At 60.2% G+C, this 57,671-nt stretch carries 51 protein-coding genes and 1 pseudogene (2 of these 52 running past the window's edge); 27 read left to right on the top strand and 25 right to left on the bottom strand.

Annotated features, from left to right (window positions below; genetic code table 11):
- The 13 genes from pedF to KW849_RS06640 form a co-directional block, all read left to right on the top strand.
- On the top strand, positions 1-85 hold the 3' end of the coding sequence (gene pedF / locus KW849_RS06700; RefSeq protein ID WP_218428668.1) for a cytochrome c-550 PedF. Its footprint begins 377 nt before the window's first position; only the last 85 of its 462 coding nucleotides appear in the window; its start codon lies beyond the left edge, outside the window; its stop codon occupies positions 83-85.
- Positions 86-88: 3 nt separating this feature from the next.
- Entirely contained in the window at positions 89-964 is an 876-nt protein-coding gene (locus KW849_RS06695) for an ABC transporter substrate-binding protein (protein ID WP_218428667.1), read from the top strand.
- A 10-nt stretch (positions 965-974) separates the two neighbouring features.
- Complete coding sequence (locus KW849_RS06690; RefSeq protein WP_218428666.1) at positions 975-1,736, top strand: quinoprotein dehydrogenase-associated SoxYZ-like carrier; 762 nt, start codon at positions 975-977, stop codon at positions 1,734-1,736.
- Between the two features lie 31 nt (positions 1,737-1,767).
- Positions 1,768-2,706, top strand: coding sequence for a quinoprotein relay system zinc metallohydrolase 1 (locus KW849_RS06685; RefSeq protein WP_218428665.1), 939 nt, complete (start codon positions 1,768-1,770; stop codon positions 2,704-2,706).
- Between the two features lie 267 nt (positions 2,707-2,973).
- Positions 2,974-4,749, top strand: a complete 1,776-nt coding sequence (locus tag KW849_RS06680; RefSeq protein ID WP_218428664.1) for a PQQ-dependent methanol/ethanol family dehydrogenase — start codon at positions 2,974-2,976, stop codon at positions 4,747-4,749.
- Between the two features lie 302 nt (positions 4,750-5,051).
- Complete coding sequence (locus KW849_RS06675; RefSeq protein WP_046037291.1) at positions 5,052-6,572, top strand: aldehyde dehydrogenase family protein; 1,521 nt, start codon at positions 5,052-5,054, stop codon at positions 6,570-6,572.
- A 262-nt stretch (positions 6,573-6,834) separates the two neighbouring features.
- Positions 6,835-6,906 carry a pyrroloquinoline quinone precursor peptide PqqA gene (pqqA, locus tag KW849_RS06670; protein ID WP_003253598.1) on the top strand — a complete coding sequence of 24 codons (72 nt, stop codon included), beginning with the start codon at positions 6,835-6,837 and terminating at the stop codon, positions 6,904-6,906.
- 55 nt (positions 6,907-6,961) lie between these two features.
- Positions 6,962-7,876, top strand: a complete 915-nt coding sequence (pqqB, locus tag KW849_RS06665; protein ID WP_218428663.1) for a pyrroloquinoline quinone biosynthesis protein PqqB — start codon at positions 6,962-6,964, stop codon at positions 7,874-7,876.
- Between the two features lie 134 nt (positions 7,877-8,010).
- A complete protein-coding gene (pqqC, locus tag KW849_RS06660; protein WP_218428662.1) occupies positions 8,011-8,763 on the top strand; it encodes a pyrroloquinoline-quinone synthase PqqC in 753 nt (250 codons plus the stop codon).
- Positions 8,760-9,032 (top strand): pyrroloquinoline quinone biosynthesis peptide chaperone PqqD, encoded by a 273-nt coding sequence (pqqD, locus tag KW849_RS06655; protein WP_103393708.1) that lies wholly within the window; start codon positions 8,760-8,762, stop codon positions 9,030-9,032. The genes pqqC and pqqD overlap by 4 nt, the downstream gene beginning before the upstream one ends.
- On the top strand, positions 9,010-10,152 hold the full coding sequence (gene pqqE, locus KW849_RS06650) for a pyrroloquinoline quinone biosynthesis protein PqqE (RefSeq protein WP_218428661.1): 1,143 nt from the start codon (positions 9,010-9,012) through the stop codon (positions 10,150-10,152). The genes pqqD and pqqE overlap by 23 nt, the downstream gene beginning before the upstream one ends.
- Before the next feature lie 155 nt (positions 10,153-10,307).
- Positions 10,308-11,471 (top strand): alcohol dehydrogenase-like regulatory protein ErcA, encoded by a 1,164-nt coding sequence (gene ercA, locus KW849_RS06645; RefSeq protein ID WP_218428660.1) that lies wholly within the window; start codon positions 10,308-10,310, stop codon positions 11,469-11,471.
- The gene (locus tag KW849_RS06640; RefSeq protein WP_218428659.1) at positions 11,455-13,191 is read left to right on the top strand and encodes a NahK/ErcS family hybrid sensor histidine kinase/response regulator; all 1,737 of its coding nucleotides are present in this window, start codon (positions 11,455-11,457) and stop codon (positions 13,189-13,191) included. Before ercA ends, KW849_RS06640 begins: the two co-directional genes overlap by 17 nt.
- On the opposite strand, the gene KW849_RS06635 is transcribed toward KW849_RS06640, so the two are convergent.
- The 7 genes from KW849_RS06635 to KW849_RS06605 all read right to left on the bottom strand — a co-directional run bounded on the left by KW849_RS06635 (position 13,167) and on the right by KW849_RS06605 (position 20,594).
- On the bottom strand, positions 13,167-14,057 hold the full coding sequence (locus KW849_RS06635; RefSeq protein ID WP_218428658.1) for an aldose 1-epimerase: 891 nt from the start codon (positions 14,055-14,057) through the stop codon (positions 13,167-13,169). The genes KW849_RS06640 and KW849_RS06635 overlap by 25 nt on opposite strands.
- A 229-nt stretch (positions 14,058-14,286) precedes the next feature.
- Complete coding sequence (locus KW849_RS06630) at positions 14,287-15,567, bottom strand: TRAP transporter large permease (protein ID WP_046037280.1); 1,281 nt, start codon at positions 15,565-15,567, stop codon at positions 14,287-14,289.
- Complete coding sequence (locus tag KW849_RS06625; RefSeq protein WP_218428657.1) at positions 15,568-16,095, bottom strand: TRAP transporter small permease; 528 nt, start codon at positions 16,093-16,095, stop codon at positions 15,568-15,570. It abuts the gene before it with no gap.
- Positions 16,096-16,173: 78 nt separating this feature from the next.
- Positions 16,174-17,145 (bottom strand): TRAP transporter substrate-binding protein, encoded by a 972-nt coding sequence (locus KW849_RS06620; protein WP_218428656.1) that lies wholly within the window; start codon positions 17,143-17,145, stop codon positions 16,174-16,176.
- Positions 17,146-17,222: 77 nt separating this feature from the next.
- On the bottom strand, positions 17,223-18,110 hold the full coding sequence (locus KW849_RS06615; RefSeq protein ID WP_218428655.1) for an SMP-30/gluconolactonase/LRE family protein: 888 nt from the start codon (positions 18,108-18,110) through the stop codon (positions 17,223-17,225).
- A gap of 52 nt (positions 18,111-18,162) precedes the next feature.
- Positions 18,163-18,987, bottom strand: coding sequence for an NAD(P)-dependent oxidoreductase (locus tag KW849_RS06610; RefSeq protein WP_218428654.1), 825 nt, complete (start codon positions 18,985-18,987; stop codon positions 18,163-18,165).
- Between the two features lie 311 nt (positions 18,988-19,298).
- Positions 19,299-20,594, bottom strand: a complete 1,296-nt coding sequence (locus KW849_RS06605; RefSeq protein WP_218428653.1) for an OprD family porin — start codon at positions 20,592-20,594, stop codon at positions 19,299-19,301.
- 210 nt (positions 20,595-20,804) lie between these two features.
- Here KW849_RS06605 and KW849_RS06600 point away from each other — a divergent pair, with 210 nt between their 5' ends.
- Complete coding sequence (locus tag KW849_RS06600) at positions 20,805-21,425, top strand: TetR/AcrR family transcriptional regulator (RefSeq protein ID WP_218428652.1); 621 nt, start codon at positions 20,805-20,807, stop codon at positions 21,423-21,425.
- A 127-nt stretch (positions 21,426-21,552) separates the two neighbouring features.
- Here the strand turns inward: KW849_RS06600 and preA are convergent, their stop codons facing one another.
- From preA to hydA, 3 genes are all read right to left on the bottom strand, one after another.
- A complete protein-coding gene (gene preA / locus KW849_RS06595) occupies positions 21,553-22,827 on the bottom strand; it encodes an NAD-dependent dihydropyrimidine dehydrogenase subunit PreA (RefSeq protein ID WP_218428651.1) in 1,275 nt (424 codons plus the stop codon).
- A complete protein-coding gene (locus KW849_RS06590) occupies positions 22,828-24,195 on the bottom strand; it encodes an NAD(P)-dependent oxidoreductase (protein ID WP_218428650.1) in 1,368 nt (455 codons plus the stop codon).
- Between the two features lie 206 nt (positions 24,196-24,401).
- Positions 24,402-25,841, bottom strand: coding sequence for a dihydropyrimidinase (gene hydA / locus KW849_RS06585; protein ID WP_218428649.1), 1,440 nt, complete (start codon positions 25,839-25,841; stop codon positions 24,402-24,404).
- A gap of 540 nt (positions 25,842-26,381) precedes the next feature.
- Between hydA and KW849_RS06580 the strand changes: the two genes are divergently transcribed.
- Both KW849_RS06580 and KW849_RS06575 read left to right on the top strand, forming a co-directional pair.
- On the top strand, positions 26,382-27,866 hold the full coding sequence (locus KW849_RS06580) for an NCS1 family nucleobase:cation symporter-1 (RefSeq protein WP_218428648.1): 1,485 nt from the start codon (positions 26,382-26,384) through the stop codon (positions 27,864-27,866).
- A gap of 141 nt (positions 27,867-28,007) precedes the next feature.
- Positions 28,008-29,279, top strand: coding sequence for a Zn-dependent hydrolase (locus KW849_RS06575; RefSeq protein WP_218428647.1), 1,272 nt, complete (start codon positions 28,008-28,010; stop codon positions 29,277-29,279).
- Between the two features lie 159 nt (positions 29,280-29,438).
- On the opposite strand, the gene KW849_RS06570 is transcribed toward KW849_RS06575, so the two are convergent.
- Positions 29,439-29,897, bottom strand: coding sequence for a transposase (locus KW849_RS06570; protein ID WP_218428646.1), 459 nt, complete (start codon positions 29,895-29,897; stop codon positions 29,439-29,441).
- Positions 29,898-30,317: 420 nt separating this feature from the next.
- Here KW849_RS06570 and KW849_RS06565 point away from each other — a divergent pair, with 420 nt between their 5' ends.
- The 4 genes from KW849_RS06565 (at position 30,318) to KW849_RS06550 (ending at position 36,043) form a co-directional block, all read left to right on the top strand.
- Positions 30,318-31,418, top strand: coding sequence for a PAS domain S-box protein (locus KW849_RS06565; protein WP_218428645.1), 1,101 nt, complete (start codon positions 30,318-30,320; stop codon positions 31,416-31,418).
- A gap of 148 nt (positions 31,419-31,566) precedes the next feature.
- Positions 31,567-31,788, top strand: coding sequence for a hypothetical protein (locus KW849_RS06560; RefSeq protein WP_218428644.1), 222 nt, complete (start codon positions 31,567-31,569; stop codon positions 31,786-31,788).
- A 286-nt stretch (positions 31,789-32,074) separates the two neighbouring features.
- Positions 32,075-34,639, top strand: a complete 2,565-nt coding sequence (locus KW849_RS06555) for a hypothetical protein (RefSeq protein ID WP_218428643.1) — start codon at positions 32,075-32,077, stop codon at positions 34,637-34,639.
- Between the two features lie 399 nt (positions 34,640-35,038).
- The gene (locus tag KW849_RS06550) at positions 35,039-36,043 is read left to right on the top strand and encodes a hypothetical protein (protein ID WP_218428642.1); all 1,005 of its coding nucleotides are present in this window, start codon (positions 35,039-35,041) and stop codon (positions 36,041-36,043) included.
- A 220-nt stretch (positions 36,044-36,263) separates the two neighbouring features.
- Here the strand turns inward: KW849_RS06550 and KW849_RS06545 are convergent.
- Positions 36,264-36,890, bottom strand: a pseudogene (locus KW849_RS06545) (SDR family oxidoreductase); the annotation flags it as partial.
- Positions 36,891-36,969: 79 nt separating this feature from the next.
- On the opposite strand from KW849_RS06545, the gene KW849_RS06540 reads away from it, so the two are divergent.
- Positions 36,970-38,304, top strand: coding sequence for a hypothetical protein (locus KW849_RS06540; RefSeq protein ID WP_218428641.1), 1,335 nt, complete (start codon positions 36,970-36,972; stop codon positions 38,302-38,304).
- A 93-nt stretch (positions 38,305-38,397) separates the two neighbouring features.
- On the opposite strand, the gene KW849_RS06535 is transcribed toward KW849_RS06540, so the two are convergent.
- The 4 genes from KW849_RS06535 to KW849_RS06520 form a co-directional block, all read right to left on the bottom strand.
- On the bottom strand, positions 38,398-39,165 hold the full coding sequence (locus KW849_RS06535) for an SDR family oxidoreductase (RefSeq protein WP_218428640.1): 768 nt from the start codon (positions 39,163-39,165) through the stop codon (positions 38,398-38,400).
- Between the two features lie 170 nt (positions 39,166-39,335).
- Positions 39,336-40,403 carry a phosphotransferase family protein gene (locus KW849_RS06530; protein WP_218428639.1) on the bottom strand — a complete coding sequence of 356 codons (1,068 nt, stop codon included), beginning with the start codon at positions 40,401-40,403 and terminating at the stop codon, positions 39,336-39,338.
- A gap of 144 nt (positions 40,404-40,547) precedes the next feature.
- Positions 40,548-41,513 carry a 2-hydroxyacid dehydrogenase gene (locus tag KW849_RS06525; RefSeq protein WP_218428638.1) on the bottom strand — a complete coding sequence of 322 codons (966 nt, stop codon included), beginning with the start codon at positions 41,511-41,513 and terminating at the stop codon, positions 40,548-40,550.
- 185 nt (positions 41,514-41,698) lie between these two features.
- Positions 41,699-42,082, bottom strand: coding sequence for a tautomerase family protein (locus tag KW849_RS06520; protein WP_108215915.1), 384 nt, complete (start codon positions 42,080-42,082; stop codon positions 41,699-41,701).
- Positions 42,083-42,401: 319 nt separating this feature from the next.
- On the opposite strand from KW849_RS06520, the gene KW849_RS06515 reads away from it, so the two are divergent.
- Positions 42,402-43,682 (top strand): serine/threonine transporter, encoded by a 1,281-nt coding sequence (locus KW849_RS06515; RefSeq protein ID WP_218428637.1) that lies wholly within the window; start codon positions 42,402-42,404, stop codon positions 43,680-43,682.
- A 443-nt stretch (positions 43,683-44,125) separates the two neighbouring features.
- On the opposite strand, the gene KW849_RS06510 is transcribed toward KW849_RS06515, so the two are convergent.
- Both KW849_RS06510 and acnB read right to left on the bottom strand, forming a co-directional pair.
- Positions 44,126-44,287, bottom strand: a complete 162-nt coding sequence (locus KW849_RS06510; RefSeq protein ID WP_218428636.1) for a hypothetical protein — start codon at positions 44,285-44,287, stop codon at positions 44,126-44,128.
- A 12-nt stretch (positions 44,288-44,299) separates the two neighbouring features.
- Positions 44,300-46,900 (bottom strand): bifunctional aconitate hydratase 2/2-methylisocitrate dehydratase, encoded by a 2,601-nt coding sequence (gene acnB, locus KW849_RS06505; RefSeq protein ID WP_108215913.1) that lies wholly within the window; start codon positions 46,898-46,900, stop codon positions 44,300-44,302.
- Between the two features lie 457 nt (positions 46,901-47,357).
- Between acnB and KW849_RS06500 the strand changes: the two genes are divergently transcribed.
- Positions 47,358-47,828, top strand: a complete 471-nt coding sequence (locus KW849_RS06500; protein ID WP_108215912.1) for a DUF1289 domain-containing protein — start codon at positions 47,358-47,360, stop codon at positions 47,826-47,828.
- 156 nt (positions 47,829-47,984) lie between these two features.
- Here the strand turns inward: KW849_RS06500 and KW849_RS06495 are convergent, their stop codons facing one another.
- Positions 47,985-48,848: a universal stress protein gene (locus tag KW849_RS06495; protein WP_218428635.1), complete on the bottom strand. Its 864-nt coding sequence runs from the start codon at positions 48,846-48,848 to the stop codon at positions 47,985-47,987.
- Positions 48,849-49,010: 162 nt separating this feature from the next.
- Here KW849_RS06495 and KW849_RS06490 point away from each other — a divergent pair, with 162 nt between their 5' ends.
- On the top strand, positions 49,011-49,619 hold the full coding sequence (locus tag KW849_RS06490) for a tRNA-(ms[2]io[6]A)-hydroxylase (protein WP_218428634.1): 609 nt from the start codon (positions 49,011-49,013) through the stop codon (positions 49,617-49,619).
- Positions 49,620-49,687: 68 nt separating this feature from the next.
- On the opposite strand, the gene KW849_RS06485 is transcribed toward KW849_RS06490, so the two are convergent.
- The 5 genes from KW849_RS06485 to KW849_RS31275 form a co-directional block, all read right to left on the bottom strand.
- A complete protein-coding gene (locus KW849_RS06485; protein WP_218428633.1) occupies positions 49,688-50,176 on the bottom strand; it encodes a GFA family protein in 489 nt (162 codons plus the stop codon).
- A gap of 225 nt (positions 50,177-50,401) precedes the next feature.
- Entirely contained in the window at positions 50,402-51,019 is a 618-nt protein-coding gene (locus KW849_RS06480) for a DNA-3-methyladenine glycosylase (protein WP_115947479.1), read from the bottom strand.
- A 4-nt stretch (positions 51,020-51,023) separates the two neighbouring features.
- A complete protein-coding gene (locus KW849_RS06475) occupies positions 51,024-51,836 on the bottom strand; it encodes an isocitrate lyase/phosphoenolpyruvate mutase family protein (protein ID WP_218428632.1) in 813 nt (270 codons plus the stop codon).
- A gap of 34 nt (positions 51,837-51,870) precedes the next feature.
- The gene (locus KW849_RS06470) at positions 51,871-52,953 is read right to left on the bottom strand and encodes a bifunctional transcriptional activator/DNA repair enzyme AdaA (protein WP_218428631.1); all 1,083 of its coding nucleotides are present in this window, start codon (positions 52,951-52,953) and stop codon (positions 51,871-51,873) included.
- 985 nt (positions 52,954-53,938) lie between these two features.
- Positions 53,939-54,205 carry a GDCCVxC domain-containing (seleno)protein gene (locus KW849_RS31275; protein ID WP_256357090.1) on the bottom strand — a complete coding sequence of 89 codons (267 nt, stop codon included), beginning with the start codon at positions 54,203-54,205 and terminating at the stop codon, positions 53,939-53,941.
- A gap of 149 nt (positions 54,206-54,354) precedes the next feature.
- Between KW849_RS31275 and merR the strand changes: the two genes are divergently transcribed.
- Entirely contained in the window at positions 54,355-54,744 is a 390-nt protein-coding gene (gene merR / locus KW849_RS06465) for an Hg(II)-responsive transcriptional regulator (RefSeq protein ID WP_256357089.1), read from the top strand.
- 116 nt (positions 54,745-54,860) lie between these two features.
- Here merR and KW849_RS06460 read toward each other — a convergent pair whose 3' ends face one another.
- Positions 54,861-55,757 (bottom strand): DMT family transporter, encoded by an 897-nt coding sequence (locus tag KW849_RS06460; RefSeq protein ID WP_108215906.1) that lies wholly within the window; start codon positions 55,755-55,757, stop codon positions 54,861-54,863.
- Between the two features lie 89 nt (positions 55,758-55,846).
- Here KW849_RS06460 and KW849_RS06455 point away from each other — a divergent pair, with 89 nt between their 5' ends.
- Complete coding sequence (locus KW849_RS06455) at positions 55,847-57,178, top strand: PLP-dependent aminotransferase family protein (RefSeq protein ID WP_218428630.1); 1,332 nt, start codon at positions 55,847-55,849, stop codon at positions 57,176-57,178.
- A gap of 86 nt (positions 57,179-57,264) precedes the next feature.
- Positions 57,265-57,671, top strand: partial view of a LysE family translocator gene (locus tag KW849_RS06450; protein WP_218428629.1) — the 5' portion only. 181 nt of this gene lie beyond the right edge of the window; only the first 407 of its 588 coding nucleotides appear in the window; the start codon lies at positions 57,265-57,267; the stop codon falls past the right edge of the window.

Raw genomic sequence — 57,671 nt, 5'->3', positions numbered from 1 at the left:
CATGCCGAAGATGGCCGACTACCTGAGCCAGGAGGCCCTGTGGGCGGTGCGCACTTATCTGGACACCGTGCACGTCGAGGAGTGACCCATGCGCCTGCTCGCGGTGTTGATCAGCGCTCTGTGGCTGTGCTGCCAGGCGGCGCAGGCGCAGGTTCGCAACTACGACGAAATGATCGCCGCCGGGGAGCTTAAGGTGGCGGTCTACAAGGACTTCGCCCCTTACAGTTTTGAAAGCGGCGGAAAGCCGCGAGGTGTCGATGTCGAACTCGCTGAAGCCCTGGCCAAGGCGCTCGGCGTGCGCCTGACGCTGATCTGGGCGCCGGCGGGAGAAAAGCTCGATGACGATCTGCGCGATTACATCTGGCGTGCCAGTGCCTTGCACAACCAGCAACTGGCCGACCTGATGATGCGCGTGCCCTACGACCGTGACTACGCGCAGAAGCGCAACGAGTTCGGCGAACTGGTCAACGGCCAAGTGGTGATGTTCGGTCCGTACCAGAACGAACAATGGCAGGTGGCCTATGACCGTCGGCGACTGGACAAGGTCGCCAGCGTTGCGGTGTTCGAGTATCACCCGATTGGTGTCGAAGTCGACAGCGTGCCGTCGTTCTACCTGACCTCGGTGTTCAACGGCATGCTCGCCGGCAAGACTCATCACTATCCCGGCGTGCCCCAGGCGTTTGCCGCGATGAAGGCCGGTGAGGTCGACGCGGTGATGGCCATGCGCGGCGAGATCGACTGGCAGGTACACCAGGCCGCCGACCCGCAAGTGGCGCTGGCAGAAAACGCCTACCCGAACATGGGCAAGCAGCTCTGGGAGATCGGCATGGCGGTGCACGAAAGCAACCGGCAACTGGCCTATGCCGTGGAAGAGGCGCTGGAAAGCCTGATCCGCGAGGGCTCGGTGAAGACCATCTACGGCCATTACGGTCTGCAATACGACGTGCCCGAGATGTATCAATAAGGAGCAGGCGATGAAATGGCGAGGGAGTTGTCTGTTGGCCTGCTGGCTAAGCCTGGCGGCACAGGCCGCCGAAATCGATCCCGGCAAAGACCCGGTGCCATCGGTGATGTGGGCTTTCTATCAGCAGCAGTTTCTGGGTAATGCGCCGTTCGTTTTCGATGAGCGGGTCAAGCTGCTGGCGCCGCCGTTTGCCGAAGATGCCCGGCAGGTGCCGCTGGAAATCGACGCCCGGGCGTTCAACGGCGAAGTGGTGAAAATCCTTGCCTGGGCAGAGCTGAATCCGTTGCCGAAAATCGTCGACTTCCAGCCGCTGAATTCGGTTTTGCCCTGGCTGTCGTTGCGCATTCGCATCGAACAGGCCACGCCCTTGCGCGCGGCGGTGTTGACCCGCGACGGCGTGTGGCATGTCGGTTCGACCCTGATCGACGCCGCAGGTGGCGGCTGCACCGCACCGAGCGTGGTGCGGACTCAACCGGGCTGGGAAGAGCACATCGGCGAAGTGCTCGGCGGGCGCTATCCCCGGGGCGAATTCAGCCGTTTGCGTATGCAGGTGGCCCATCCCATGGACAACGGCATGGTCAGCGGCATTCCGGAATTCTTCATCAACCATGCCGAGTTGCGCGACCACAACGAGCAAGTGCTGGCCCGGCTGGAGCTGTTTCCTGCGGTCAGCGAAAACCCCAACCTGGCCTTCGACATCGAAGGAGCAGGGCAAACGCGCCTGTTAATACGGGACAACAGTGGCAATGAGTTCGATGCGTCGATCCCCTGACCCCAAGAAGCGTGACCCCAAGGAGCGTGGCATGCGCTGGATCCTGTTGATGGTGTTAAGCGTCAGTCTGCCGGCCCTGGCCGATCTCGAGTACTCACTCAAGCCCCGGCAGATCGCCCAGGACACCTGGTTGCTGGAAGGCAGCACCGATAATTTCGCCAAGGCCAACGGCGGCAACATCGTCAACACCGCGTTCATCGTCACCGAACGCGGTGTGGTGGTGATCGACACCGGCCCGTCCAGGCGTTACGGCGAAGCGATGCGCAAGGCGATTGCCGCCACCACCGACAAGCCGGTGATCGAGGTCTTGCTGACCCATCACCACCCGGACCACGTGTTGGGCAATCAGGCCTTCACCGGCGTGCCGATCGGTGCCTTGGCCGGCACCACCGAACTGTTGCACCGGCAAGGCGATGCCATGGCCGAGAATATGTACCGGATGGTTGGCGACTGGATGCGCGGCACCGAAGTGGTGCTGCCGACCCAGACGCTGACACCCGGCGTGAAAAGTTTTGGGAATCACGATTTGCGTCTGCTGAGCCTGGGTGGGCATACGGGCGCGGATCTGGTTATTCTCGACCAGCAAACCGGCGTGCTGTTTGCCGGGGACCTGGTGTTTTATCAACGGGCCCTGACCACGCCCAACAGCCCGGGCCTGGCCGTATGGCTGGCGGACATCGCGACCCTGCAAGGCTTGCCCTGGACGCAGGTTGTGCCCGGCCACGGTCCGGTGGCGAGCGACCCGCAACCCTTCGAGCAGATGCGCGATTACCTGACCTGGCTCGATCAGCTCATGCGCGACGGCGCCGCCAATGGCAGTGACATGGCCGAGATGATCCGCAGCCCCATCCCCGAACGCTTCGCCAGCATCAATTTGAGCCGCTACGAACTGATCCGCAGCGTCAGCCATCTGTACCCGCGCTACGAGCGCGAGCGGATGACGCGGGTGGATTCCGCAGCCGGCAAATGATGCTTTCCTGTAGGAGCGAGCTTGCTCGCGAAGGACGTTAACGAAAACGCAAGCTGCCTGGATGAACGCGGTGGTCTGACGTTTTTCGCGAGCAAGCTCGCTCCTACAGGGGCCGGTGTCGTTCACGTCCATCTCATCCGACCTGCTACCAAGGAACTAGCAATCTCCTCATTGCGGGCAATTGTTGCCAGGGCGGCGGCGCTCAAGAATCTGCACCAGACCGGGAAAATTTCCCGGACATAACAAAAATCCGCAGAGGAAGCCGTCATGACCCAACCCGCACGTCGCCAGCCCTTCGTCTTGAGCCTGCTGCTCAGTGCCATGCTGTTGTCCGGCCAGGCATTGGCCGGGGTTTCCGACCAGGACATTCTCCAGGACCCGAAAAACCCGGAACAGGTCGTGACCAACGGCCTCGGCGTTCAGGGGCAGCGCTACAGTCCGCTGGATATTCTCAACGTCGACAACGTCAAGGAGTTGCGACCCGCCTGGGCGTTTTCCTTCGGCGGTGAAAAACAGCGTGGCCAGCAAGCGCAACCGATGGTCAAGGACGGCGTGATGTACATGACCGGGTCTTACTCCCGGGTGTTCGCCGTGGATGCACGCACCGGCAAGAAACTCTGGCAATACGACGCGCGCCTGCCCGATGACATCCGCCCTTGCTGCGACGTGATCAACCGTGGCGTCGCGTTGTATGGCGATCTGGTGATCTTCGGCACCCTCGACGCCAAGCTCGTGGCGCTGAACAAGGACACCGGCAAGGTGGTGTGGAGCAAGAAAGTCGCCGACCACAAGGAAGGCTACTCGATCAGCGCCGCACCGCTGGTGATCAACGGTAAGCTGATTACCGGCGTGGCCGGTGGCGAGTTCGGCGTGGTGGGCAAGATCGAGGCCTACGACCCGAAAAATGGTGATCTGCTGTGGACCCGGCCGACGGTCGAAGGCCACATGGGCTACGTCTACAAGGACGGCAAAGCCGTGGAAAACGGCATCTCCGGCGGCGAGGCGGGCAAGACCTGGCCGGGCGATCTGTGGAAAACCGGCGGCGCGGCCCCTTGGCTCGGTGGTTACTACGACCCGGAAACCAACCTGCTGCTGTTCGGCACCGGCAACCCGGCGCCGTGGAACTCGCACCTGCGCCCTGGCGACAACCTCTACTCATCATCGCGTCTGGCGCTCAACCCGGACGACGGCACCATCAAGTGGCACTTCCAGAGCACGCCCCACGACGGTTGGGACTACGACGGCGTGAACGAACTGGTGTCGTTCAACTACAGCGAAGGCGGCAAGGAAATCAAGGCGGCGGCCACTGCCGACCGTAACGGTTTCTTCTACGTGCTGGACCGCACCAACGGCAAATTCATCCGTGGCTTCCCGTTCGTGGACAAGATCACCTGGGCCACCGGCCTGGATAAGAACGGCCGGCCGATCTACAACGAGGCCAGCCGTCCCGGTGCGCCGGGTTCCGAAGCCAAGGGCAGTTCGGTGTTCGTGGCGCCGGCGTTCCTCGGCGCGAAAAACTGGATGCCGATGGCCTACAACCAAGACACCGGGCTGTTCTATGTGCCTTCCAACGAATGGGGCATGGACATCTGGAATGAAGGCATCGCCTACAAGAAAGGCGCGGCGTTCCTCGGCGCCGGCTTCACCATCAAGCCGTTGAACGAAGACTACATCGGCGTGCTGCGGGCCATCGATCCGAAAACCGGCAAGGAAGTCTGGCGCCACAAGAACTACGCGCCGCTGTGGGGCGGGGTGCTGACCACCAAGGGCAATCTGGTGTTCACCGGCACGCCGGAAGGTTTCCTGCAGGCGTTCAACGCCAAGACCGGCGAAAAGGTCTGGGAGTTCCAGACCGGCTCCGGCGTGCTCGGCTCACCCGTGACCTGGGAAATGGACGGCGAACAGTACGTCTCGGTGCTCTCCGGCTGGGGCGGCGCGGTGCCGCTGTGGGGGGGTGAAGTGGCCAAGCGGATCAAGGACTTCAACCAGGGCGGCATGCTCTGGACCTTCAAGCTGCCTAAGGACCTCGTCGCCAAGCACTAACCCCGGCGACCACAACTTTGTGGTGATGAATTACCTGTGGCGAGGGAGCTTGCTCCCGCTGGGCTGCGAAGCAGCCCCCTACGTTCTCGGCCGCAACCGAGTCGTTTGGATTTACGACTGCTGCGCAGCCGAGCGGGAGCAAGCTCCCTCGCCACAAAAGCCTGCTGATACCGCAGCGCCTTCTACGACCAAATAACGAGAGCCCCTCCTGCCAACGATGCATTCGTTCGGCACGCGGGGCTCTCTAGTATCGGCTCATCGCCTGTCAGTACGACAGGCATCGACCCAGACAGAGGCCCACCATGATCTACGCACAACCCGGAACTCCAGGCGCCGTCATTACCTTCAAGCCGCGCTACGGCAACTTCATCGGTGGCGAGTTCGTCGCTCCGATCAATGGCGAGTACTTCACCAACACCTCGCCGGTCAACGGTGAAGTGATCGCCGAGTTCCCGCGCTCCAGCGCGGCCGACATCGACAAGGCCCTCGACGCCGCCCATGCCGCTGCCGATGCCTGGGGCAAGACCTCGGCCCAGGACCGCTCCCTGGTGCTGCTGAAAATCGCCGATCGCATCGAGCAGAACCTTGAGGTCCTGGCCGTCACCGAAACCTGGGACAACGGCAAGGCCGTGCGCGAAACCCTGAACGCCGACGTGCCGCTGGCGGCCGACCATTTCCGTTACTTCGCCGGCTGCATCCGCGCTCAGGAAGGCGGCGCCGCCGAGATCAACGAGCTGACCACGGCCTATCACTTTCACGAACCGCTGGGCGTGGTCGGGCAGATCATTCCGTGGAACTTCCCGCTGCTGATGGCTGCCTGGAAACTCGCCCCGGCCCTGGCCGCCGGCAACTGCATCGTGCTCAAGCCCGCCGAGCAAACGCCGCTGTCGATCATGGTCTTCGCCGAGCTGATCGCCGACCTGCTGCCGGCGGGCGTGCTGAACATCGTCCAGGGCTTCGGTCGCGAAGCCGGCGAGGCCCTGGCTACCAGCAAGCGCATCGCCAAGATCGCCTTCACCGGCTCGACCCCGGTGGGCGCGCACATCATGCATTGCGCCGCCGAGAACATCATCCCGAGTACCGTCGAGCTGGGCGGCAAGTCGCCGAACATCTTCTTCGAAGACATCATGAACGCCGAGCCCGCGTTCATCGAAAAAGCCGCCGAAGGCCTGGTGCTGGCGTTCTTCAACCAGGGCGAAGTCTGCACCTGCCCGTCCCGGGCGCTGGTGCAGGAGTCGATCTACGAGCCGTTCATGGCCGAGGTGATGAAGAAGATCGTCAAGATCAAGCGCGGCAACCCGCTGGACACCGAGACCATGGTCGGCGCCCAGGCGTCCGAGCAGCAATACGACAAGATCCTCTCGTACCTGACCATTGCCCAGGAAGAGGGCGCCGAGCTGCTCACCGGCGGCGCGGCCGAACGTCTGGAGGGCGACCTGTCCAGCGGCTATTACATCCAGCCGACCCTGCTCAAGGGCCACAACAAGATGCGTGTGTTCCAGGAGGAAATCTTCGGCCCGGTGGTGGGTATCACCACCTTCAAGGACGAAGCCGAAGCCTTGGCCATCGCCAACGACAGCGAGTTCGGCCTCGGTGCCGGCCTGTGGACTCGCGACATCAACCGCGCCTACCGCATGGGCCGGGCGATCAAGGCAGGGCGCGTGTGGACCAACTGTTACCACCTGTACCCGGCACACGCGGCGTTTGGTGGCTACAAGAAGTCCGGCGTCGGTCGGGAGAACCACAAGATGATGCTCGATCACTACCAGCAGACCAAAAACCTGCTGGTGAGCTACGACATCAATCCGCTGGGGTTCTTCTGATTTCGCACTGATGGCAAGCACTCTGTAGGAGCGAGCCTGCTCGCGATGGACGTCAACGATAACGCTGGAAGCCTGACACCCCGTGGCGTTCTCGGGTTCTTCGCGAGCAAGCTCGCTCCTACAGTATTTGTGTGTGCATGACGATCGCACACCCCCTACCAAATCACCCCCAAAGCTCCTTCGAAAGTAGCATTCGGGCACTCGATGCCCCGTGCATTAATGGCTCTACCGGAATCACCCGGCACAAGAAGAGGAATGACCCATGTGGACTAAACCCGCGTTTACCGATCTGCGCATTGGCTTCGAAGTGACGATGTATTTCGCCAACCGTTGATTGATCACCCGGCCAGCCGCTGCGTTGGCCGGGCCTGCCTTCTGGAGCATCCGCCATGCACATTCGCGTTCTCGGTTCCGCCGCCGGCGGTGGTTTCCCGCAGTGGAACTGCAACTGCCGCCAGTGCGCCGGTGTGCGCAATGGCAGCCTGCGGGCACAGCGCCGTACGCAGTCGTCGATCACCCTGAGCGACGACGGCGTGGAGTGGGTGCTGTGCAATGCTTCACCGGACATTCGTGCGCAACTCGAGAGTTTTGCGCCATTGCAACCGGCACGGCGCCTGCGTGACAGCGCCATCGCCGGCATCGTGCTGCTCGACAGCCAGATCGACCATTGCACCGGCTTGCTCAGCCTGCGCGAAGGCTGCCCGCATGCGGTGTGGTGCACCGAGCGCGTGCATCAGGACCTGAGCAGCGGTTTTCCGTTGTTCAACATGCTTGAGCACTGGAACGGCGGATTGCACTGGCAACCGGTCGGCCTCGATCGCCAGTCTTTCAGCATCCCGGCCTGCGGGCATTTGCAATTTCGCGCGATTCCCCTGGTGAGCAACGCGCCGCCGTATTCGCCCAATCGCGGCAACCCGCAACCGGGCGACACCATTGGCTTGTTCATTGAAGACCTGCGCAACGGCGCCTCGCTGTTCTATGCCCCGGGCCTTGGCCGAATCGACGATGAAGTGCTGAGCTGGATGCAGCGTGCCGATTGCCTGCTGCTGGACGGCACCCTGTGGCGCGACGACGAGATGCGTATCTGCGAAGTCGGCCAGAACCTGGGCAGCGAAATGGGGCACCTCCCACAAAGCGGCCCCGGCGGGATGCTAGAAGTGCTGCAAGGGTTCAACCGCCAGCGCAAGGTGCTGATCCACATCAACAACACCAATCCCATTCTCGATGAAGACTCGGCCGAGCGGGCGTTGCTGGAACGGCGGGGTATTGAAGTGGCTTATGACGGCATGAGTATTGAGCTGTAGCCGATGGCCCTATCGCGAGCAGGTCGGATCGCCGCACCGTCGCTCCCACAGGGGGCACCGCCGATTCAATGTAGGAGCGGGCTTGCCCGCGAAGAGGCCGGACCAGACGCCGCAGAACTTCCCGGAGAACCGCAATGACTGACAACGCAATGACCCCCACAGAATTCGAAGCCGCCCTGCGCGCCAAGGGCGCCTACTACCACATTCATCACCCCTTCCACCAAGCCATGTACGCCGGCCGCGCCAGCCGCGAGCAGATCCAGGGCTGGGTCGCCAATCGCTTCTACTATCAAATCAACATTCCGTTGAAGGACGCCGCGATTCTCGCCAACTGCCCGGACCGCGACGTGCGCCGCGAATGGCTGCAACGGATTCTCGACCACGATGGCGTCCCCGGCAGCGAGGGCGGTATCGAAGCCTGGCTGCGCCTGGGCGAAGCCGTGGGGCTCGATCGCGAGCAGCTCCTCTCTCAGGAACTGGTGCTGCCCGGCGTGCGTTTCGCCGTGGACGCCTACGTCAATTTCGCCCGTCGCGCCTGCTGGCAGGAAGCGGCCAGCAGTTCGCTGACCGAACTCTTTGCCCCACAGATCCATCAATCGCGACTCGATGCCTGGCCCACTCATTACCCGTGGATCGACGTCGCCGGCTACGACTACTTCCGCACGCGCCTGAGCCAGGCGCGGCGCGATGTCGAGCATGGTTTGCGCATCACCCTGGCGCACTACGTGACGGCCGAGGGGCAACAACGCATGCTGCAGATTCTGCAATTCAAGCTCGACGTGCTGTGGAGCATGCTCGATGCCATAAGCATGGCCTACGAGCTTGCGCGCCCGCCGTATCACACGGTCACCGGCGACAACGTCTGGCACCGGGGGATTGCCCTGTGAGCCTGATCGATCGTCAGCAGTCACCGGCCTTGCGCCGCGGCTTTCGCCTGCAATGGGAGCCCCGTCAGGACTGCCACGTGCTGCTGTACCCCGAAGGCATGATCAAGCTCAACGCCAGTGCCGGACAGATTCTCGATCTGGTCGATGGCCAGCGCAGCGTGGCGGCGATCATTGATCGATTGAGTGCGAATTTCCCCGGCGTACCGGGGATCGATGAAGACGTGCTGGCGTTTCTGGAGGTGGCCCATGCGCAGTTCTGGATCGAGTGAGACGCAGCCCGGGCCGCCGTTGTGGCTGCTCGCCGAACTGACCTACCGCTGCCCGCTGCAATGCCCCTATTGCTCCAATCCCTTGGACTTTGCCCGGCACGGTGAGGAACTGAACACGGAAGAGTGGATTCGCGTATTTCGCGAAGCGCGGGACATGGGTGCCGCGCAATTGGGCTTTTCCGGTGGCGAGCCCCTTGTGCGGCAAGACCTGGCGCAGCTGATCAAGGCCGCCCGGGACATGGGCTACTACACCAACCTGATTACCTCCGGCATCGGCCTGACCGAGCAGAAGGTGCGCGATTTCAAGGTGGCCGGGCTGGACCATATCCAGATCAGCTTCCAGGCCGCCGACGAGGCGGTGAACAACATGCTCGCGGGGTCGCGCAAGGCCTTTGCCCAGAAACTGGCCATGGCCAGGGCCGTGAAAGCCCAGGGCTATCCGATGGTGTTGAACTTCGTCACCCATCGGCACAACATCGACCGGATCGAGCAGATCATCGAGCTGTGCCTGGAGCTGGAGGCGGATTTTGTCGAACTGGCCACCTGCCAATTCTACGGCTGGGCCGAACTCAACCGCGTCGGCCTGTTGCCCACCCGTGAACAATTGCAGCGTGCCGAACGCATCACCAACGAATATCGCCAGCGTCTCGAAGCCCAGGGTCACCCGTGCAAGTTGATCTTCGTCACCCCGGACTACTACGAGGAACGTCCCAAGACCTGCATGAACGGCTGGGCCAACCTGTTTCTCGACATCACCCCCGATGGCACGGCGCTGCCTTGCCACAGCGCCCGGCAATTGCCCGTACAGTTTCCCAATGTGCGCGAGCACAGCATTGAACACATCTGGAACGACTCGTTCGGCTTCAATCGTTTTCGCGGCGATGACTGGATGACGGAGCCGTGTCGCTCCTGCGACGAAAAGCACAAGGACCTGGGAGGGTGCCGCTGCCAGGCTTTCATGCTGACGGACGATGCCAGCAATGCCGACCCGGTGTGCAGCAAGTCGCCCCATCACGGCGTGATCCTCAAGGCCCGCGAGGAAGCCGAGGCGCCGGGGTTGGGGATCGAACATCTGACACTGCGTAACGAAAAGGCCTCACAGCTGATCTATCGCGGCTAGTCTGGCGACACAAATCCCCCTGTAGGAGCGAGCAAGCTCGCTCCTACAGGGGGCTGTGGTGAACTTGAATGTGCTACCCATTGGTCTGATTGCATTCGCAGCTGGATGGTTTAGTGTGGTTTCTACCTTCCAAAACAATAAAAACAGGCTTTCAAATGAGCCAGAGTCTCAACCAGCTGCGTAAATTCGTTTCGCCTGAAATCATCTTCGGCGCCGGTAGCCGGCACAGTGTCGGCAATTACGCCAAGACCTTTGGCGCGCGCAAGGTCCTGGTGGTCAGCGATCCCGGCGTGATTGCCGCCGGTTGGGTCGCCGATGTCGAAGCCAGCCTGCAAGCCCTGGGCATCGAATACTGCCTGTACACCGACGTTTCACCGAACCCGCGGGTCGAAGAGGTGATGCGCGGTGCCGAGCTGTATCGGGAAAATCACTGCGACGTGATCGTCGCCGTCGGCGGCGGTAGCCCGATGGACTGTGGCAAAGGCATCGGCATCGTCGTCGCCCATGGCCGCAGCATTCTCGATTTCGAGGGCGTGGACACTATCCGCGTGCCCAGCCCGCCACTGATCCTGATTCCGACCACCGCGGGCACCTCGGCCGACGTCTCGCAATTCGTGATCATTTCCAACCAGCAGGAACGCATGAAGTTCTCCATCGTCAGCAAGGCGGTGGTGCCGGACGTTTCGCTGATCGACCCGGAAACCACCCTGAGCATGGACCCGTTCCTGTCGGCCTGTACCGGTATCGACGCGTTGGTGCATGCCATCGAAGCCTTCGTGTCCACCGGCCACGGGCCCCTGACCGACCCCCACGCGCTGGAGGCGATGCGCCTGATCAATGGCAACCTGGTGCAAATGATCGCCAACCCGACCGACATCGCCCTGCGCGAGAAGATCATGCTCGGCAGCATGCAGGCCGGGCTGGCGTTTTCCAACGCCATCCTCGGTGCCGTGCATGCCATGTCCCACAGCCTCGGCGGCTTTCTCGACCTGCCCCACGGCCTGTGCAACGCGGTGCTGGTCGAGCACGTGGTGGCCTTCAATTACAACTCGGCACCGGAGCGCTTCAAGGTGATCGCCGAGACCTTCGGCATCGACTGCCGGGGCCTGAATCACCGGCAGATCTGCGGGCGTCTGGTCGAACACCTGATCGCCCTCAAGCACGCCATCGGCTTTCACGAAACCCTCGGTTTGCATGGCGTGCGGACCTCGGACATTCCGTTCCTGTCGCAGCATGCGATGCACGATCCGTGCATCCTGACCAACCCGCGCGAGTCCAGCCAGCGTGATGTCGAGGTCGTCTATGGCGAAGCCCTCTGACGAACAACAACGGGCCCTGGCCGGGCTGCTGGGGCTGGGCAGCCATTCGGCGCGCAAGAGTCATTACCCGGAACTGGCCGCGCGCCTGGATGATCTGGAAGCCGAGCGTAACCGCTACAAGTGGCTGTTCGAAAACGCGGTGCACGGGATCTTCCAGGTCAGCCTGCACGATGGCATGCGCGCCGCCAACCCGGCGCTGGCACGCATGCTCGGCTACCAGGACCCGCAGGAGGTGCTGTTCTCCCTGACTGACCTTGCCAGCACCCTGTTCGTCGACGGCGCGCAGGAGCTGGAAAACATCGGCGAAATCCTCAGGCACCAGCGCAGCCTGCACGGCTATGAAACCCGCTTGCGGCGCAAGGACGGCAGTTACCTCGATGTGTTGATGAACCTGCTGCTCAAGCCCGGCCAGGAAGGGCTGGTGGAAGGGTTCGTTTCCGATATCACCGAGCGCAAACTGGCCCAGCAACGCCTGCAGCAACTCAATGACGAACTGGAGCTGCGCGTCGTCGCGCGCACCAATGAATTGCTCGAAGCCAACCGTAATCTTCAGCAGCAGATCACCCAGCGTAAACAGATCGCCCAGGCCTTGCGCGTCGCCCGCGATGCCGCCGAGGCGGCCAATCACAGCAAGGACAAATACCTCGCCGCCGCCAGCCACGACCTGCTGCAACCGCTGAACGCCGCGCGGTTGCTGATTTCGACCTTGCGCGAACGCCAATTGCCGGAAGCCGAACAGCTGCTGGTGGAACGCACTCACCAGGCCCTGGAAGGGGCCGAAGACCTGCTGACGGATCTGCTCGACATTTCCCGGCTCGATCAGGCTGCGGTCAAGCCGGACATCGCCTCGTACCGCCTCGACGAACTGCTCGGGCCGCTGGTGTCGGAGTTTCAGTCCGTCGCCCAGGCGGCCGGCTTGAACCTGCGGGTGCGCATGGCCGATTACGCCATCAGCACCGACTTGCGCCTGATGACGCGGATCCTGCGCAATTTCCTCAGCAATGCCTGCCGCTACACCGACGAAGGCAGCATCCTGCTGGGGGCAAGGCGTCGGGGCGAGATGTTGCGCCTGGAGGTCTGGGACACCGGGCGTGGCATTGCCGCCGACCGGCTCGATTCGATTTTCCTCGAGTTCAACCAGCTGGACGTCGGCCGCGCCGCCGACCGCAAGGGCGTGGGCCTGGGGCTGGCGATCGTCGAGCGCATCGCCAAGATCCTTGGCTATAAAGTCGGCGTGTACTCGTTGCCGGGGCGGGGTTCGATGTTCAGCATCGAGGTGCCGATCTCCGACGAGGTTCCGTTGCCCGTGAGCCAGGCGGTGCCACAACCGGGCACCGGCAACCCGCTGCCGGGCCGTCGTTTACTGGTGCTCGACAACGAAGTGAGCATTCTCCAAAGCATGGGCGCGTTGCTCGAGCAGTGGGGCTGCGACGTTGTAACCGCCACCGATGAAGCAGCTGCGCTGGCGGCGCTGCGCGGTCAGGCACCCGAACTGATTCTCGCGGACTATCATCTCGACCACGGGGTGGTCGGCTGTGATGTTGTGCGACATTTGCGTGAGCATTTCCACCAGAACATTCCCGCGGTGATCATTACCGCCGACCGCACCGACCATTGTCGGCGTGCGTTGCAGCGGCTCAACGCGCCCTTGCTGAACAAACCGGTGAAGCCCGGCAAATTGCGCGCAGTGTTGAGTCAACTGTTGGGGGCCTCTGCCTGAAGCGGCCGATACTGCAGGGTGAAGCCCAGTTCGGTGGCTTGACCCTGTTCCAGCAAACGCAAGCCTGGCCGACCGGGCAGGTGATGCGCGTTGACCGGGTGGCTCACCGGTTCGATGCAGAAAAACCCCAGGCCCACAGGGCAGTAGAGCAGGTAGTAATCGCTGCCGGTGGCCTGGCAGTCGAGTTCATAGCCGAGGTCGCGCTGGCGGATCAGGCAGTGACCGTCCCATTCACAGAAACCGTTATCCACCAGTGATTCGGGCAATGACTTCAGTTGCTGAAAATCCCACTCCACCGGCAATGCGCTGAGTTCTGTCGGCAGTTTTGCCCCGTCACACAACCACACGTGTCGGGCCGGTGCCTGTAGTCGGGTGTTCGCGGTGCGCGGCAGATATGGATGCAGCCCCAGACCATGCCATGCAGCGTGTTCAGCCAGGTGCGTGACGTGCAGTTCGATGCTCAGCTTGCCCGCGCGCAAATGGAAACGTTGCCGGGCGCGAAAAGCGAAGGGTGTTGCGCTGTCGAGCTGTAGCACGACCTCGTCCGCCGTCCTGGAGGCCACCTGCCACGGCTGCTGCCAGGCGCTGCCGTGAATCGGCAGGGGATCGGTGAGGCTATTGGGCGTCAGTGCCAGCCAGCCGTCGGGGCAATCGAAACCGCCATTGGCGATGCGGTTGGACCAGGGGATCAAAGGGAAGCAACCGAGCTTGCCCGGCAAACCGCTGTTGAGTGCTTGGGCATCAGCGTGGCGCAACAACGGCTGGCCAGTGCTGCGCACGGACCAGTTGACGATACTGCCGCTCAGTTGCGGGGCGAGGGTGAGGCGGGTGAATTCGTCTTCGAGTTCGAGGAGTGTTGGCGACATGTTGACCTGCCATGTGATTTTTTGAGGCTTGCACCGTTCCCTGTGGCGAGGGGCTTTTGTGGCGAGGGGGCTTGCCCCCGTTGGGTCGCGCAGCGGCCCTAAAACTTGCTTTCGCGGTGTGTCAGTTACGCCGAGTGCAAAGTTTTACGACTGCTGCGCAGCCGAACGGGGGCAAGCCCCCTCGCCACAAAAGCCCCCTCGCCACAGGAGGGCTTGCGTGCCGAAATGCTTACAACACCAGATGCGGCAACCACAGCGACAGCGCCGGAATGTAGGTCACGGCCAGCAGCACCAGGAACAACACGCCATAGAACGGCAGCAGGGCTTTCACGGTGGATTCAATGCTGACTTTACCCACGGCTGACCCCACAAAGAGTACCGCACCCACCGGCGGTGTAATCAAACCAATGCCCAGGTTCACCAGCATGATCATGCCGAACTGCACCGGGTCCACGCCTATGCCGAGAATCACCGGCATCAGGATCGGCGTGAGGATCAGGATCAGCGGCGCCATGTCCATGACCGTACCGAGCAACAGCAGCATGACGTTGATGCACATCAGGATCACGTAACGGTTGTCCGACAGGGTCAGGAACAGTGTGGTGATCTTCGCCGGGATCTGCATCAGGGTCATGATGTAGCCAAAGCTGGCGGCGAAGCCGATCAGGATCATCACGATCGAGATCGTGCGCACCGTGCGATGCATCAGTTTCGGCAGTTCGCTCCATTTGTAGTCGCGGTAGATGAACATGGTCACGAAGAACGACCACAGCACCGCAATCGCCGCCGACTCGGTGGCGGTGAAAATGCCCGACAGGATGCCGCCGAGGATGATCACCATGGCCATCAGGCCCCACAGCGCTTCGCCGCAGATCTTCAGCGCTTCGCGCATCGGAATGACTTCGCCTTTCGGGTAGTCACGCTTTTTCGCGAAGATCAGGCACAGCACCATCAGGCACGCGCTCATCAACAGGCCCGGCACTACGCCGGCCATGAACAGCGAGGCGATCGACACCGTGCCGCCGGCGGCCAGGGAGTAGAGCACCGAGTTGTGGCTGGGCGGTGTCAGCAGCGCTTGTACCGAGCCGCTGACGGTCACCGCCGTGGCGAACTCCCGGGGATAACCACGGCGTTCCATTTCCGGAATCAGCACCGAACCGACCGAGGCGGTGTCCGCCACCGAGGAACCGGAGATCGCGCCAAAGAAGGTCGAGGCCATGATGTTGACCAGCGACAAGCCGCCACGCACGAAGCCCACCAGCACCCCGGCGAACGCCACCAGGCGCCGGGACATGCCGCCCTCGGCCATGATCGCGCCGGCCAGTACGAAGAACGGAATCGCCAGCAGCGAGAACTTGTTCACGCCCCCGGCCACCTGAATCATCAGGGCCTGGAACGGGATGTCGATCCACCACGCACCGATCAGTGCGGCAAACCCCAGGGCGTAGGCGACCGGCATGCCGATCAGGATCAACGCGATAAAACTGCCCAACAGAATAAAAGCGTCCATTCAGGCAGCCCCTTCGTTTTCTTCAACGAGGTCGAAACGCACGACCCGACGGTTGCTCTGGTCACCGAGCAAGAGTTTTTCCAGGACAAACACCAGCGTCAGCGCGCCGCCAATCGGAATCGGCATGTAGGTGATACCTACGCGCAAGGTCGGCAGGGCGCTCATGAACTGGTTCCAGGTCGACAGGCACAGCTTGCTGCCCCAGATGGCCATGAACAGGCAGATCGTAGCCATCAGCAGTTGCGCGACAATGGCTGCAGTCTTGCGCAGGTGCGGCGGCAGGCGGTCGGTGAGCATCGCCACCGCCATGTGCGAACCGGAGCGGTAGCTGGCGGCGGCACCGATGAAGGTGAACACCATCATCAGCAGGATTGCAGTGGGCTCAGGCCAACTGGAGCCGGTGCCGAGCACGTAACGGGCAAAAACGCCCCAGGGGATCATCAGGGAAATGGCCAGGACCGACAGGCCAGCCACCCAGATGCAGGTCATGTAAATCCTGTCGTTGATACGCAGCAGCAGATTCTTCATCGGGTTCCACCGTAACCGGGCGCGCACTGACGTACACCAACGTCAGCGGCGCCGGGCCTTTCTTGAATGCAGGGAGGGTTACTGAACGGCTTCGATACGCTTGATCAGATCGGCGTAGGGCGCGCCATATTTCTCGCGGATCGAGGCGGTTGCCTCGTAGAAAGGTTTCTTGTCGACGGTGATGAACTCGACGCCGGCAGCCTTGAGTTTTTCTTCGCTGCTGGCCGATTTCGCATCCCACAGGGTGCGTTCCTGGGCCTGTGCCGCCTTGGCGGTTTTCTTCACCAGGGCTTGCTGCTCGGGGGTGAGTTTGTTCCAGGTGATTTTCGACATCACGATCGGTTCGGGCAGGATCAGGTGGCCGGTCAGGCTGTAGTACTTGGCGTTCTGGTAGTGGTTGTGTTCAAGCAGGGTCGGCGGGTTGTTTTCCGCGCCGTCGATCACGCCGGTCTGCAGGGCACTGAAGATTTCGCCGGTGTCCATCGCAATGCCGTTGCCGCCCATGGCATTGATGGTTTCGATGAACATCGGATTGCCTTGCACGCGGATCTTCATGCCCTTGAGGTCTTCGATGCTGCGCACCGGTTTCTTGGTGTAGAGGTTGCGCGTGCCACCGTCCATCCAGGCCAGGGCGACCAGGTTGAATTCGGAGTGGGTGATCTTGTCGAGGATTTCGTCGCCGACCGCCCCGTCGATGACCTTGCGCATATGCGCCTGGTCACGGAACACGAAGGGCATGTTGAACACGTTCACGTCCGGCACCACCGGACCGACGATGCCGAGGCTGACCCGGGCCATCTGTACGGCACCGACCTGAGCCTGTTCGACCACTTCTTTTTCCGAGCCGAGCACACCGCCGGCGAACATCTTGAAGGTCAGCGCGCCGTTGCTGTCGGCCACCAGGGTTTTACCCAGCTGCTCTTCAGCCACCACGGTCGGATAACCGGCGGGGTGGATGTCGGCGAATTTGATTTCCAGTGCCTGGACGGCACCGCTGAGGGAAAAGGCGAATGGAAGTGCGGCGGCGAGCAAGGTGCGTTTGAAGTCCATGGGGGGTGTCTCCAGTTTTGTTGTTTTTATATTCAAGGCACAGCGATGCAGCAGGAGCGCTTTTCTGTTGAGGTTGCTCAGTCGTTGAAACGGGGTTCGGGTAAACCTTTGACGCCGGGGGCGAGGGCGAACACGCCACCGGCCAGTGATTGCGGGTCATGGTCGTCGCCGGGGCGGATCGAGGTCACGAACAGCGTGTCCAGTCGAGGGCCACCGAAGGCGCACATGGTGGGTTTTTTCACCGGTATGGCGAGGGAGCGGTCGAGTCGGCCATCGGGGGTGAAGCGGTGGATGAGCCCGGCGTCATTGGCGCAAATCCAGTAGCAGCCATCGGCGTCGACCGCCGCGCCGTCAGGGCGACCGCAGAAGTGGTTCATGTCGACGAACACCCGGCGGTTGGACGGTGTGCCACTGGCGATGTCGTAGTCGAAAGCCCAGATCAGTTGCACGCTGGGGTGCGAGTCCGATAGGTACATGGTCTTGCCGTCCGGGCTGAAACCCAGGCCGTTGGGCACGATGAAACCGCTCAGTTGCGCTTCGAGTGGCCCGCGTTGTCCGGCACTGTAGCGATAGAGCGTACCCTCGGTGGCGTTGGCGCCCATGTTCAGCACCATGCTGCCGGCCCAGAAACGTCCCTGACGATCGCAACGGCCGTCGTTCAGGCGCATGTCGGTGCGGGCATGGTCGACGTGGGCCAACGGTTCACAGTCGAGGCTGCCGTCGTTGCTTGGATGCAGGCGGAAGAACCCGCTCTGCATGCCGGCGACCCAGCCGCCATCGCGATGACGTGCGATGCAGGCGAGCATCTCCGGGGTTTTCCAGGCATCGACCAGGCCGGAATCGGCACTCCAGCGTTGTAAACCGCCGGCGGGAATATCCACCCAGTACAGCGCGTTTTCCTCAGGCACCCAGACCGGGCTTTCACCGACCACGTTGCGGGCGTCGACAATCAATTCGGCTTGCATGGCAACTCATTCCCTTGGGTTTTGTCGTGGGGATCAAGTGAGCGGCGAGGGCTCAGTCATCGAACGGGCCGACTGCGCAGAAGGCGCCGCCCTGATAGAGCCGCGCCGGATCATCGGCGGCTGGCATCGGCTGTGCTTCGATTTTTTCGCGGAACACTTCGGAACTGTCCTGCGGGGCAAAACCCAGGGCCGTGGCGTAGCGGTTGTCCCACCAGATGTCCTTGTTGTCGGACATGCCGTAGACCACGGTGTGGCCGACGTTCGGGGTGTACAAGGCGCGCTCGAGCAGACGGGTCAGGTCGCCGAAGCTCAGCCAGGTGCTCATCATCCGGCGGTTGTGCGGCTCCGGGAACGATGAGCCGATGCGCACACTGACGGTCTCGATGCCATAGCGGTCGAAGTAGAACGTGGCCATGTCTTCGCCGTAGGACTTGGACAGGCCGTAGTAGCTGTCCGGGCGGCGAGGGGAGTGGGCGTCGATGACTTCGTCCTGCTTGTAGAAGCCGATCACATGGTTGGAGCTGGCGAAGATCACCCGCTTCACGCCGTGGCGGCGCGCAGCTTCGTAGATGTGGAACACGCCGCAGATGTTGGCGCCGAGGATCTCTTCGAACGAGCGCTCGGTCGACACGCCGCCGAAGTGCAGGATCGCGTCCACGCCTTCGACCAGTTGATGCACCGCCTGCTTGTCGGCGAGGTCGCACGGCATCACTTCTTCGCGATCATCGATGGCCGGCGCGATGTCGGCGATGTCCGACAGGCGAATCACATTGGCGTAAGGGCGCAGGCTTTCGCGCAGGACTTTACCGAGGCCACCGGCGGCGCCGGTCAGCAGCAGGCGGTTGAAAGGGGGGCGGGCGGTTGTGGTGGTCGTCATGGGAATCCTGGACGTCTGGTCGTTGTTATTGATTTGTTGTAGGTTGTCGTACGACTGTGCTGAAGTATCGTTAGGGTTTCCGGCTCTTGTCAACGCGACATTGGTGGAAATTGACGGAGGGTCATCTCTCAGTTGCGAACGCTGTACCTGTGGCGAGGGGGCTTGCCCCCGTTCGACTGCGAAGCAGTCGTAAACCCGGTGAACTCGATGATCCTGCCAAAACCGGGGCTAAGTTTTTGGGGCTGCTTCGCAGCCCAACGGGGGCAAGCCCCCTCGCCACAAGGGTTATATGGTTGGCCAAGACTTCAGCGTTACAACAACGAAATCGGATAGCTGATGAACACCCGGTTCTCATCGAACTCGTTGGTGCTGAAGCTCTTGCGAATGCTCGCATTACGCCATTTCACGTTGAGGTTTTTCAGCGGCCCGCTCTGCACCGTGTAGGCCAGTTCCGACTCGCGGCCCCATTCCTTGCCGTCGGTGATGGCGCCGGTGTGCACGTTGTCGCCGCTGATGTAGCGATTCATCAGGGTCAGGCCCGGAACGCCGAGGGCGACGAAGTTGTAGTCGTGGCGTACTTGCCAGGACTTTTCCCGGGCGTTGTCATAGCTGGAGTTGTAACTGTCGTTGGCCAGGGTGCCGCCACTGGTGCCATTGACCCGCATCCAGACATCGTCACCGGTGAGTTTTTGCAGGCCGACGTAGAAGGTGTTGCCGCCATATTTGGCCGAGAGCAGGGCGAACGCGGTCTTGTTGTCGAGGTCGCCGGCCTTGGCACTGCCGTCTTCCTTGCCGATGAAGTAGCCGAGGTTGGCGCCCAGGGTCCAGTCACCGAGGGGTTGGCTGTGGGTCAGGTTGAAGTATTGCTGCTGGTAGATGTCACTGAGTTCCGAGTACCAGACGCCGACCTGCGTGTGCTTGTCATTGAACGCATATTCACCGCCGCCGAAATTGAAACGGTCCGAGGTAAACGCCGCTTTGCCGTTCATGAACATGTCTTCCATGCTCGCGTCGTTACGCGGGCTGTTTTGCTGGAATTGACCGCCGTAGAGCGTCAGGCCACTGATTTCGGTGGAGGTCACTTGCGCGCCCTGGAAGGTCTGCGGCAGTGAGCGGCCATCGTCGGAACGCAGGATCGGCAGCACTGGCATCCATTCGCCGACTTTCAATTCGGTTTTCGAAATCTTGCCTTTGAGCGCCACGCCGAGCCGACCGAAATTGTCGGCGGGGCGGCCGTCGTCGTGGATCGGCAACAGCTGCGTGCCAGCGGTGCCTTTGCCGCCATCGAGCTTCTGCGAGTACAGGCCCAGTACATCGATACCGAAACCCACGGTGCCCCGGGTGAACCCGGACCGGGCGTCGAGAATGAAGTTTTGCGTCCACTCTTCAGCTTTGCCCTGGGGATAGGCCGGGTTGGTGTAGTTGCGATTGATGTAGGCGTTGCGCAGGTTCAGCGTGGCCTTGGCGTCGTCGGTGAAACCTGCGGCCTGGCAGGTGATGGGCAGGGCGAGAGCCAGGCCGCTGCAGCCAATCAGACTCAGGGTTTGACGGCGGGTAAAATCTGGACACGAAGAACGGGCGGAGGAATTGCGGACGAGCTTGCTCACTGTGACGCTCCCTTGTTTCTTGTTTTTATAGTTGTCATACGTCGTCGTACAACATTAGGGGCGATATTTGCGGGATTTTCCAGGGTTGTCAATCGGAAGTTATACGATGACCTGTCTGGGAGGCGGGGGAGTGAAATGTTTGGTTTGACCCTGTCGCCGCGAGCTAGAGCGGGTGCTAGTCTTGTTCAACGCTGTTGTCAGGGAGCCCTTATGGGCAATCACAAGATCGAGATTCGTCGCAGTAACGTCGAAAAAATCCTGCTGGGGGCGGAAAAGGTCTTCGCTGAAAAGGGCTTCGGCAGCACCGCCATGGCCGACATCGCCGCCGAGGTGCAACTGCCGCGCTCCAACCTGCACTACTACTTCAGCACCAAGACCGAACTGTACAGCGCCGTGCTGTTCGACTTGCTGGAAGTCTGGAAGCAGGACGCCCTGTGCTTCGAGATGTTCGATGACCCGCGTGTGGTGCTCAGCAGCTACATCCGCGCCAAGATGAACCATTCCCGCAGCCGGCCATATGGTTCGAAAGTCTGGGCCAACGAAATCATCCATGGCGCACCGACCCTCGGCGCAGCGCTGGACGCGAGCCTGTATGACTGGGCCAAGATGAAAGAAGCGAAAATCCGCCAGTGGGTGGAGGACAAACGCATCCTGCCGGTGGAGCCGTCGAGCCTGCTGTACATGATCTGGGCCTCGACCCAGCACTATGCCGACTTCGATCACCAGGTGAATATTCTCAATGACCACCAGCCGCTGTCGGACATGCAGTTCGAACGGGCGGTGCAGACGGTGACCAGTGTGATTTTGCGGGGGATCGGGTTGGAGCCTTAGACCGACAGGATTTGCATTGTCCGAAAAGATCGCAGCCTCGTTTCACTCGACAGCTCCTACAGGATTGCGCGTTCCCTTGTAGGAGCTGTCGAGTGAAACGAGGCTGCGATCTTTTGATCTTCAGCGATCAAACGGCAACGTGATACGGATTCCTCGGATCATGATTCCAGTCCAGGAACGGCTTGCCAGTCTCCACCGGCACCATCTCGATGCAGTCCTGCACCGGGCAGGTGATCTGGCACAGGTTGCAGCCCACACACTCCTCATCGATCACCTGGTATTTGTGCGTGCCATCCGCTTGCTTGAGGCTGGCCACGGCCTGGTGCGATGTGTCCTCGCAAGCGATATGGCAACGACCACAGCCAATGCACGCCTCCTGATCGATTTTCGCGATCACCTGGTAGTTGATGTCCAGGTACTTCCAGTCGGTGGTGTTGCCCACCGCGCGGCCGGAAAATTCCGCGATGCTGGCGTAGCCCTGACTGTCCATCCAGCGTGACAAACCGTCCTTCATGTCTTCGACTATCCGGAAACCATGCAGCATCGCCGCCGTGCATACCTGCACCGAGCCACTGCCGAGCGCGATGAATTCCGCAGCATCGCGCCAGTTGCCGATGCCGCCGATCCCGCTGATCGGCAGGCCCTGGGTCTGCGGATCACGGGCGATTTCGGCGACCATGTTCAAGGCAATCGGCTTGACGGCCGAACCACAATAACCGCCATGGGTGCTTTGGCTGCCGACCATGGGGTTGGCGACCATGCGTTCAAGGTTGACGCTGGTGATCGAGTTGATAGTGTTGATCAACGACACCGCATCGGCACCGCCACGGTGGGCGGCGCGGGCGGCGACACGGATGTCGGTGATGTTCGGCGTGAGCTTGACGATCACCGGCAACGAGCAATACGTCTTGCACCAGCGGGTGACCTGTTCCACGTACTCAGGCACCTGGCCGACCGCCGCGCCCATGCCGCGTTCCGGCATGCCATGGGGGCAGCCGAAGTTCAGCTCGATGCCGTCGGCGCCGGTGGCCTCCACCAGCGGCAGGATGTGCTTCCAGGACTCTTCGACGCAGGGCACCATCAACGACACGATCAGCGCGCGATCCGGCCAGTCCTTTTTGACCTGGGTGATTTCCCGCAGGTTGATCTCCAGCGAGCGGTCGGTGATCAGCTCGATGTTGTTAAAACCGAGTACCTCCCGGTTAGCCCCGAAGTGCGCCGAGTAGCGCGACGATACGTTCACCGCCGCCGGGTCTTCACCCAGGGTTTTCCAGACCACGCCACCCCAGCCGGCCTCGAAGGCGCGGACCACGTTGTAGGCCTTGTCGGTCGGTGGAGCGGAGGCCAGCCAGAATGGATTGGGTGCTTTGATGCCGGCGAAGACAATCGACAGATCGGCCATTTACGCAGCCTCCACGTTGAGCATCAGTTGAGCATTGATCGCCTCGGCGGCGCGCTTGCCATGCTGCACGGCTTGCACGGTGAGGTCTTGATCGAGGCTGGTGCAGTCGCCGCCGGCATACACGCCGGGGATGCTGGTACGCAGGTTTTCATCGACTTCGATGCGCTCGCCCTGACGCTTGAGCTCACGGGCCAGCGGATCGCTGAGGGCGCTGCCGTCGAAGGCCTGGCCGATGGCCTTGAAGATCGCATCGGCGGCCAGTTCGAAGGTTTCACCGGTGGTTTGCAGGCGTCCTTCCACCAGATGGGTGCGGGCGAAACGCATGCCGCGCACGCGGCCGTGGTCATCGAGCAGCACTTCTTCGGGTTGTGCCCAGGTCATCAACCGCACCTGATTGGCCTTGGCAATCTCCTGTTCGTGATGGGTCGCGCCCATGTCCTCGATGCCACGGCGATACACCAGATTCACGTCGTGGGCGCCGAGGCGGGCCATTTGCACGGCCATGTCGATGGCGGTGTTGCCTGCGCCGAGGACGATGCAACGGTCGGCCAGGGGCAGTTGGGTCAGGTCATCGGCCTGGCGCAGTTCGCGGATGTAGTCGGTGGCGGCGAGCAGGCCGGGCGCGTCTTCGTGGGCCAGGCCCAGTTGTTTGCTGGCGTTGAGCCCGAGGCCGAGGAACACCGCATCGAACTGTTGATGCAGTTCGCTGAGGGAGAGGTTGTCTCCGAGCTTCTGCCCATGGCGGATTTCGATCCCGCCAATCTGCAACAGGAACTCAAGCTCCTGTTGTGCGTAGTCATCCACCAGTTTGTATTTGGCGATCCCGTATTCGTTGAGGCCGCCAGCCTTTTCCCGCGCCTCGAAGATCACCACGTCATGCCCGTGCATGGCACTGCGGTGGGCGCAGGACAACCCGGCCGGACCTGCACCGACCACGGCGATGCGTTTGCCGGTGGCGGCAGCGCGCTGGAAGGGGTGCGTACTGAAGTGGGCGTTGTCCACGGCGTAGCGTTGCAACAGGCCGATCATGACCGGTGCGCATTCGTGGGCGTTGTTGCGTACGCAGGCTTGCTGGCAAAGAATTTCCGTCGGGCACACCCGGGCGCAACTGCCGCCGAGGATGTTGGCCGAGAGGATTTTCTGCGCGGCACCTTGCACGTTGTCCTGCGCAATGTTGCGGATGAACGAGGGAATGTCGATTTCGCTCGGACAGGCATTCACGCAGGGCGCGTCGTAGCAATACAGGCAGCGCGAGGCTTCCAGGTGCGCCTGACGCTCGTTGAGCGGCGGCGCCAGATCGGTGAAATGGCCGGCGAGGGCGGCCGCATTCTCAACGGGATGCGGGAGGTGGTCCAGGGTCTTGATCACGGTTTTGGCCTCACGGTTATTTGAGGTGCTGCCTCTGAATGGGCATTATTTTTTGCTTCACCTTGTGGCGAGGGAGCTTGCTCCCGTTGGGTGGCGAAGCCGCCCCAAATCCGTTCAACCGGTTTGTTCTGATGCACCGGGTTGTTTGGTTCTGGGCCTGCTGCGCAGTCCAGCGGGAGCAAGCTCCCTCGCCACAGAGAAGCGGATCAGCGTTTCACAGCAACAGGCTTGTGCAACTCAGCCCGCTTGCTCAGCAAATCAAACACCGCCGGGTACGCCGGCCGTTCGATGTAGCGCCCGGCCCCGCGCTCGGCCCGCAGGTCGCCGTCGGCCCAGACCACGCGGCCCTGGCTGATGGTGTGGCTGGGCACGCCGCGCACGGTCTTGCCTTCGAAGATGTTGAAGTCCACCTGCTGATGGTGGGTCGTGGCGGAAATGGTCCGTGTGCCTTGCGGGTCCCACAGCACCAGGTCGGCATCGGCACCGACGCGAATCGCGCCTTTGCGTGGGTAGAGGTTGAAGATCTTCGCCGTGTTGGTGGACGTCAGCGCGACGAATTGCTGCATCGAAAAGCGTCCGCTGTTCACGCCTTCATCCCACAACACCGCCATGCGGTCTTCGATGCCGGCGGTGCCGTTGGGGATCTTGCTGAAGTCGTCGCGCCCCGCGGCTTTTTGCTCGGCGCAGAAGCAGCAGTGGTCGGTGGCGGTGGTGTGCAGGTTGCCCGATTGCAGGCCATGCCAGAGTGCCTCTTGATGGCCGCGAGGGCGGAACGGCGGGCTCATCACGTAACCGGCGGCGGTTTGCCAGTCCGGATCGCGGTAGACGCTGTCGTCCAGCAGCAGGTGCCCGGCCAGTACTTCGCCGTAGACCGGCTGGCCTTTGCCCCGGGCGTACGTGATTTCGTCGAGGGCTTCCTTGGTCGAGACGTGAACCAGGTACAGCGGCGTACCCAGGGTTTCGGCGATGCGGATCGCCCGGCTCGCCGCTTCGCCTTCCACCTGCGAAGGCCGCGACAGGGGATGCGCTTCCGGTCCGGTGATGCCCTGGGCCATCAGCTTGCGTTGCAGGTGATACACCAGTTCACCGTTTTCCGCGTGAACGGTCGGCACCGCGCCCAGTTCCAGGCAGCGTTCGAAACTCGCCACCAGGGTGTCGTCGGCGGCCATGATCGCGTTCTTGTAGGCCATGAAGTGCTTGAAGCTGTTGACGCCGTGCTGGCTGACCAGCTCGGCCATTTCCTCGCGGACCTGCTCGCTCCACCAGGTAATGGCGACGTGAAAGCCGTAGTCCGACGCCGACTTCTCGGCCCAGCCTCGCCACTGATGGAAGGCTTCGAGCAAGGATTGCTGTGGATTGGGAATCACGAAGTCGATGATCGACGTGGTGCCGCCGGCCAATCCCGCCGCCGTGCCGCTGAAAAAGTCTTCGCTGGCCACGGTGCCCATGAACGGCAGCTGCATGTGGGTGTGCGGATCGATGCCGCCGGGCATCAGGTATTGGCCGCTGCCGTCGAGCACTTCGGCGCCTGCAGGTACATCGAGCTTTTCGCCGATGGCCTTGATCACGCCGTCTGCGCAATACACATCGGCGCGATAACTTTCATCATGGGTAATAACGGTGGCGCCACGGATCAACAGAGACATTCCGAGTTCCTCGCAGGCAATGACCGGCTTATGCCGGTTCTAGATGTTTTATTCAAAACAGCCCGCACAGAATTAATCCTGTCAGTGCTGTCAGGATTAAACGCTAGCTGCACTTGTCCGAATCGGCAAGAATATTTTTTATAAGCTTATTCTGTAATTAACTATTTGATAATTAACGAATAAATTCATAAATCACCAAAATGGTGAGGCTGTTCACCATTTTGACGCACTTGACAGGATCGAAAAATAGTCAAGATTTCTTATGTGAAATCAGCTGTTTGAGTATGGTCTATGGTTGATGCGCAGCCATTGAAAAAAAGATCAACGCACCAGATTGAGCCCTGACTGTTTCGACAACTTGCCTGGCATTCGGCCTGAGTGACCTTACAAATAGTCGAGTCAGTGAATAAAAGCGATAAACATCAGTTGGTTGCAATGTGTTTATGGAACTGCCCGATGCGTAATCGGGGCACTCGGCACGTTTATTGATGCCGCCAGCCCCTGATGAGCAACAATAATCAAAAGAACAGTGGAGCGGCCATGCAACAGATCAGATCGCAAGTGACCGAACGCGACGGCTTGTTTGAGCTGGAAGCCGGCAGCGATGTCCTCGACAGTCCCCGTTACAACCACGACATTGCACCGACCAAGGTGCACGAACGCACCTGGAATAAATGGCACATCACCGCGCTGTGGGTGGGCATGGCAATCTGCGTGCCGACCTACACCCTCGGCGGGGTGCTGACCGCGTATTTTGGCCTGACCGTCGGCGAAGCGCTGTTGGCGATTCTGTTCGCCAACATCATCGTATTGATTCCCCTGACGCTTAACGCCTTTCCCGGCACCAAGTACGGCATTCCCTTTCCGGTGTTGCTGCGCTCGTCCTTTGGTGTGCTCGGTTCCAACATTCCGTGCCTGATCCGCGCCCTGGTGGCGTGTGGCTGGTTCGGCATCCAGACCATGTTCGGCGGGCTGGCGATTCACCTGTTTCTCGGCTCGGTGTTCGAGGGCTGGAAATCCCTGGGCGGCACCGGCGAGGTCATCGGCTTCATGGTGTTCTGGGCGCTGAACCTGTGGGTGGTGATCCGCGGCGCCGAGTCGATCAAATGGCTGGAAACCCTGTCGGCACCGCTGCTGGTGCTGGTGGGCGTAGGCCTGCTGGTCTGGGCCATGCCCAACGTGTCGATGAGCGAATTGCTGGCGATCCCGGCCAAGCGCCCCGAAGGCGCCGGCGTGGCCAGCTACTTCGCCGCCGGGCTGACGGCGATGGTCGGCTTCTGGGCCACGCTGTCACTGAACATTCCGGACTTCAGTCGCTACGCAAAAAGCCAGAAGGACCAGATCGTCGGGCAGATCATCGGGTTGCCGCTGACCATGTTCCTGTTCGCGTCCCTGGGCGTGGTGATGACCGCCGCCTCGGTGAAACTGGTGGGGGTGACGGTGTCCGATCCGGTGACCCTGATCGGTCATATCCAGAGCCCGGTCTGGGTCGCACTGGCGATGGCGCTGATCATCATCGCCACGCTATCGACCAATACCGCAGCCAACATCGTGTCGCCGACCAATGACTTCCAGAACATCGCGCCCAAGGCCATCAACCGCACCAAAGCGGTGTTGCTCACCGGGTTTGTCGGCCAGGCATTGATGGCCCATGAACTGCTGAAAAAACTCGGCCTGATCGTCTCGGACGTCAGTCTGGAAACCGTCTATTCCAACTGGTTGCTGGGTTATTCGAGCCTGCTGGGGCCGATCGCCGGGATCATGGTGGTGGACTATTTCCTGATCAAGAAACAGCAACTGGACCTTGCCGGCCTGTACCGCGATGACGTGTATCCGGCGTGGAACTGGTGCGGTTTCCTGGCCTTCGGCGTGCCGGTGGTGTTGACGCTGCTGTCCCTGGGCAGCGATGCCTTCAGCTGGTTCTACAGCTATGGCTGGTTTACCGGTTCGGCGCTGGGTGGGGTTATTTATTACGGGTTGAGTGTGATGCGGCCTAGTCCGTCTGTCGCTAAATCTGCGGTGTAGCTGATGGCCCCTTCGCTGGCAAGCCAGCTCCTACATTGCAAACGCAGTCCCCTGTAGGAGCTGGCTTGCCAGGGAAGACGACCTCAAATCCACCGAAGAACTACCTGAAGAAACACACAAGAACAGCCTGAGGAGATCATCATGAACGCGGCCGTCGACGTTCTACAGTCCAGCCATCAACACATCAACCGCGACCGCCTGTGGCAATCGCTCATGGAACTGGCCAGGCTCGGCGCCACGGTCAAGGGCGGCGTGTGTCGCCTGGCCCTGACCGACCTCGACCGCCAGGCCCGGGACATCTTCGTCAAATGGTGTGAGGAGGCTGGCTGCACCGTCAGCATCGATGCCGTTGGCAATATCTTCGCCCGTCGAGCCGGGCGCAATCCCGACTTGCCGCCGGTGATGACCGGCAGCCACATCGACACCCAGCCCACCGGCGGCAAGTTTGATGGCTGCTTCGGTGTATTGGCTGGCGTCGAAGTGCTGCGCACCCTCAATGACCTCGACATCGAAACCGAAGCGCCGCTGGAAGTGGTGGTCTGGACCAACGAAGAGGGCTCGCGCTTCGCGCCGTGCATGATGGGTTCCGGCGTGTTCGCGGAAAAATTCACCCTCGAAGAAACCCTGGCCAAGGTCGATGCCGACGGTGTCACCGTGGGGCAAGCGTTGAACGCCATCGGTTACGCCGGTCCGCGTCAGGTTACCGGCCATGCCGTGGGCGCTTATTTCGAAGCCCACATCGAGCAAGGCCCGATCCTTGAAGACGAACGCAAGACCATAGGCGTAGTCATGGGCGCCCTCGGGCAGAAATGGTTCGACCTGAAACTGCGCGGCGTCGAAGCCCATGCCGGCCCGACCCCTATGCACCTGCGCAAGGACGCTCTGGTCGGCGCCGCGGTGATTGTTGGAGCGCTCAACCGCGCCGCCCTCAGCCATCAACCCCATGCCTGCGGCACCGTCGGTTGCCTGCAAGCCTATCCCGGCTCGCGCAACGTCATCCCCGGCGAAGTGCGCATGACCCTGGACTTCCGCCATCTGGAACCGGCGCGCCTGGATTCGATGATCGCCGAAGTGCGCGAAGTCATCGAAACCACCTGCGACGAACACGGCCTGACCTTCGAACTCACGCCAACGGCCGACTTCCCGCCGCTGTACTTCGACAAAGGCTGCGTCGAAGCCGTGCGCGGCGCCGCCCAAGGCTTGGGCCTGTCGCACATGGACATCGTCAGCGGAGCAGGGCACGACGCGATCTTCCTCGCCGAACTCGGCCCGGCCGGAATGATCTTCGTGCCATGCGAAGGCGGCATCAGCCACAACGAAATCGAAAATGCCGCGCCGGATGACCTGGCGGCCGGGTGTGCGGTGCTGTTGCGGGCGATGCTGGCGGCTTCGGCGACGATTGCCAGTCAATGAAAGTCAAAAGATCGCAGGCTGCGCCAGCTCCTACATTGACCGAGTACAACCCTTGCGGATGTACGCGTTCCCCGTAGGAGCTGCCGAAGGCTGCGATCTTTTGACGTTGCTCTTCATGCATCACAAACCATGATGCTGAATCGTCATCCTGTTGCCCCATCAAATCCAAATGGCATCCCACAAAGGATAATCACCCACCCGTTTGACCAATCCCGCCCGCAAAGGATTCATGACGATGTACCGAGCCGCATCCTTGATGTCTTCATCACGACGTAATGCCCGGTCGTAATACCCGCGCTGCCACAGACGACCTTGATCGCCGCGCATGAGATTGATCGAACGGCTGCTTCTGGATTTGATTCGGCACATCAGCTCGGCCAACGTGCCATGCTTCAATTCCATCAACCAATGCAGATGATCCGGCATGACAACCCAGGCCATGGAGGTCACTAGCGATGCTTGATCGGCACAACGCAGTTGATCGACCAGAAGCCGTCCAATTCGCCAATTTGCGAACACAGGCGCTCGTTGATGGGCGACAGCGGTCAGTAGATAAATACGACCAGGTTCTGAAAATCGAGCGTTGCGCAGGCGACATCCATTTGCAGCGACAGGCATTCCTTGCCCTCCTTGAAATGCATTGGCAAATGAACGTTAGCCATTAGCGTGGACGCCATGGATGAAAGCATTTGCGAAATATTTCAAATGCGCCAAAAAAATCGCATGCTTACGCGGGCTTACGCGGGCTTACGCGGGCTTACGCGGGCTTACGCGGGCTTACGCGGGCTTACGCGGGCTTACGCGGGCTTACGCGGGCTTACGCGGGCTTACGCGGGCTTACGCGGGTATATACAATCCCTGTAGGAGCTGCCGAAGGCTGCGATCTTTTGATCTTTTGATCTTTGACCATTCAACTGACGTCGAAAATCAAAAGATCGCAGCCTTCGGCAGCTCCTGCATCTGCACGATCATGAGCGCCCGTGGTCGTATTCTTCACAGGCCGGCGCATGATTGCGCCGCCGCACGCGTGGAGATCCCATGAGCCAGGACGTCCTCACCACCGAAACCAATCGCCGTCAGCTGCAGCAAATCATCGCCGGCCTGTCCGACGGGGTGATTCTGCTGGACCCCGACCAGAGCATCCTGTGGGCCAACGAGGCGGCGCTGGCCATGCACGGTGTCTCGCAAGTCAGCGATCTGGGTGCCAATGCCGAGGCCTATGCCAAACGCTTCGCCTTGCGCCATAACAACAACCATGGGGTGCCAGCCGACAGCTATCCGATCAACCGTGTAGCTCGCGGCGAGACGTTCAGCGATGTGCTGGTGGAGGTGACTTCGGCGGCGGACGAAGAGCGTACCTGGGTCCACCGCGTGCGCGGCCTGGTATTGACCGACAGCCATGGCCAGCCGGAATCGCTGGTATTGATCATGGACGATGTCACCGACCGGGTCGGCGCCGAGCAACGTTTCGCCACAGCGTTTCGCCTGTCCCCGGTGCCGATTCTGCTGTGTGGCGCGGCTGATCAACGGGTGCTGGACGTCAACGAAGCGTTCCTCGATACCCTCGGTTATCCCAGTGAGGAAGTGCTTGGGATCAGCATTGCGCAGATCGATTTCATCGATGACAAAAACGCGCGCATCTGGCTGTTCGCCGCGCTGGAGAAAACCGGCAGCCTGGACCGCATCGATGTGCGCGTGCGCAGAAAAGACGCCGGGCTGATCGATTGCACCGTGTCGGCGGGCACGGTGAACATTCAAGACAACCCGTGCTATCTGCTGGTGCTGGTGGACGTCACCGAGCGCAAGCGCACCGAGCTGGAACTGGTGTCGGCCATCGAGGAAGCGATGAAGGACGCCTCATGGTTCAGCCGCACGCTGATCGAAAGACTGGCCAAGGTGAAGAACGTCAATTCACCGAAGTTACCCAGCGTGTCCTTCACCGACCTGACTGCCCGTGAGCGCGAGGTGCTGGACCTGATCTGCGAAGGCCGGGCCGACAAGGAAATCGCCGCGCGCCTGAAACTGGCGCCGAACACAGTGCGCAATCATGTGGCGGCGGTGTATTTGAAACTCAATGTGCATAGCCGCAATGAAGCGATTGTCTGGGCGCGGGAGTGGGGACTGTTCTCGAAAGAGTAGCGGCCAAAGGGGCAGCGGTAAGGCGCAAATGCCACCGGCCGGGCCATAAGTGATTCGCAGGTTTTTATTTTTGTGACAGGTGTATGGATTTTGCACGCCGGTTCTGTTGTCACAAAAAATGTGTCGATCACTTATCGCGGGTCAACCGATGAAAACTCTTGGGAAACGCGTTATCTCACCTTTGTCGCTGGCGTTGTGCGCGGCGATCCTCGGCGGCTGTGCCAGTCCGCCACCCCCTCCAGCAGTCACTCCACCCCCTCCAGAACGCACCTGCCAGGCCATGGATAAAACCGATGTCCTCGGTGATGTACGGGCCGAAGACGGGCAGGTCACCCGAATCACCACCACGACTCGCTGCGTGACGCAGTAAACCCCAAAGTGGCCTTCAGTCGGCCCGTGTTGAGGACATCGAAGGCGCGAACCGCGCGATGCGCGGATGATGCCGCCGATCGTGCGTGCCGTCGTGTTGGTCATTTCGAGTGCCGTCGGTGCAGTTCGGCTGGCAGTTGCCGAAAGCCATCGGTTCTTTGAAGCACTTCTTTATCGCCAATGGTTCTAGAAAAACTGTCAACTCTGACAGTTTCAGGCGTGCCCATTTTTCCCGATAGTTGAATGACCACCCGTGATCATTCACTTACCAGCATCGAGAGCACGCCATGACCGTCGAAGTTAAAGCCGCAGCCACAGGAATCGGCCCCGTGTACATCTGTCACGGAGCTCAGGACGACCTCAGCCATACCTTGAACATTGCAGGTGTTGACGACAACAGCCCGTGGGTCAATCACGGCGTCAGTCTCAATCATGCTGCCGGCGAATCATCGTCGATCATCACCGATCCTCAACTCGGTGTTTACCAGGTGTTTAAGTCGGAGGGCTCCGCGTGGAAGCTCAACTGTCCGGCCAATGGCACGGACCGCGACTTCGACTTCTGGGTGCAGACCGAGTTCACCGCCGCACCTTGCAAGATCCCGATGCGATTGGGGCACTACCGTCGCAAGATTCTCGACAGCCGCCGCCCGATCAGTGCTCCGGTGGTGGGGGACACAGTGGCAGCGGAGGTTCAAATCGGTTCATTTTATACAGACAAGGAACTGGAGGGCGTTGAGGTCGAGTGGTACTACGACGACGGGGAGATGGTGCAGAAGGTGCCGACTGCCAATCAGGGGTGGAGCAAGTTCGAACATGCCGTTACCACCGCGGGGGAGCATACGATTACGGCAAAGGTTCATAGCCTTTATGACGACACAACGGCAGAGCAGAGTTTTACGATCAATGTGTATGTGGAGAGCCCTTGGGAGCAGGCCACATTGTTGATCAACGGCAAGAAAGTGGAATGGAGGGCGGAGCTCTTTTTACTCCGTGGGCAGGCGAACGATGTGACGGTGGTGGCTCCATCCGCGATCGCCGGGGAGCTCAACCTAGGACTGGCAGAAAATGGCCAGTTAATCATCGATGCAAAGCCGAATTTTAGCGATTGGGTGGCTCGCGTCGATGGCCGGTTCAATTGGAAGATTACGCCGCACGCTGACAAGAGCGGTCGTATCTCTCTGGCGTTTATCAGCAGGGAAGTGCTGGTGCCGTGGGAGCATCGAAGCCTGGTGATTTCGAGCAATCTGGCGGATGAAGTGGATCAGGTTCTGGTGGGCGGTGTTCCCTCCCCGGCCGACGGTGCCGTGTTTTTCAGGAATGAGCCGCAGATCGTCACCCTGACCTACAAGCCAGACAGCCCCCTGCAAGACTACCCGCTGGAGCTGACAGGCACGCCGCTCACTGGCGTGCAACCTGGCAATCTGACGGTAAGCGCGTCAGGCAATAATACCTGGACAGTCAACTCCCATACCAACAGCGGCACGTTCGAACTGAAGTTGAGCGGTGCGGACATGACCACTGGCATTACGCTGCCTGTGTGCAAGGTAATGTCGCGGTACCTGACGGAAGAGGCGGACGTCAAGATCGATGGCGTACCGGTTCCTACCGGTGGCAATGTATTTTTCAGGGGGCAGGCTCAGGTCGTTACGCTGACGCCCAAAGCTGACAGTCCAATCGCCGGGCATCCGGTGAAGCTGACGTGCACGATCAAAAGTGGTCTTGTTGCGGCCAATGTGGAGAGCGTGCCTGCATTTGGTAGTGAGCAAACAACTCACAGCTGGCGCGTCACCGGCTCGACCAAAAGCGGAACCTTCCAGCTGAGTTTCGCGGGCAAGGACATGACCCGCCCGATCACTGTGGCGGTGAGCAAGTTGCTGTCGACTAACCTCGCAGACGAGGGGGAGGTCAAGATTGCCAACGCTCCGGTACCCGCCGGGGGCAATGTATTTTTCAGGGGGCAGGCTCAGGTCGTTACGCTAACGCCCAAAGCTGACAGTCCGATCGCCGGGTATCCGGTGAAGCTGACGTGCACGATCAAAAGTGGTCTTGTTGAGGCCAACATGGTGAGTGCGCCTGCATTTGATACTAAGCAAACCGTGCACAGCTGGAGGGTCACTGGCTCGACCAACAGCGGCACCTTCCAGTTCAGCCTGGCGGGTGAGGGCATGACCACGGCGATTACGGTGGCGTTGAGTAAATTGCTGTCGACCAACCTGGCTGATGAGGCGACAGTTTTGTTGGGCGGCGTTGCGATACCGGCAAGCGGGGCAGATTTCATCGGGGGGGAAGCCCAAACACTCACTTTGAGTTACAAGAACGCAGACGTGTTGAAGGGCGTTCCCTTGGCCCTTGATTGGGTTCCAGATAGCCCTCTTGTACATGGCGATCTTGCCTGTCAGCCGCCTCTTCGCCAACTATCCACAACGCACGAGTGGGCGCTCACAGGCGCAGCGAAGAATGGAACATTCAAGTTGAAGTTGTTTAGCGCGGGAGAGACGGCGGGGCTTCTTACGCCGACTAACAGATTATCGAAAGGGGTTTATAAGCTGAGGTTCATGAAGGTTAAGGATGGTGAATTCGTGGAACTACCTGTTCCCCCTGCCGTGGTGAAAATCCCGATAGGTGTTTATTTCACGCATGTTCGGGTTACCGGACCGGACAACTCCCCCATAGCGGGTGTTTCAGTGACGGTTGATGGCTCCGCCACTTCGCCAATAACGAATATAACTAATGCTGCCGGGATCATGTATGGCACAGTAGGATTTGGCGTTGGTGAGTATGACCTATTAGCAGTATCGACACTGGATGGACAACCGTACACGGCATCGTTACGTTTGGATGTTTTCGGATAATGGATAGACACCAGATATTGCAGAATTATTGGGGCTGGAGGTGTATTAGGCACTGGAAAATATCGATCCTCAGGATTCACCTATGTAATTGATCGACGGCAAATAACAAAAGGCAATCAGAGACTGCCTTTTGTTCATCCCCCCCGGGGGGGGCGCGGCGTTGTTGACCAGGATGCCGAGGCGGCCGAACTGTTGCTTGATGCTGGCGATGGCGCTGGCGCTGGCTATGTCGCGGTAATGATGGCGCACTCCGTACAAGACTTTGTTAAGCCCGTTTGGGTTTTTTATCGTGTTTTGTTCTAGCTCACCTGTCAGTTATGACAGTTACCGGTTTATCCAACCCTCCTGATAATCATCGGACTGATTTTTATATCCACCGTTGAACGAGGAAGCGCCGTCATGACCACCCATCTAAAAAACACATTAGTTGCAGCAAGCCCTTGGGAACAAGCCACGTTGTTGATCAACGGCAAGAAAGTGGAATGGAGGGCGGAGTTCGTTTTACTCCGTGGGCAGGAGAACGCTGTGACAGTGTCCGCCCCACCCGAAATTGCCGGGGCGATCAACCTGGGGCTGGTTGAGGGTGGCGGTTTGACCATCGTTGCATCCCCGAAATTTGACGGTTGGGTGGCTCCCGTCAATGGCAAGTTCAATTGGAAGATTACGCCGGGCGCTGGCAAGAGCGGTCGTATCACCCTGGTGTTTTTCAGCAGGGAAGTGCAGGTGCCGTGGGAGCATCGAAGCCTGGTAATTTCGAGCAACCTGGCGGATGAGGTGAGAGTTTTGTTGGGCGGCGTTGCGATACCGCCAAACGGGGCAGACTTCATGGGGGAGAAAACCCAAACACTCACTTTGGATTATTTGAACGCAGATGTATTGAAAAACGCTCCACTGGCCTTGGACGCAATACTTGTGACAGGGCTAGTACCAGGTGACGTAAAAAGCGTACCAACTCTTAAGCAGCTAACGACAAAACATGAATGGTATCTTACAGGCGGCAACAAGAATGGAACATTTCGGTTAAAGCTGTCCACTGAGCATGACTTGGCTGTAATGGAAACGCCGACGAATCGCCTGCAAACTTCGGAGATATTCGAAATTTGGTTCGATGGTGTAAAGAGGCAACCAGGTTTGGATTTGTATCCCCCTCTGGGGAAAGAGCTGGATCTGGTTTTTCGTCCAACGTCTAATATTCCGACTACGCGTCATACACTGAGTGTTGTAAAGGAAGCCCCCGGAGGCATGACTATCATCCCGACTGGAAATATTCAAAATATAGGCACTGTGTGGAAGTTGAATGTCCGTGATAATAATGCAAACAGTAGTGGCTTTTTTTTAATTGCCGTAACATTTGAAGCATATCCGGATCTACGCTATGACCTTCGTTTTAATTTGGATTTTTGAGTCGCGATGTTAATTAAAAGTGAGGGTTTAGTTGAATATTTATCAATATAAGTTTGTAGTGCTTATGGGGTGCCTATATTGATGTCGTATGGGAGTGTTGCACGCACTCCAATACCAAGTAAGGCTTCTAACCATTTCAAAAATTTGGCAGTTTGCCCGTGGTGAAACGACCGCGGGCGAGCAGCCCTCTTACAGTTTTCGTATCTGAACCAAGATAAGAACCCCCATCCACATTCAACGAAACTCCAGTCGTGTAACTCGAAGCATCACTCGCCAGACACAACACCGCCCTCGGATCCGCCACCCGCTTCAGCGGAATCTGCGCCAACGCCGTCTTCAAAATCGCATCGTTCTTCACCAGCGCCGACGCAAACTTGGTATCCGTCAACCCCGGCAACAACGCATTGCACCGAATCCCAAACTGCGCACATTCCTTGGCAAACACCTTGGTCATGTTGATCACGGCAGCCTTGGTCACCGAGTAGATGCCTTGGAAGATCCCCGGTGAAACACCGTTAATCGAGGCGAAGTTGATGATGCCGCCGCCACCATTTTCGCGCATCGGCTTGCCGGCTTCGACCGACATGAAGAAGTAGCCGCGGATGTTCACGTCGACGGTTTTCTGGAAGGCGCTGAGGTCGGTGTCCAGCACGTTGCAGAACGGCGGTTTGGTCGCGGCGTTGTTGACCAGGATGCCGGCGAAGACCTGGCTGATCTGTTCCATTTCGCCGATGTGGCAAGCGATGGCGGTGGCTATGCCGCGGCAATGATGGCGCACTCCGTACAAGACTTTGTTACGCACGTTTGGGTTTTTATCGCACCGTGTTCTAGCTGACCTGTCAGTTATGATAGTTTCCAGAGTGCCGATTTTTCCTGATAGTTAACGGACTGTTTTTTATGTCCATCACTGAAAAGGAATCGTCGTCATGACCGCCGAACTAAACGCTACAAACGCTGCAGCAAGCCCTTGGGAAAAAGCCATATTGTCGATCGACGGCAAGCAAGTGGAATGGGGGGCGGAGCTCGTTTTGCGCCGTGGGGAGATTAACTATGTGAAGGTGGAGGCTCCACCCGAAATTGCCGGGGCGATCAACCTGGGGCTGGTTGAAGGTGGCGGTTTAAACATCATAGCAAGGCCGAATTTTGGCGATTGGGTGGCTCCCGTCAATGGCCGGTTCAATTGGAGCATTATACCGGACGCTGGCAAGAGCGGTCGTATCACCCTGGTATTTCTCAGCAGGGAAGTGGTTGAGCCGTGGGAGCATCGTAGCCTGGTGATTTCAAGGAAACTGGCCGATGAGGCCGACGTGAAGATTGACGGCGTTGAAGTACCCGCCGAAGGTAATTGGTTTTACCGCGATAAGGCGCGGACGGTTACGTTGACCCCCAAATCGGGCAGTCCATGGCCCGGTCTTCCGGTCACGCTGACCTGTACCGTCTACGACGGCCTGGATGTCGACAACGTGGTGAGTGCGCCAGCCTTCGGCAGTGAGCAAACCACGTATAGCTGGGGTGTGACGGGGAACACAAAAAGCGGAAGGTTCTGGCTGACGTTGGCGGACAAGGGTATGACCACGCCGATTACGTTGGCGGTCAGCAAGTTGATATCGAGCAATTTGGCGGATGAGGCAGACCTCTTGATTGATGGAAAGGCTGTTCCGCCCACTGGTATCGATTTCTACCATCGGGAACCTCGTATCGTTTCACTCCGACCCAAATACAACAGCCCTATAGCGAGATTTCCTGTGGCGTTGAAACGATCAATAATCTCGGGCCTCAAACCTGAAGATTTAAGGAGTGAGCCTCCTTTCGACGGGTTTCAGACGGATCACCGTTGGACCGTGACCGGGGTCAGCGGGGTCGGCACCTTTCGACTGAGCCTGGCGGGCGAGAGTATGACCCATGAGTTGGACGCGCCGAATTGCAGGGTACGATCGGAGCAGTCTTCTTTAAGGTTTTACTACGCAAATGCAAGTCAATATGCACCTCTGCCTCCGGAAGTCGTTAATCAACCTGTCGGTAGTTGGAATAGAGTTGATTTGAAGCTCATGCATGCAGATGGCTCCTCCATAGCAGGTGCGCCCGTGACGATTTACAGGCCGGAAAAAGAGCCTGTCAGCGGGAGAACTGATGTGAACGGGGTAATGTTAGGTTTTCCCGATTACCAGTACACCACTCCTGGCCCGCGTACATTCGAGGCAGTAGCGACGTTACCAAGCGGGGAGGTACGGGCAACCTACCTGATTGACGTTCAGCCTTGACCTGTTGGTTGGCAAGTGGACCAGTGGAGTCCGATTGGCACCGATAGCGTTCCCACGAACGCTATCGTTTTTTTGTTAATCCAGTGAACCGAATCAGGACAGGAACCCCCCATCCACATTCAGCGAAACCCCAGTCGTATAACTCGAAGCATCACTCGCCAAATAAAGCACCGCCCCCGCCATCTCACTCGGATCCGCCACGCGCTTGAGCGGGATCTGCTGCAACGCGGTGTTCAGAATGGCTTCGTTTTTCACCAGCGCCGACGCAAACTTGGTATCGGTCAACCCCGGCAACAACGCATTGCACCGAATCCCGAACTGCGCACACTCCTTGGCAAACACCTTGGTCATGTTGATCACGGCCGCCTTGGTCACCGAGTAGATGCCCTGGAAGATGCCCGGTGATACACCATTGATCGAGGCGACGTTGATGATGCTGCCGCCGCCGTTGTCGCGCATCAGCTTGCCGGCTTCGACCGACATGAAGAAGTAGCCGCGGATGTTCACGTCGACGGTTTTCTGGAAGGCGCTGAGGTCGGTGTCCAGCACGTTGCAGAACTGTGGGTTGGTCGCGGCGTTGTTGACCAGGATGTCGAGGCGGCCGAACTGTTGCTTGATGCCGGCGAAGACCTGGCTGATCTGTTCCATTTCGCCGATGTGGCAGGCGATGGCGGTGGCCTTGCCGCCGGCGGCGATGATCGCGTCGGCCACGTGTTGGCAGCCTTCGAGTTTGCGGCTGGAGACGATCACGTGGGCGCCTTGCTGGGCCAGCAGTTTGGCGATGGCTTCACCAATGCCGCGGCTGGCGCCGGAGACGAAAGCGATCTTGCCGTCGAGGTCGAACAACTGAGTTTTGGACATGGGATTCCCTTATGAAAAGTCTTGTTATCGAGTCAGATGCCGGGGTAGGGCGAGTGATGTCTGGTGGGGTGGGCTTGCTGCGTTGGTCAGTGAACGAGCGTTATCGTTGACGACCTTCGCGAGCAGGCTCGCTCCTACAGGGGATTGTGTGTAATCGAACCGAATCGGGCTCAGAGGCTGGATTTCCGGATGACCTGCAAGCTCATTTGCTCCAGCAGTTTGTTCATGTGAATGAACTGCGCGAAGCGTTTGTCCTGGGTCTGGCCGTGGTAGAAGCGGTAGTAGATCTGCTGCACGATGCCGGCCAGGCGGAACAGGCCGTAGGTGTAGTAGAAGTCGAAATTGTCGATGCGGATGCCCGAGCGTTCGGCGTAGTAATCGACGAACTCGCGGCGGGTCAACATGCCCGGCGCGTGGCTTGGTTGGCGGCGCATCATCTGCACCGGCGCCGGATCATCGGCTTCGATCCAGTAGGCGAGGGTGTTGCCCAGGTCCATCAGTGGATCGCCCAGGGTGGTCAGTTCCCAGTCGAGCACGCCGATGATCTGCATCGGGTTGTTCGGGTCGAGGATCACGTTGTCGAAGCGGTAGTCGTTGTGCACGATGCTGGAGACCGGGTGGTCGGCCGGCATCTTGTCGTTGAGCCAGGCTTTCACCGTTTGCCATTGTGGTGCATCGGGGGTCAGGGCCTTTTCGTAGCGATCGCTCCAGCCTTTGATTTGCCGCGCCACGTAACCTTCGGGTTTGCCCAGGTCGCCCAGGCCGTAGGCGTTGTAGTCGACGCGATGCAGTTCCACGAATTTATCGATGAAGCTCTTGCACAGGGCTTCGGTTTTCGCCGGATCCAGGCCCAGTTCCGGCGGCAGGTCCGAGCGCAGGATGATGCCGTTGACCCGTTCCATGACATAGAACTCGGCACCGATCACCGATTCGTCGGTGCAGTGCACATAGGCTTTCGGGCAGTACGGAAAGCCGTCGCGCAGTTGATTGAGGATGCGGAATTCACGGCCCATGTCGTGGGCCGACTTGGCCTTGTGGCCAAAGGGCGGGCGACGCAGGACGAATTCCTGTTCGGGGTATTCCAGCAGGTAGGTGAGGTTGGAGGCGCCGCCCGGAAACTGACTGATCCGTGGCAAGCCACTGAGCCCCGGAATATGGGCCTTGAGGTACGGATCGATCAGGCTGGCATCGAGTTCTTCGCCGGTGCGGATACGGGTGGACTGGTCATTAAGCGCCATGCTTATCCCTTCTGCTTATTCTGGAGGCCTTAAACTATTGGCTAATCTAATGCGCACACGGCGCACCCACAACCGCGAATGGCTCTTATAGGCGAGCGTGTTGCCGGCCAATCATTGCTTTTGATACAGCTGTTTGAATCACCGTCACTGGGCGACATGGCTCTTGGCGGGTGGCAAGTCGATCGGCGTCAGCACCGGTTGGCTGGAGAAAAACGCCACGAGGTTCTTGCCCACCAGTTCGACGGTGCCTTGGGTGGCCTCCGGGGACAGCCCGGCGACATGGGGCGTGAGGATCACGTTGCTCAGGGTCTTGAGCACATCCGGCACCTTCGGTTCGGCGTCGAATACATCCAGCGCGGCACCGGCGATCCGGCGTTGCTCCAGGGCGCTGATCAGGTCAGCGGTGGCAATCACGCTGGCCCGGGCGATGTTGACGATAAACCCCTTGGGGCCCAACGCGTCGAGCACCTGGCGATTGACCAGGTGCCTGGTGGCCGGGCCGCCGGGCGTGGCGACGATCAGGAAGTCCGAGGTACGCGCAAGTTCAGTCGGGGTCGAGCAGAAGGTGTAGGGCACATCGCTGCGAAGCTGGCGATTGTGGTAACCAATGGTCATGTCGAAACCGGCGCTGGCGCGTTTGGCGATGGCCATGCCGACCGCGCCGAGGCCAAGGATGCCCAAGCGCTTGCCAGCCAGGGAAGGGCGCATGATCTTCGGCCACTCGCCGCGGCGTACGGCCGCATCACAGCGGGGTATGTCGCGCACCAGCGACAGCAGCAGCGCCATGGCATGGTCGGCGACGGACGAGGCGTTGACCCCGGCGCCATTGGTGACGGTGATGCCCCGGTCGGCGGCGGCCTGCAGGTCGACGTGTTCATAACCGGCGCCGATCACGCAGATGATCTTGAGGTTGGGCAGCGCGGCGATTTCATCGGCATACAGCCCCAATGGGCCGCGAGTGAGGACGGCATCGATCTGCCCGGCGTGGCCGGCAATGGCCTCGACGCGCTCGGCGGGCGTCGGGGCCAGAATCAGATGGAAGCCCTGATGTTCGAGGATGGGCAGGTAATCATTGATGGTTTCAACCAGTACCAGAACGGTTACGGGCATGCTTGGCTCCCTGTGGGCATCGTAAAGTCAGATCGAGCGCCGCTTTGTTTCGACGGCATGAGAGTGGCGTGGGCGGCTTCGAGAATCTCGTCCGAGAGCGGGTCGCCGCGGGTGGCCCCGGCTTTCGCTGGCTTGTTTGCGGGAAACTCGGGGCATGGGTCACTCTCGGGTCTGCTGGTTGAACATCAGAGGGCGTACTGGGCAATCCCGTTGCCAAACGACCAGTTCTCTTTTTTCACTTCCACCAGATTAATGAAAACGTCCTCCAGACGCACCGCGAGCTCTGCATGAAGGCTCTCGGCAATGGTTTTGTAGAGGAGTTTTTTCTGCTCGACGGTCCGGCCTTCGCTCATGGTGATCTGGATCACCACCAACTGGTCGGTGCGGTTGATGCCCAGATAACCGGGATCAAAGATGAAATGCTGCGCATCGTGTTCGGCGAGTATCTGAAAATTATCGTTCTCCGGCACGCCGATGGTGCTGTGCATGGCGGCGTAGATCAGTTGGCCGATGCGCTTGGCGTGGGTGGGGTCCTGATGTTTTTTGATGTCGACGCGAACCAGTGGCATGGGAAGAATCCGGTGGGAATGCGGGTCAATTAAAAATACATGGCGATAGACCTTTATCAAGTGGCAGACGCCATCTAGCGATAAAGCGCAGGATCTGAATACCGCACAAATCCCTGTGGGATCGCCGCACCGCCGCTCCCACAGGTTATGTGTCGCTCACTATCACCCGATCTGGCACCACCGTTCCTCACCTAAGTCTTTGCTTCTGTTCACGAATCCTCCAGAATCGCGCCCCTGTTCCGGCCAGGGCGCCGCCTGTCGGGTATTCCGACGCGTCCTGGCCGGGTGGCAAGTGACCGGAATGTGGAGATCCCACCGGATGAATGATCAGGCCAATAGCGTTAACGAACGCTATGTAGACGCGACACCAGCGACACTGTCGAGCTGGAATCGCCAAGACACCACCTGGATGCTGGGCCTGTTTGGCACGGCGATTGGTGCGGGAACCCTGTTTTTGCCGATCAACGCAGGCCTGGGCGGTTTCTGGCCGCTGCTGATCCTGGCGTTGCTGGCGTTCCCGATGACGTTCTACGCACACCGCGGGCTGACCCGTTTCGTGCTGTCCGGCCGCGAAGGCGCCGACATCACCGAAGTGGTGGAAGAGCATTTCGGCATCAAGGCAGGTGCCCTGATCACCTTGCTTTATTTCTTCGCGATTTTCCCGATCCTGCTGATCTACAGCGTGGCCCTGACCAACACCGTGGGCAGTTTCCTCGAGCATCAACTGCACATCATGCCGCTACCGCGCGCCGTGCTGTCGCTGGTGTTGATCCTCGGCCTGCTGGCGGTGGTGCGTTGCGGTGAGCAGCTGATCGTCAAGGCCATGAGCCTGATGGTCTACCCATTCATCGTTGCGCTGCTGTTCCTGGCGGTGTACCTGGTTCCGCACTGGAACGGCGGGATTCTGGCCACCGCCAGCAGCGTACCGGCGCCTTCGGCGTTGCTGCACACGATGTGGCTGGCGATTCCGGTGATGGTGTTCTCGTTCAACCACTCACCGATCATCTCGGCGTTCGCCGTGGACCAGAAGCGTCGCTATGGCGAGCACGCCGAGGCGCGCAGCTCGCAGATCCTGTCCCGCGCCCACCTGCTGATGGTGGTGATGGTGCTGTTCTTCGTCTTCAGTTGCGTGCTGACCCTGTCGCCAGCGCAACTGGCTGAAGCCAAGGCGCAGAACCTGTCGATCCTGTCGTACCTGGCCAACCACTTCAGCAACCCGACCATCGCCTTCGCGGCGCCGTTGATTGCCTTCGTGGCCATTTCCAAGTCGTTCCTGGGCCACTACATCGGCGCCAGCGAAGGTCTCAAGGGCCTGATCGTCAAGAGCGGCAAGCGTCCATCCGCCAAGGCCCTGGACCGCATGACCGCCGCGTTCATGCTGGTGGTGTGCTGGATCGTCGCCACGCTCAACCCGAGCATTCTCGGCATGATCGAAACCCTGGGTGGCCCGGTGATCGCGGCGATCCTGTTCCTGATGCCGATGTACGCGATCCGCAAGGTGCCGGCCATGGCGCGCTATCGCGGTCAGGCATCCAACGTCTTCGTGACGGCGGTGGGCCTGGTGGCGATTACGGCGTTGATCTATTCGCTGAGTGCTTGATAGGTAAAGATCAAAAGGTCGCAGCCTGCGGCAGCTCCTACATTGGAATGCGTTTCCCCGTAGGAGCTGCCGCAGGCTGCGATCTTTTGATTCAAAGGCATAAACAAACGCCGCCTATCTCACGATGGGCGGCGTTTTTCATTGCATTGCAACGTTGGGCTTGAACGACCGGGAGTGACGGCGGTGGGCCTGGTGGCGATTACGGCGTTGATCTATTCGTTGACGGCCTAATAGCAAAGATCAAAAGATCGCAGCCTGCGGCAGCTCCTACATTGGAATGCGTTTCCCTGTAGGAGCTGCCGCAGGCTGCGATCTTTTGATTCGAACGGCATACAAAAACGCCGCTTATCTCACGATGGGCGGCGTTTTTCATTGCGTTGCAACGTTGGGCTTGAACGACCAGGAGTGACGGCGGTGGGCCTGGTGGCGATTACGGCGTTGATCTATTCGCTGAGTGCTTGATAGGTAAAGATCAAAAGATCGCAGCCTGCGGCAGCTCCTACATTGGAATGCGTTTCCTTGTAGGAGCTGCCGCAGGCTGCGATCTTTTGATTCGAACGGCATAAAAAAACGCCGCTCATCTCACGATGGGCGGCGTTTTTCATTGCGTTGCAACGTTAGGCTTGAACGACCGGGATGTTGGCGTTCGCAGCAGCTTCACGGAACTCGGCGATCTGGTCGAAGGACAGGTAGCGGTAGACATCGGCCGCCATGCTGTCGATCTTGCCAGCGTATTCCATGTACTCCTCGACGGTCGGCAGGCGACCCAGGATGGAAGCCACGGACGCCAGCTCGGCCGAAGCCAGGTAGACGTTCGCGCCGTCACCCAGACGGTTCGGGAAGTTACGGGTCGAAGTCGACACGACAGTCGAGTTCGGCTCTACACGTGCCTGGTTGCCCATGCACAGCGAGCAGCCCGGCATTTCCATGCGCGCGCCGGCCTTGCCGTAGATGCCGTAGTAGCCTTCTTCGGTCAGCTGGTGAGCGTCCATCTTGGTCGGCGGCGACAGCCACAGACGGGTTGGCAGCTGACCCTTGACCTGTTCCAGCAGTTTACCGGCAGCGCGGAAGTGACCGATGTTGGTCATGCACGAACCGATGAACACTTCGTCGATCTTCTCGCCAGCAACGCTGGAGAGCAGGCGGGCGTCGTCCGGGTCGTTCGGCGCGCAGAGCACAGGCTCCTTGATGTCGGCCAGGTCGATCTCGATGATTTCAGCGTATTCAGCGTCTTTGTCCGCTTGCAGCAGCTCAGGGTTGGCCAGCCAGGCTTCCATCGCTTGAGCGCGACGTTCCAGAGTACGTGCATCGCCGTAGCCTTCGCCGATCATCCAGCGCAGCAGGGTGATGTTGGACTGCAGGTATTCGGCAATCGACTCTTTGGACAGCTGGATGGTGCAACCGGCAGCCGAACGTTCAGCCGAGGCGTCAGACAGTTCGAACGCTTGCTCTACGGTCAGCTTAGGCAGACCTTCGATCTCCAGGATGCGACCGGAGAAGGCGTTCTTCTTGCCTTTCTTCTCTACGGTCAGCAGGCCAGCCTGGATCGCGTAGTAAGGAATGGCGTGAACCAGGTCACGCAGGGTGACGCCTGGCTGCAGTTCGCCTTTGAAGCGAACCAGGATCGACTCAGGCATGTCCAGCGGCATGACGCCAGTGGCTGCGGCGAACGCAACCAGACCGGAACCGGCCGGGAACGAAATGCCGATCGGGAAACGGGTGTGGGAGTCACCACCGGTACCGACGGTGTCTGGCAGCAGCATGCGGTTGAGCCACGAGTGGATGATGCCGTCGCCCGGACGCAGGGAAACGCCGCCGCGGGTCATGATGAAGTCAGGCAGGGTGTGGTGGGTGGTCACGTCGATCGGCTTTGGATAGGCCGCGGTGTGGCAGAAGGACTGCATCACCAGGTCGGTCGAGAAGCCCAGGCACGCCAGGTCTTTCAGTTCGTCACGGGTCATTGGACCGGTGGTGTCCTGGGAACCCACGGTGGTCATCTTCGGTTCGCAGTAGGTGCCCGGACGAACGCCGGTCACGCCGCAAGCCTTGCCGACCATTTTCTGCGCCAGGGTGAAACCCTTGGTGCTTTCAGCCGGTGCTTCAGGCTTCTTGAACAGGGTCGAAGGTGGCAGACCCAGCTCGGTGCGAGCCTTCTCGGTCAGGCCACGGCCGATGATCAGCGGAATACGGCCGCCAGCACGCACTTCGTCCAACAGGACCGGGGTCTTCATTTCGAAGGTGGTCAGGACTTCGTCGGTGCCGTGCTTGCAGACTTTGCCAGCATGCGGGTACAGGTCGATCACGTCGCCCATGTGCATGTTGGATACGTCGAATTCGATTGGCAGTGCGCCGGCATCTTCCATGGTGTTGTAGAAGATCGGAGCGATCTTGCTGCCGAAGCAGAAACCGCCGGCACGCTTGTTCGGCACGTAAGGAACGTCGTCGCCGAAGAACCACAGTACGGAGTTGGTCGCCGATTTACGCGAAGAGCCGGTACCGACCACGTCGCCGACGTAGGCGATAGGGAAGCCTTGACCGCGCATTTCTTCGATCTGCTTCATCGGACCGGTGACGCCTTGTGCGTCAGGCACGATGCCGTCGCGAGCCATTTTCAGCATGGCCAGGGCGTGCAGCGGGATGTCTGGACGGGACCAGGCATCAGGGGCAGGGGACAGGTCGTCGGTGTTGGTTTCGCCAGTCACCTTGAACACGCGCAGGCTGATCTTGTCGGCCAGGGTCGGGCGCTTCACGAACCACTCGCCGTCAGCCCAGGATTGCAGCACGCCTTGGGCGTGAACGTTACCGTTCTTGGCTTTTTCAGCGACGTCGTGGAAGGCGTCGAACATCAGCAGGGTGTGCTTGAGTTCTTTGGCAGCTACTGGCGCCAGTTCGGCGTCGTCCAGCAGGTTTACCAGGGTCACGATGTTGTAGCCGCCCTGCATGGTGCCGAGCAGTTCAACAGCGCGCTTCTTGTCGATCAGGGGGGATTTGGCTTCGCCTTTGGCGATGGCGGACAGGAAGCCGGCCTTGACATAGGCAGCTTCGTCCACGCCTGGTGGAACGCGATTGGTGATCAGGTCAACGAGGAATGCTTCTTCGCCAGCCGGGGGATTTTTCAGCAGCTCGACCAGGCCTGCAGTTTGTTCGGCGTTTAGCGGCTGGGGAACGATTCCCAGTGCTGCGCGCTCTTCGATATGTTTGCGGTAGGCTTCAAGCACAGTTATTACCCTCATCAGTGGTCCCAAATGGGTGTCCGGGACGCTCATCCCGAAATTGCCGCACTCATGCGCTGCATGGCGTTGTGAGCCACTTAGCCAGAATTACCGACAATTCCTTACAGAAGCTGCTTTCAAAGTTTTACGCCTGCAGAACGGGAGCTGATGAGGGTTGGCGTTGGGCTTTTCCCCGCTGGAAAAACCCCTCGCCAACACCGCTCTGAAGGAACGACTGTGCTCGTGACGCTTTGAAAACAGCTTCTAACGGACATTGGCGCCTAAAAAGGCAGGCTGATTCTACGGCAAAAAAAAATTAAAGGTAAGTCAGGTTTTATTGGACTTTGGTGGAGGCAGCCGGCAAACCCCTATTCACCCAAGGCCCTGAACGTTGAGGGGTGATCAATGGCCGACAAAGGGCTAACATGCCGGCCTGTTCTGCTTTTTCGCGTTTTGCCTATCTATGCCCAATCAGACCATCAAGACACCCTGCGTCGGCCTCTGCTCCACTGTTTACGGTGACCTGGTGTGCCGTGGCTGCAAGCGTTTCCACCACGAAGTGATCCACTGGAACGGTTACAACGAGGAGGAAAAGCGCGCGGTATGGCTGCGCCTTGAGCAGTTGCTGTCCCAGGTGATGGCCGCCAAGGTGGAAATTTTCGACCCGGCACTGCTCCGAATGCAGCTGGAGCAACGCAAGATCCGTTTCGTGCCCCATCAGTCGGAATATTGCTGGGCCTACCAGTTGATCGCCCGGGGCGCGCGGGTGATCAACAACCTGGAAGCCTACGGGATGGTGTTGCTGCCGGAGTTTCGCGGCTGGAACCTGCCGGAATTGCGCGATGCCATCGATCGGGAATTCTTCCTGCTCTCCGAGGCCCATTACCAGCGCTACATTGCGCCGGGGTTCCTGAAAGACGCCTTTGGTGGCTGACCACCGAACTGTGGCGAGGGAGCTTGCTCCCGCTCGGCGGCGTAGCCGTCGTAAACCGATTCATGGAGTTTGATTGAAAAACCACGGTGTCCGGTTTCAGGGCCGCTTCGCGACCCAACGGGAGCAAGCTCCCTCGCCACAAATGTCCGGCAAATCTCAATGCTTGCCGGCAATTTCCTCAAGGTGATCCGCCACTTCGATCGGCTTGAGCACCAGCACATCGCTCTCGACCGCATCGAGCACCACTTCCGCCGTATTACCGATCAACACTCCTGACAACCCGCTACGCGCCACAGTACCGATCACCGTGACTGCCGCCTGCAGCTTGTGCGCCATGAACGGAATCAGCACATCCGGCGGGCCTTCCTCGATGTGCAGGTGTTCATCGTCAATGTCGAATTCAGCCTGGAACGACTTGCATTGCTCGCGGTAGCGCGCCTGGATGGTTTCGCTGAGTTGAAACGTCGGGTCGGCCGACGACAGCATCGGCGACGGGTGGGCGCTGATCACGTGCAAGTGAGCCTTGGCCAGGGTTGCGATGTCATAGCCATGATCGATGATGGTGTCGTGCAGGTGGCGGTGTTCGAGGTCGGTGTTGCCGACGTCGACGGCTGCCAGGATCACTTTGTCTTTCCACGAGCCAGCGGTTTTTACCAGCAGTACCGGGGAAGGGCATTGGCGCAGCAATTTCCAGTCCTCGGGTGTCAGCAGGGCCTTTTTCAGTGCGCTGTCGGGAAAGTGTTGCTTGATCACCAGGCCGCAACCTTCCGCCTGCTGCACATCGATGATGGTTTCGTGAAGGCTCTTGTTCCAGGCCTGCTCGGTGGTGACGTTGTAACCGTCCTCCACTAAAGCGGCCTTGAGCACGCCAAGCATGCCGCTGTGATCATGCTTGGGGTCGCATACCAGCAGATGCAACTGCGCCTGGGTGACACCGGCGATCAACTTCGCCCGTTTGAGCGCCAGGCTTTCGGAGTGTTCGGGGTCGATGACCACCAGAATGCTGCGTACGGCTTGCATGAGCGCGATCTCCTGAAAATAAAAAAGCACGGCGTTGCACAACTATAGTTGCTGTCTGCGATTCGGGGACTTGATGCATATCAACGGTTGGCAGACTGGTGGTCTGCGGGCAGGCCGGTATAATCGGCGCCCTTCGTTTGAACCTATTTGTCCGTGAGCCCCATGATCCTTCCCGAAATTCACGAGTTCCTTGGCTGCCGCACCCCCGACGGCTGGATCCAGGCCGCTCTGGCCGATCAGGAAACCCTGCTGATCGACCACAAGAACTGCGAATTCAAGGCCGCCAGCACCGCGTTGAGCCTGATCGCCAAGTATCACTCCCATGTTGACCTGATCAACATGATGTCGCGTCTGGCCCGGGAAGAGCTGGTGCACCACGAACAGGTCATGCGCCTGATGAAACGCCGCAAGATCGAACTGCGCCAGCTGTCCGCCGGGCGCTATGCGTCGGGGCTGCGCAAGGTGGTACGCAGTCACGAGCCGGTGAAACTGGTGGACACGTTGGTGGTGGGGGCGTTCATCGAGGCCCGCAGTTGCGAGCGTTTCGAAGCGCTGGTGCCGCATCTGGACGAAGAACTGGGCAAGTTCTATTTCGGCCTGCTCAAGAGCGAGGCCCGGCATTTCCAGGGTTACCTGAAACTGGCCTGTCAGTACGGCGACGCCAAGGACATCGCCCAGGTGATCGACAAGGTCCGCGCCGCCGAGCAGGAACTGATCGAATCGCCGGACGTGGAGTTCCGCTTTCACAGTGGAGTGCCGGCTGCGGCCTGATTATTCGGTGTTGTCCTGGCAGATGCCTTCGTCGGAACGCCGCCAGGAGCCTGCTCGCGAAGGGGCCATCAGCAACGCAGACCCAGCCGTTCATGCCATTGGGCGATGGACTCTTCGGGGTACACATCGAACTGTTTATCCCTTGGCTGCGCCTGGACCTCAACCCACGTCGCCTTTGAACCCAGCATCAGATGCGTGTGCTCCGGCGGCACCGGCAGCGGGGTGTCGATGGCCGAGGCGAACGGATGGATCAATTCCGGCCACTCCGGGCTGAACAGCCACAAGCCAGAGCCGCAGACTGAGCAGAAATGCCGCTCGGCGGTGCTGCTGTGGGCGCGTTTGTCGCCTTCTTCCTGGAGCCGTGCATGGTAGATCGCGATGTGCTTGCGCCCGCGAACCTTGAGGCTGGCGGCATCGCCCCCGAGGTTGATCGCATAACCGCCACCGCCCTGGGTCTTGCGGCAGATCGAGCAGTAGCAGCGCTGGTAGGGGTAGGGGTGGGCGCTGGTCAAACTGAACGACACCGCGCCGCAATGGCAGGAACCTTCGAGTTGCATGGGAGCCTCCGGCTGTCTGGAATGTACCCGGAACAGCCTAGACCGTCCGGGCTATTCGACCGGCACCAGAATCGCGAGGAAGTCTTTGTCCATAAGAATGGGTGATGGTCAAGTGGACTTGCGGTGAATGTGTTGGCCCCTTCGCTGGCAAGCCAGCTCCTACCGGTTTGCGGTCGAGATGGCCACTGTGGGAGCTGGCTTGCCAGCGAAGAACGATAACGCGGTCTACCGCCCGGGCACCCGCCACAAATACCAGGAAGCCACCGTCCGGTAGGGGCTCCACGCCGAGCCGATCTCGATCATCTGCTTGCGCGTCGGCTGCACCTCCAGGCCCTTGAGCCGTCGATAACCCTCACGCACGCCAAAGTCATCGGCCGGCAGGATATCCGGCCGCTCCAGGCTGTAGATCAGCAGCATCTCCACGGTCCAGCGGCCCACGCCGCGCAGGGTGATCAGGCGTTCGATCAGCGCTTCATCGTCCATGGCCAGCGCCGTGGCGTAATCCGGTACTACGCCGTCCAGCGACGCCTGGGCGATGCCCTGAATGGTCGCGATCTTGCTCGCGGAAAAGCCGCAGCTGCGCAGTTGCTCGAAATCTGTCGCGACGATCTGTTCAGGTCTGGGAAACGAATCCGCACCGAACAACGCCAGCAGCCGGCCGACAATTGCATCGCCGGCCTTGGCATGCAGTTGCTGATAGGCAATCGCCCGCACCAGCGACTCATACGGATCACGCGCCGCATGCGGCTGGTGCAGGCACGGACCGATGGCGTCGATGTGGCGGCGCCAGTCGTCATCGATGGCCGCCAGGAACGCACTGGCCGCCTGATAGCCGTCGGCCATGGGCTCAGGCTTTCCCGGACGGTTTTAACAGAGCGTTCACTTCGCCATAGGTCAAAGCCTTCAGGTCGTGGCTATCTAACTTGCCGGTTTGCATAAAGCTTTTGGCTATGCCGGCCATGGCACCGTAGAGGAATTCGGCGATGCCCGAACCGGCGGTCAGACGGCGTACGCCCAGTGCCTCGAGCGCTTCGGGGGACGGCAGGCCCGGGAACCCCAGCACATTCAGAGGCAACGAAGTGCCTTGGCACAGCGCCTTGATCTCGTACTCCGAGGTAACGCCGGCGGCAAACAGGCCATTGGCCCCGGCCGCCTGATACAGCGCGGCGCGCCTGAGGGTTTCCGCGACGCGATCTTCGGCAGGGACCAGGCCGCGGAGGTAAACATCGGTGCGCGCATTGATAAACAGGTTCACGTTGCGACGATCGGCCACCTGGCGGGCGGTTTCAATCTTGCGTATCAGCAACTCCGGCGGTGAGGAACCGTCCTCGATGTTGATCCCGACCGCACCGGCGGCGATCACCGCATCAACCACCTGCGCCACCCGTTCCAGGTCATCGGAATAGCCGGCTTCGATGTCCACGGTCAGCGGCACTGAAATGACCCGGGCAATCGACTCGACGGTCGAGACCAGGCGCTCAAGGGGCAGGGTGTTGCCGTCCGGATAGCCGTGCACCCAGGCCACCGCCGCGCTGCTGGTGGCCACGGCCTTGTTGCCCAGTTGCTCCACCAGCCGCGCCCCGGCGGCATCGGCGACGTTGGTGAGGATCAGCAAACCCTCGTGATGCAGTTGGTGCAGTTGATTGTCGAGCCTGTCCATCGAGCTTCCTTCCTTATGAAAAAGACGTGGGGGATCAGAACGCCAGTTGCTCCGTGAGCTGCACCGCCGCGTTCTCCAGCCTGAGCAAAAACGCCTTGCGCGGCTGGCCTCCAGCGTAGCCGGTCAACGAGCCGTCGGCGCCGATCACACGGTGGCACGGCACGACAATCGATAAGCGGTTATGCCCATTGGCCAGGCCCACTGCGCGACTGGCACCGGGCTTGCCCAGGCTCGCCGCAATGGCGCCGTAGGTGGTGGTCCGGCCGTAAGGGATCTTCGCCAGTTCGGCCCAGACCCGGCGGGAGAATTCGCTGCCGGGCATGTGCAGGGCAACGCTGAACTCAGTGAGCGTGCCGGCGAAATATGCGGACAATTGCGCTTCGATCTGCTGCAAATGCACGTTGTGCCCCGGCGCCACTGCATAGCCGAAACGGTTTTGCAGCGCTTCGACCGAAGGATTCAGCGATGCCTGATCGAGAAACTCCAGCAGCACCAGTCCACGCCGTTCGGCCATGGCGATCATCGGCCCCAGCGGCGTGGTCAGGCGCGTGTACAGCAGCGGCTCGCTGTTGGCAGCGCGGCCCGGGGTGATGTGAAACGACTTCTGGAAGGCGTCGCGAAAACCGCTCAGGGACTCGTAGCCAGAATCGAAAGCTACGTCGTCGATGGAGTCGCCCTGTTTGATCCCGCCCAGCGCCATGCCCAGGCGCCGGGCGCGCAGCCACGCGTGGAAGGTCATGCCGAAATGCTGCTTGAACCAGCGGCGCAGTTTCAGCGGTTCGATGCCTTCGGCCAGCAGATGGGCGTCGGTCCAGCGCTGCTCCGGGTCGGCGTCTACCGATTTGAACAGTTTCTGCACCCAGTCCGGCGCGCTGGCGGCGGTGTCCATCGGCTTGCAGCGCAGGCAGGCGCGGTAACCCGCCGCCAGGCACTGTTCGGCGCTGGCAAAGAACTCGACGTTTGCAGGCTTCGGGCTGCGGGCGGTGCAACCGGGGCGGCAGAAGATACCTGTGGTCTTGACCGCCGTGAAGAACACGCCCTCGTAGGAGGTGTCTCGCTCGAGCATGGCGCGAACCATCTCGGCACGGGGTGGAAGCAGCGTTTTTTGTAGGTTCATGGGCGCAGCATAGATCGCGTCACGGGTGGCCTCCACCGGAAAATCGACAGCGAATTTCGGACCGCAAAGCAAACGACCACATCCGCGTAAACAAGGGTTCACTCTGGAGTTTGTACGCTATGGCGACAACATGCGGAACGTCTGACGCAGATCTGCTGGACGCCATCGTTCATGGCCCACAAGAGCCCAGCTGGACCCAGCGCATGCTCAACGAATGATCGGCATCACCAATGCCGGCGACCAAGGACTGATTGCTCTGACGGCCTGTCAGGCCTGCGCCAAAGCAGTCTCGGCACCGAAGTGAGAAAGAGCGACCGGGCTGATGCATCATCATCCAGCCCGGTCGCGGTCCCTGCAGATGCTCCCTGCAAGTCCCGCCAAGGCACTTTTTACTTACATGAAACATGTATTTTCTGCAATATGTTTATTAATACAGTAAAAATCTTGCTATTTATGTTTACACCTATCATCCCTTCGATGGGTGTAGTGGTCTAATGAAGCCGGCTACTCATTTAGGCGAGAATGCTCGTCAGACACGAGGTGTCAGATGTCCACTACACAATGCTGCGCAGAAGGTGATTGGCGGGGATGTGATCTTCAAGGTTGAACGAGTAAAACAGTCGCTCCTCGAGAACCTCGATTTTGGTTGACTGACTTCCTTAGTGCGTGACGATGCCGGTCATTTGTGTTGATAAAGTCAGGTAGTGATTCACTTTTCCCCTGGATCAAAGCCAATACAGGATGGCAATGGACCACAACCAGCCGATGCTGAGGGTGATCGTAAGGTAGATCGCCATAAGCATCAGGGGTTGATTCCACATGACACACCTCCCATAACCGCTGTGTTTACATGGGTGCCTGGTAAATTGGGAGCTCGTATGAGCAATAGAGCAATAATCACGCCATTTGAGTGAAAGACGCTGGCTGCGAGCCCTGGGCCTTTAGCGCTGCGTTCCACGCTACTTCCTCCAGACGAAAGCTGACCCTAAATCTCCCCCCCAAAAATGGGCTTTCCCAGATGTGGGGGAGCATCCATCCCGATGCCACAGCATCCGCGCCGCTCCTGGATCGGTGGGCACTTCATCGAGCCAAACGAGCAGAACACACAGCAGTCACCGGGATTTGGGCGTAGCAGAGTCCTGCAATTGCCACATTCATAGAAAAACTGACAGGCATCTGTGGGCATGGCCTCCTGCTTGGCGAAATTGCAACGCGGGCAGGTCAACACGGATTCGAGGATGATGGCTCTCATGGCGGCCTCATTTGTGCACGGTGGAGGGATCGCCCGCATTCGTCCCCTTGCCGATTGGTTGAACCATCGTCTTCTCCATTAAATCGGTCTAACCTAGAGTCACTTTACACTCCGTACCCGGGTACAGAATCAAGGGGCGTGTGATAGCGATGGGAATGAGTATCGGCAAATTGGCGGAAGCTGCCGGAGTGAACATCGAGACTATTCGCTATTACCAGCGACGCGGCTTGCTGGATGAGCCGCCAAAGCCGCTCGCTGGTTATCGGTACTATCTACCGGAGCAGGTCAAACGGTTGCGCTTTATCAAGCGGGCACAGGCGCTGGGATTCACACTGGATGAGGTGGGTGCACTGCTGACACTGGATGCGGCCTGCGCTTGTAGCGAGACTCGGGCGCTGGCCGTGCGAAAGCTGGCCATGATCGAGAAAAAGATGGCCAACCTTGCAGCAATGCAGCAGGTGCTGGGCGAACTGGTGCACCAATGCGATGCCGGCGGCGGAGCCGATTGCCCTATCATCGATGCGCTGAACAGGGAGTGATGCCTGGTTGCAGGGCATCATGCACAGACGTCAGGCCGGCAATCCGTGCCGTTGTTATCACGGTTCAGCGGTGGTCAGTCCCGCACAGTCATCGGCGTAAACCACCGTACACTGGGCTATTTGGCGAATTTTTTCGCCCCGGCGACGCAGAGGATCACGGCAACGGTGACACCCAGCATGCCGAGGCTGACATGCTCATGCAGCAGGGTGGCGGCCAGGGAAAGCCCAAAAAACGGCTGAAGCAGCTGCAATTGCCCAACGGCGGCGATGCCCCCTTGGGCCAGTCCGCGATACCAGAACACGAAACCGATCAGCATGCTGAACAGCGAGACGTAAGCCAGGCTGAACCAGGCCGGCGCGCTGATGCCGGTGAACGAAGCCGGCATGCGCATCCAGCTCAGCGCCGCCACGACCGGCAGCGACAGGACCAGCGCCCAGGAAATCACCTGCCAGCCCCCCAGCGTGCGCGACAGCTTCGCGCCTTCGGCATAACCCAGGCCGCAGGCGAGGATGGCCAGCAGCATCAGAATGTCGCCTTGCGGGGAGGCGGTCAGCCCTTGGGACAGCGCAAACCCGACCACCAGTAAACTGCCCAGTACCGAGAAAATCCAGAACGCCGCCCGTGGCCGCTCGCCGCCGCGCAGGACGCCGAACACCGCCGTCGCCAGGGGCAGCAGGCCGACGAAGACGATGGAGTGCGCGGACGTCACGTATTGCAGTGCCAGCGCTGTCAGCAGTGGGAAGCCGATGACCACGCCCATGGCAACGATGAGCAGCGGTATGAGTTGCTGGCGCGCCGGCCGTTTTTCCTTGAATAACCCCAGCAGGCACAGCGCCAGGACCGCCGCGATGGTCGCGCGCGCGACCGTCAGGAACAACGGATCGAACTCCAGCACCGCCACCCGTGTCGCCGGCAGCGAGCCGCTGAAAATCACCACGCCGATCAGGCCGTTGATCCAGCCGCCGGTGCTGTTTTCCAGCGTCTGGTGTTGCAGGTTCGAGGTCCGTTCCATTTGGCTCACGCTCATTGTCTGATTGCACGAAACTCATCCTATGAGCGACTATCGATACAATCAAAAAATTGTCATGGATACATCTCGACATGCCTCGATCCCGCTACAAAACCCTGGTGGATGCCTTTGCCGCCGACATCCGTTCCGGGCGTCTGCCGCCCGGCACGCGCCTGCCGACTCACCGGCAACTGGCCACCGAGCACGGTTTGGCGCTGGTCACCGCCAGCCGGGTGTATGCCGAGCTGGAGGGCATGGGCCTGGTCAGCGGCGAAACCGGACGCGGGACCTTTGTCAGGGAAACCTCGTTGCCGCCGGGGCAGGGCATCTCACAGCACGTGGTGGCGGCGGGGATGATCGACTTGAATTTCAACTATCCGTCATTGCCCGGTCAGGCCGACCTGTTGCGCACTGCCTTGCGTCAGTTGGCGTTGTCCGGTGACCTGGAATCCCTTCTGCGTTATCAGCCCCACGCGGGGCGCCTGCATGAGCGGGCTTCGGTCGCGCGTCATCTGCTTGAACGCGGGCTGAGCGTGCCGGCCGAGCAGGTGTTGATCGTCAGCGGCGCCCAGCATGGCCTGGCGGTGGCGATGATGACGCTGCTCAAGCCCGGCGATGTGATCGCCGCCGATGCGCTGACCTATCCCGGTTTCAAGACGCTGGCCGAAACCCTGCATCTGGAAATCTTGCCGATTCCGGTCACCGATACCGGGCCCGATCTGCCCGCCCTGGAAAAACTCTGCCGCAGCCGATCGGTGCGAGCCGTCTACTCGATGCCGACCTTGCATAACCCGCTGGGCTGGGTGATGGACCTCGATCAGCGCGAGCAGTTGGTGGCGATTGCGCGCCGGCATGACCTGACGATCATCGAGGACGCCGCCTACGCATTCCTGGCCGAAAACGTACCGCCACCGCTGGCCGAGCTGGCGCCGGAGCGGACGGTGTACGTGTCGGGACTGTCGAAAAATGTCGCCACCGGGCTGCGCGTCGGGTTCATTGCCGCACCCGCGCAATGGATCGCCGCCTTCGAGCGCACCGTCATGGCGACCACCTGGAACACTCCCGGCGTGATGACCGCCATCGCCACGGCCTGGCTTGACGATGGCACCGTCAGCCAGCTCGAGGCGCAAAAACGGGGGGATGCCCAGGCCAGGCAAGCCCTGGCCCGCGAGGTGTTGGCGGGGCTCAGGACCATCGGTCACCCGAATTCCTACTTCATCTGGCTGCCGTTGGCGGATGACGCCCGGGCCGACCAGATCGCCATGGCGCTGATGCGCGAGCAGGTGTCGGTGTCGCCGGCCGAACCCTTTGCGATATCAGCCCATGTGCCCCACGCGATACGCCTGGCGCTGGGCTCCGTGGACATGGGCTCGCTGCGCGTTGCATTGACCAAGGTGAAAAGCGTCGTGGATTACTACTCATAGCGATACAGGGCAGTTTTCTTCAATACGCGAGTCGCTCGGCTCTTTACCTTGAGGGCCTTGTTCAACTCGATGGAAGAAGGTGTGCAATGAGTCTGATGATGTCCATGGCGGCGTTTGCGCTGGTCGCCTCGATAACGCCGGGGCCGGTCAATATTGTGGCGTTGAGCTCCGGCGCGCGCTTTGGCTTTCGGGCCAGCCAGCGTCATGTGGCCGGGGCCACGCTGGGGTTTGTCTTGCTGTTGGTGCTGATGGGGTTGGGCCTGCATGAGTTGTTGCAACGCTGGCCGGCACTGACACAGGGGGTGCAATGGGCGGGCGTGGCCTTTCTGCTGTACATGGCCTTCAGGCTGGCGGCTGACAACGGGCAGGTGCAAGCCAGGGAAGCGGCGCAGGCCCCGTCGATGTTGTATGGCGCCATCATGCAATGGCTCAACCCGAAGGCCTGGCTGGCCTGCGTGGCCGGCATGGGCGCGTTTGTCGCCGATGGCGAGGC

The sequence above is a fragment of the Pseudomonas sp. PDM26 genome, from assembly GCF_019219185.1.
In the GTDB taxonomy this organism is placed as follows: Bacteria; Pseudomonadota; Gammaproteobacteria; order Pseudomonadales; family Pseudomonadaceae; genus Aquipseudomonas.
This window is presented reverse-complemented; position numbering and strand designations above follow the sequence as displayed.

Bases quoted from the DNA above. Each gene is read 5' to 3' on its own strand.
- KW849_RS06625 (WP_218428657.1), bottom strand. From the start codon at position 16,095: ATGAAGAATCTGCTGCTGCGTATCAACGACAGGATTTACATGACCTGC.
- KW849_RS06510 (WP_218428636.1), bottom strand. From the start codon at position 44,287: ATGAAAAACGCCGCCCATCGTGAGATGAGCGGCGTTTTTTTATGCCGT.
- KW849_RS06550 (WP_218428642.1), top strand. From the start codon at position 35,039: ATGACCACCCATCTAAAAAACACATTAGTTGCAGCAAGCCCTTGGGAA.
- KW849_RS06535 (WP_218428640.1), bottom strand. From the start codon at position 39,165: ATGTCCAAAACTCAGTTGTTCGACCTCGACGGCAAGATCGCTTTCGTC.
- KW849_RS06565 (WP_218428645.1), top strand. From the start codon at position 30,318: ATGAGCCAGGACGTCCTCACCACCGAAACCAATCGCCGTCAGCTGCAG.
- KW849_RS06500 (WP_108215912.1), top strand. From the start codon at position 47,358: ATGCCCAATCAGACCATCAAGACACCCTGCGTCGGCCTCTGCTCCACT.
- KW849_RS06520 (WP_108215915.1), bottom strand. From the start codon at position 42,082: ATGCCACTGGTTCGCGTCGACATCAAAAAACATCAGGACCCCACCCAC.
- KW849_RS06695 (WP_218428667.1), top strand. From the start codon at position 89: ATGCGCCTGCTCGCGGTGTTGATCAGCGCTCTGTGGCTGTGCTGCCAG.
- KW849_RS06610 (WP_218428654.1), bottom strand. From the start codon at position 18,987: ATGACGACCACCACAACCGCCCGCCCCCCTTTCAACCGCCTGCTGCTG.
- KW849_RS06485 (WP_218428633.1), bottom strand. From the start codon at position 50,176: ATGCAACTCGAAGGTTCCTGCCATTGCGGCGCGGTGTCGTTCAGTTTG.
- KW849_RS06540 (WP_218428641.1), top strand. From the start codon at position 36,970: ATGACCGCCGAACTAAACGCTACAAACGCTGCAGCAAGCCCTTGGGAA.
- KW849_RS06525 (WP_218428638.1), bottom strand. From the start codon at position 41,513: ATGCCCGTAACCGTTCTGGTACTGGTTGAAACCATCAATGATTACCTG.
- KW849_RS06675 (WP_046037291.1), top strand. From the start codon at position 5,052: ATGATCTACGCACAACCCGGAACTCCAGGCGCCGTCATTACCTTCAAG.
- KW849_RS06635 (WP_218428658.1), bottom strand. From the start codon at position 14,057: ATGTCGCCAACACTCCTCGAACTCGAAGACGAATTCACCCGCCTCACC.
- KW849_RS06680 (WP_218428664.1), top strand. From the start codon at position 2,974: ATGACCCAACCCGCACGTCGCCAGCCCTTCGTCTTGAGCCTGCTGCTC.
- KW849_RS06555 (WP_218428643.1), top strand. From the start codon at position 32,075: ATGACCGTCGAAGTTAAAGCCGCAGCCACAGGAATCGGCCCCGTGTAC.
- pqqB (WP_218428663.1), top strand. From the start codon at position 6,962: ATGCACATTCGCGTTCTCGGTTCCGCCGCCGGCGGTGGTTTCCCGCAG.
- ercA (WP_218428660.1), top strand. From the start codon at position 10,308: ATGAGCCAGAGTCTCAACCAGCTGCGTAAATTCGTTTCGCCTGAAATC.
- KW849_RS06685 (WP_218428665.1), top strand. From the start codon at position 1,768: ATGCGCTGGATCCTGTTGATGGTGTTAAGCGTCAGTCTGCCGGCCCTG.
- hydA (WP_218428649.1), bottom strand. From the start codon at position 25,841: ATGTCTCTGTTGATCCGTGGCGCCACCGTTATTACCCATGATGAAAGT.
- KW849_RS06460 (WP_108215906.1), bottom strand. From the start codon at position 55,757: ATGGAACGGACCTCGAACCTGCAACACCAGACGCTGGAAAACAGCACC.
- KW849_RS06560 (WP_218428644.1), top strand. From the start codon at position 31,567: ATGAAAACTCTTGGGAAACGCGTTATCTCACCTTTGTCGCTGGCGTTG.
- KW849_RS06570 (WP_218428646.1), bottom strand. From the start codon at position 29,897: ATGCCTGTCGCTGCAAATGGATGTCGCCTGCGCAACGCTCGATTTTCA.
- KW849_RS06615 (WP_218428655.1), bottom strand. From the start codon at position 18,110: ATGCAAGCCGAATTGATTGTCGACGCCCGCAACGTGGTCGGTGAAAGC.
- KW849_RS06470 (WP_218428631.1), bottom strand. From the start codon at position 52,953: ATGAACCTACAAAAAACGCTGCTTCCACCCCGTGCCGAGATGGTTCGC.
- KW849_RS06575 (WP_218428647.1), top strand. From the start codon at position 28,008: ATGAACGCGGCCGTCGACGTTCTACAGTCCAGCCATCAACACATCAAC.
- pqqE (WP_218428661.1), top strand. From the start codon at position 9,010: ATGCGCAGTTCTGGATCGAGTGAGACGCAGCCCGGGCCGCCGTTGTGG.
- pqqC (WP_218428662.1), top strand. From the start codon at position 8,011: ATGACTGACAACGCAATGACCCCCACAGAATTCGAAGCCGCCCTGCGC.
- KW849_RS06515 (WP_218428637.1), top strand. From the start codon at position 42,402: ATGAATGATCAGGCCAATAGCGTTAACGAACGCTATGTAGACGCGACA.
- KW849_RS06580 (WP_218428648.1), top strand. From the start codon at position 26,382: ATGCAACAGATCAGATCGCAAGTGACCGAACGCGACGGCTTGTTTGAG.
- KW849_RS06620 (WP_218428656.1), bottom strand. From the start codon at position 17,145: ATGGACTTCAAACGCACCTTGCTCGCCGCCGCACTTCCATTCGCCTTT.
- merR (WP_256357089.1), top strand. From the start codon at position 54,355: ATGGGAATGAGTATCGGCAAATTGGCGGAAGCTGCCGGAGTGAACATC.
- preA (WP_218428651.1), bottom strand. From the start codon at position 22,827: ATGGCCGATCTGTCGATTGTCTTCGCCGGCATCAAAGCACCCAATCCA.
- KW849_RS06495 (WP_218428635.1), bottom strand. From the start codon at position 48,848: ATGCAAGCCGTACGCAGCATTCTGGTGGTCATCGACCCCGAACACTCC.
- KW849_RS06475 (WP_218428632.1), bottom strand. From the start codon at position 51,836: ATGGACAGGCTCGACAATCAACTGCACCAACTGCATCACGAGGGTTTG.
- KW849_RS06530 (WP_218428639.1), bottom strand. From the start codon at position 40,403: ATGGCGCTTAATGACCAGTCCACCCGTATCCGCACCGGCGAAGAACTC.
- KW849_RS06600 (WP_218428652.1), top strand. From the start codon at position 20,805: ATGGGCAATCACAAGATCGAGATTCGTCGCAGTAACGTCGAAAAAATC.
- KW849_RS06640 (WP_218428659.1), top strand. From the start codon at position 11,455: ATGGCGAAGCCCTCTGACGAACAACAACGGGCCCTGGCCGGGCTGCTG.
- KW849_RS31275 (WP_256357090.1), bottom strand. From the start codon at position 54,205: ATGAGAGCCATCATCCTCGAATCCGTGTTGACCTGCCCGCGTTGCAAT.
- KW849_RS06480 (WP_115947479.1), bottom strand. From the start codon at position 51,019: ATGGCCGACGGCTATCAGGCGGCCAGTGCGTTCCTGGCGGCCATCGAT.
- KW849_RS06490 (WP_218428634.1), top strand. From the start codon at position 49,011: ATGATCCTTCCCGAAATTCACGAGTTCCTTGGCTGCCGCACCCCCGAC.
- KW849_RS06630 (WP_046037280.1), bottom strand. From the start codon at position 15,567: ATGGACGCTTTTATTCTGTTGGGCAGTTTTATCGCGTTGATCCTGATC.
- KW849_RS06690 (WP_218428666.1), top strand. From the start codon at position 975: ATGAAATGGCGAGGGAGTTGTCTGTTGGCCTGCTGGCTAAGCCTGGCG.
- KW849_RS06455 (WP_218428630.1), top strand. From the start codon at position 55,847: ATGCCTCGATCCCGCTACAAAACCCTGGTGGATGCCTTTGCCGCCGAC.